The organism is Streptomyces sp. NBC_00104 (assembly GCF_045160825.1).
GTDB lineage: Bacteria > Actinomycetota > Actinomycetes > Streptomycetales > Streptomycetaceae > Streptomyces.
On the sequence record NZ_CP108215.1, the window covers coordinates 8,157,847 to 8,215,517 of the forward strand.

Here is a 57,671-nt window from a genome sequence, read left to right on the forward strand (position 1 = left end):
AGGATCACGAAGCCGAGGGCGAAGATCCCGGAGATCAGGAGCAGTTCCGCCTCGTTCTCGATCATTTCCTTCATCAGATAGGCCGCCTCGCCCACGCCGATCACCGCCGCGACGGTGGTGTTCTTGGTCAAAGCGATCAGCACATTGGTCAGGGGCGCGACGACCGAACGGAACGCCTGGGGGAGGACAACCAGGGTGAGGACCTGTGTGAAGGACAGGCCGATGGCGCGGGCCGCCTCCGCCTGACCGACGGGCACGGTGTTGATGCCGGACCGCAGAGCCTCACAGACGAAGGCCGCGTGGTAGGCGATCAGCCCCAGGATGGCCAGCCGGAACACTCTCGTCTTGACGTCGTCGGGCGCGCCCATGGTGACACCGAAGGTGTCGGCGAGTCCCAGAGAAGTGAAGAGGATGATGACGGTGAGGGGGATGTTCCGCACCAGGTTCACATAGGCGGTGCCGAAGCCCCGCATCAGAGGGACGGGGCTGACCCGCATCGCGGCCAGCATGGTGCCCCAGATCAGGGAGCCGATGGCCGAGAACACCGTGAGCTGCACGGTCACCCAGAAGGCGCCCAACAACGTGGGGTTGTCATAGTCAGAAAGAAAGTCGAACACGATCTCCCGCGCTTCCGCGTGTGTCGTTGGCGTGACGTGCCGCCCCGAGCCGGGGCGGCACGTCACCGAGCCGGTGGCCCCCCGTCAGGGAGCCGTCAGCCCTTCTCGGTGATCGCCGGGGCGGGCTCGTTCTCGTAGTTGGCCGGGCCGAAGTTCTCCTTGACGGACTTCTCCCAGGAACCGTCCTCGACCATCTTCTCGAGGGCCTTGTTGATCTTGCCCTGAAGGTCTGTGTCGCCCTTCTTGATGCCGATGCCGTAGTTCTCGTCGCTCAGGTTGAGTCCGGCGAGCTTGAACTTGCCCTTGTACTGCTCCTGGGCGGCGTAACCGGCGAGGATCGAGTCGTCCGTGGTGAGCGCGTCGACCGCACCGCTCTCCAGGCCGCTGAGGCACTCGGAGTAGCCGCCGTACTCCTGCAGCTGGGCCTTGGGCGCGAAGTCGTTCTTGACGTTCTGCGCGGAGGTCGAGCCGGTGACCGAGCAGAGCTTCTTGCCGTTCAGGTCGTCGCCCTTGGTCACGTTGTCATCCGCGCGGACGAGCAGGTCCTGGTGGGCCAGGAAGTACGGACCGGCGAAGGAGACCTTCTCCTTGCGCTCGTCCGTGATCGAGTAGGTGGCGACGATGAAGTCCACGTCACCGCGCCGCAGCAGGTTCTCGCGCTCCGCGCTCGGCGCTTCCTTGAACTCGATGTCCTTCTCGTCGTAGCCGAGTTCCTTGGCCACGTACGTGGCGACGTCGACGTCGAAGCCCTCGTAACCGTCGGGGGTCTCCTGACCGAGGCCGGGCTGGTCGACCTTGATGCCGATGGTGACCTTGCCACCGCCGTCGCCGCTGTCGCCGCTGTCGTTCTTGTCCCCACCGCAGGCCGTGGCGGTCAGAGCGAGAACGATCGCGGCGGAGGCGGCAGCGCTTGCCTTGCGAAGCTTCATGGTGAACATCCTTTGACTGGTGAAGAGATGCGGACCGTCGTGGTGCGGGTGTCCTGGGCCGGGAGCGGCGTCGGTGGGGCCGTCAGTGGTGCAGGATCTTCGACAGGAAGTCCTTGGCCCGGTCGCTGCGGGGGTTGCTGAAGAACTGGTCCGGCACAGCCTCTTCGACGATCCGGCCGTCCGCCATGAACACCACCCGGTTGGCGGCCGAACGGGCGAAGCCCATCTCGTGGGTGACCACGACCATGGTCATGCCGTCCCGGGCGAGCTGCTGCATGACTTCCAGGACCTCGTTGATCATCTCGGGGTCGAGCGCCGAGGTCGGCTCGTCGAAGAGCATGACCTTGGGGCCCATGGCCAGCGCCCGCGCGATCGCGACGCGCTGCTGCTGGCCGCCCGAGAGCTGCGCGGGGTACTTGTCCGCCTGGGTGCCCACGCCGACCCGGTCGAGCAGCGCCCGGGCCTGCTCCTCGGCCTTCTTCTTGTCGGTCTTGCGGACCTTGAGCTGCCCCAGCATCACGTTCTCGAGCACGGTCTTGTGCGCGAAGAGATTGAACGACTGGAACACCATGCCGACGTCCGCCCGAAGTCGTGCGAGCGCCTTGCCCTCCGCGGGCAGCGGCTTGCCGTCGATCAGGATGTCGCCGGAGTCGATCGACTCCAGCCGGTTGATGGTGCGGCACAGGGTGGACTTACCCGACCCGGAGGGTCCGATCACCACGACGACCTCGCCCCTGGCGATGGTCAGATCGATGTCCTGGAGCACGTGCAACGCGCCGAAGTGCTTGTTGACGCTCTTCAGGACGACCAGATCATCGGTCGCGGCCACGGCGTCCTTGGCCACCGAAACTTCGGTCATCGCTTTATGGCTCCGTCCTGCTCGGTTTCGGAGGACAGTAGTGACCGGCGACGACCAGCGTCATTACATCTGAGCGAGAATTGAGCATAACGATCTGGTAGCCGGACGGACACGGCACGTGACGGGCCCGCGCGGGCGTTTCGGCTGGGTAACGGAACCCGCTCGGAACCCGTACGGCCTTGACGGCGTCCTCACTCATCAGTGTGACTGCGCATGGGTCGAGGCGCGCGGCTCCCAGGTGCGGATCCGCGTAATGTGTGCCGACCGAGACGTACAGATGATCGAAACGCGCAGATACTCGATACGCGCCGATGATCGAAACGCGCAGATGCGCGAAACGCGAGACCTACCGAACCGGAAGGGGCCGGAATGAGGCTGCTCCTCGTCGAGGACGACAACCACGTCGCCGCCGCCCTGTCCGCGGTCCTGGCCCGGCACGGCTTCGACGTCACGCACGCCCGCAGCGGCGAGGAGGCGCTCCAGGCGCTCGTCCCGGAGGGGAACGGCTTCGGGGTCGTCCTGCTCGACCTCGGCCTGCCCGACCAGGACGGCTACGAGGTCTGCGGCAAGATCCGCAAGCGCACCAGCACCCCGGTGATCATGGTGACGGCCCGCGCCGACGTACGCTCCCGGATCCACGGCCTCAACCTCGGCGCCGACGACTACGTGGTCAAGCCGTACGACACCGGGGAACTGCTCGCCCGTATCCACGCCGTCGCCCGCCGCAGGGCCCCCGACGAGGCCGCCGCTCCCGGCGACAGCGGGCTGCGCCTCGGCTCCGTGCTCATCGAGCTGCCCACCCGCCAGGTCAGCGTGGACGGCTCGGTCGTCCAGCTGACCCGCAAGGAGTTCGATCTGCTCGCGCTGCTGGCCCAGCGGCCCGGGGTCGTCTTCCGCCGGGAACAGATCATCAGCGAGGTGTGGCGGACCAGTTGGGAAGGGACCGGGCGCACCCTGGAAGTGCACGTCGCGTCCCTGCGGTCCAAGCTGCGGATGCCCGCCCTGATCGAGACGGTGCGCGGGGTCGGCTACCGGCTGGTCGCCCCGACGCCGTAGCGTGCCCGCGTGCGCACTCGTCTTCTTCCGCTGCTCATCGTCCTGATGGCCGCCGTGCTGCTGGCCCTCGGCATCCCGCTCGCGGTGAGCCTCGCGGCGGCGCGGCAACAGGAGGTCGTCGTCGACCGTATCGACGACACGGCGCGCTTCGCCTCCCTCGCCCAGTTCGTCACCGAACGTCCGAGCGGCTCCCGCGTGGACACCACGGACGGCCGCCGCGAGACCCTGAAGCGGGAGCTGGAGCAGTACTACAGCGTGTACGGCATCAAGGCCGGCGTCTTCTACCGGGAGAAGGACCAGCAGGCCATGGCCAACGCCCCCTACGACTGGGGCAGACCCACCGAGGGAGAGGGGCTCGAGGCCTTCGAGGAGGCGCTGCTGGGGCGCCGTCCGCACGACCCGAAACAGGTGTGGCCCTGGCAGGAGGGCCGGCTCGTCGTCGCGTCCCCGGTCATCCACGACGGTGATGTCGTCGCCGCCGTCGTCACCGACTCGCCCACCGACCAGATGCGCAAGAAGATCCTGCGCGGCTGGCTGATCATCGGCGCGGGTGAGATCGCCGCGATGCTCCTCGCAGTCGGCGCCGCGCTGCGGCTGACGGGCTGGGTCCTCAAGCCCGTACGCGTCCTCGACTTCACCACCCACGCCATCGCCTCCGGACGCCTCAAGTCACGGGTCGCGGTGGCCAGCGGTCCGCCCGAACTCCGGCGGCTGGCACGGTCGTTCAACGAGATGGCCGACAACGTCGAGGACGTCCTGGAACAGCAGCGCGCCTTCGTCGCGGACGCCTCGCACCAACTCCGCAACCCGCTCGCCGCGTTGCTGCTCCGCATCGACCTGCTCGCCCTCGAACTGCCCGAGGGGAACGCGGAGATCGCCTCCGTCCGTACCGAGGGCAAGCGCCTCGCCTCGGTCCTCGACGACCTGCTCGACCTGGCGCTCGCCGAGCACGCGGAGTCCGATCTGCGGCTCATCGACGTGGGCGAGCTGACCGCCGAGCGCGTCGCCTCCTGGTCGCCGCTGGCCGACGACAAGGGCGTGACGCTGGCCGGCGCCTGCCCGGCCACCACCGCCTGGGCCGACCCCATCGCCCTGTCCAGCGCCCTGGACGCGGTGATCGACAACGCGCTGAAGTTCACGCCCGCCGGGGAGACCGTCGAGGTCCGGGTCGCCTCGAACGGCGAGAACTCCACCGTCGTCGTCACCGACGGCGGGCCAGGCCTCAGCGACGAGGAACTGGAACGCGTCGGCGACCGCTTCTGGCGCAGCACCGCGCACCAGAACATCAAGGGCTCGGGCCTCGGGCTCTCCATCTCCCGGGCGCTGATCGCGGCGGGCGGCGGCTCCATCTCCTACGCCCACCACAAACCGCACGGGCTGCGGGTGACGGTGACGGTGCCCCGGTCGCGTCCGCCGGCCTGAGAGGGCCTTCCCGGGGCCTACGGGGCCCGGAGGGCGTCGTCCCCGAACCGCCGGGCTACGGCTTCACCGACAGGTAGTACGCCGCGGCGCCCTCGTGCAGCGGCAGCGGGTCCGTGTAGAGGGCGGTGCGCAGGTCCACCACCTGGGCCGCGTGGACGTCCTCGCCGATCTTGTCCCGGCTCTTCAGCACGACGCGGGTCAGCCACTCCGTGAGTCTGGGGTCCAGGTCCTCGCGGGTGATGAGCAGGTTCGCCACGGTGAGGGTGGGCACCGAGTCCTTGAGGATGGTCGGGTAGGCGTCCGCGGGCATCAGGGATGTCCGGTAGTAACTGAAGACGCCGCCCTGGTCGTGCAGCTTCGTCACCAGGGTGCCGCGGATCGGGACGAACCGGAAGCCGTACTTCTGCTTCTCCGCGAGGTTGGTCAGCCCCCGCGTGGGCAGTCCGCCCGACCAGAAGAAGGCGTCGATCTTGCCGGTACGGAGGGCGTCAGGGCTTGTCGCGATGGTGTCCGGCCGTGCGTCGATGTCCTTGCCGATGTCCAGCCCGTCCGCCTCCAGCAGACGTTCGGCTATCAGCCGTACGCCGGACCCCTCGGGCCCGACGGCGACCCGCTTGCCCTTCAGCTCCGAGATGTTCTGGATGGTCGAGTCGGCGGGGACGACCAGCTGCACGTAGTCGTCGTACAGTCGCGCCATGCCCCGCAGCTTGTCGGCGCCGGGCCGGCCCTCCTCGATGTACGTCTGCACGGCGTCGGCCGCGGCGATGGCGAAGTCGGCCTCCCCGGTGGCCACACCACGGACGTTGGTCTGGGAACCGTTGCTGGGCTCCAGATCGACCCGCAGGCCCGGCATGTCCTCGGCGATCGCCGACCGCAGCTGGTTGCCGTACTGCTGGTAGACACCCCGGTCGGCTCCGGTCATGAGCGTGATCGTTCCGCTCGGGGGCTCCTCGCTCGGCCACAGCCACCACGCGAGCAGCCCGAGGACCACCAGCGAAGCCACCGAGCCCAGCAGCGCCTGCCGCGTGCCGATGCGGGGGAGTACCTGGACCATGCGACGAAATCCTGCCAGGTCACCGAGCGGGCGGCCAGGATCGGATCCATCCGGTGCGAGGCTGTGACCTCGGGGGTGCGGGGTGTCCTCCGGGTGCGGGCGGTGTGCGGACGGTGTGCGGACGCTCGCGCCGTTCCCCGCGCTCCTGAGAGGGCAGGGGCTGGGCCCCGCCCTCTCACCGGCGACCGGCGACCGGCGACCGGCGACCGGCGACCGGCGACCGGCGACCGGCGACCGGCGACCGGCGGACGCGGTCAGCGGACGCGGTCAGCGGCCGGTCGCCACGGCCGTGCGCAGGCGGTCCAGCTCCTGGTACATGACCTCGCCCGGGCACTCGGTCGCCATCCAGTCCCGGTGGCCGCTGATCTCCGCGACCTCCTTCTGGGTGCCGTTGACCGGGTTCGTGTAGGTCACGCGGGCCTGCGGGTCGACGCCGTGCTGCCGGACCAGCGCCTTCACCAGCCGGGTCAGCGACGCGCGGGCGGCCTCCTTCGGTCCCTGCTCGGTGAAGGTGCCCAGCAGGGCGATGCCGAGGTTGCCGGAGTTGAAGCCGCCGACGTGGAAGGCGGTCACCACCTTGCCGTCGGCGTCGTGCGCGGGCAGGCCGTCGTCGCCGGAGTAGCGGCCCTCGTAGATACGGCCCTCCTCGTCGATGAGGAAGTGGTAGCCGATGTCGCCCCAGTCGTTGGTGACGGCGTGCAGCTGGTAGATCGCGCGGACCGTGGCGGCCGGGTCCGGGTCGTCGTTCGCCATGGCCGTGTGGTGCACGGTGATCGTCTGGAACGGGTAGAACGCGGTCGGCGAGTTCTCCGTGCCGTCCGCCTTGAACCGCAGCGACTCGTCGGCGCCCCAGGCGGCCCGGGTCAGGAACTCGACGCCCCGGACACGGGTGGGATCGGACGGCACGGCCACCTTCCGGTCCGGGCCGTGCTGGGTGTCGAGCGCCAGCGAGCGCAGGCCGGTGGCGCCGTCGGGCGCCTTCAGCTCGTAGCCGGCGGCCTGGGCGGCCGCGATCAGTACGCCGCCGCCGTTGGCCACCGAGCAGCCGCCGTCGCCGAGCGTCCGCCACTCGCCCCGGGCGCCGTCGGCGTCCCGCAGCCGGATGCCGCCGCCGGTGGTCTCGTCGGTGCCGCCCCAGCGGACGCCCACGTACCCGATGGGGAAGGCCGCCTCGACGGGCGCCTCGCCGGTGGCGGCCTCGCTGCGGGTCTTCGGGAAGGTCTCGGTCGTCGTACCGGCCTTGGTGTCCTCCGTGCCGGTGTCCGCGGTCGCGCCGCCGGAGTCGCCGGTCGTGGCCATCACGGTCGGTGTGATCACGGCACCGGCCGCGACCGCGCCGGCGGCGCCGATCACGGCACGACGGGTCATCCGGGACTGGGCGCGATGGGTGGGGGAGGTGGGGGGAACGCTCACTTTGGGTCCTCAATCGCTCGGGGTGGTACGTGAAGACCCAACGGAGAGTACGGAGTGGAGTCACTGCTTCCGACACCGGCCCTGAGGATGACGTAACGTCAAATGATCGTGACACAAAGGGACTTGAGGGTCAGGATCGTGTGAGACGGACAGACCTGTCGGGCCGGAGCGGGTCGGGTCGGGGCGGGGGCGGGCAGCCGGTCGGTAGGGTCGCCGGATGACTTTTTCTCCCGCTCGCCTGGTCCGCGAGTTCCACCGGGCCTTCGGCCTCGACGTCCGTACCGCGCCCACCGAGGTCTCGCCCGAGCTGGCCGCCCACCGGGGTGAGCTGCTGGCCGAGGAGGCCGCCGAGGTCGCCGAGGTGGCGGTCGACGGCCCGCTCGACCGGCTGGCCCACGAGCTGGCCGACGTCGTGTACGTGGCGTACGGCACCGCGCTCGTCCACGGCATCGACCTCGACGCCGTGCTCGCCGAGATCCACCGCTCCAACATGACCAAGCTGGGCCCCGACGGCGTCGTCGCCCGCCGGGCCGACGGCAAGGTGCTCAAGGGGGACCACTATCAGGCGCCCGACGTGTCGGCGGTGCTGCGGAAGCAGGGCTGGACAGGCTGAACACCCTGACCGGGTGGGTGCTCAGAAGCGGCCGGAGACGGACTCGTCGTCCGAGTCCGAGGCGACGGCGGTGACGGTGTAGAGGTCGCGGCCCGCGTCCCGGCTGCCCTGCGCGTGGTTGTACTGGACCTTGAAGACATAGGTGCCGGGGGCGAGCGTGACCCCCGACTTCAGCGTGATGACGTACCCCAGTTGGTCGCTGGTGGCGTTCTGGCCCACGGCCACCTTGTCGCCCAGGGAGGTCCAGGTGCCGCTGCTCGACACGCCGCCGGTCTGGATGACGCGGACGACGACCTTGAGCGAGGTGAGCGGCTTGGTGGACTTGACGGTGACGGTGCTCTGGTCCCAGTAGTCGTTGGAGTCCGTCTCCACGCTTCCGTCGGCCCACAGATAGCCGTCCGCCGACTGCGACTCGGTGTTCTGGGTGGTGGTGCCCTTCGTCTCCTGGGTGTCCGTGGAGCCGGAGGCGCCTGTGCTCGTGCCGTCCGAGGTGTCGGAGTCCGTGTCCGGCGTCGACGCCGCGCCACCCGCCGCCGTCCCGGCGCCCGCTCCGCCGGAGACGGGGACGTACACGACCTCGGGGCCGTCCTTGCCCTTGTCCCGCTCCTTCGGCGACGGGACGACGACCGCCTTCTCGGTGTCACCGGCGGAGGACTTCTCCTTGGCTGATTCGTCGGCCGCGGTGGTGACCTTCTCGGAGGAGCCGCCGCTCCAGTCGATGGCGGCGACGGCCGTGGCGGAGCCGGCGATCACCAGGACCGCGGCGGCGGAGCCTCCGACCGCCTTCCACACCCGGCGGCCGGGCAGGAAGCCGCGGAGCGGGGTGCGGGTCTTCCGGGCGAACAGGTCGGCGAACTCGCCTTCTCTTCGTTCGCTGGGGGTGGGCGTGTGCGGCATCGGGCGGTTCCTTGGAAGTCGTCGGTGGGAGAGGGCGTGACGTGGGGTGGGGTGGGCGACGGGGCGGTTCAGAGGTTCCGCGGGATGTCCTCGGGCTTGAGCGTCATCACGTCGGACTCCGAGGCGTCGGGCAGTTCGGCGACGCGGTACGCCTGGCGTTCCGTCATGGCCTGGAACAGCTGGCGGGCCGTACGGCCGTTGCCGAAGCCCCGGTCCCGGGGCATCGCGTCGAAGCGTCCGGCCAGTGCCTCGCGGGCGTCCGGGGCGAGTTCGTACTGGTGCTGGGCGGCCTGGTGCTCGACGATGCTGACCAGTTCGGCGCTGCCGTAGTCCTCGAAGAGGAGGGTGCGGTTGAAGCGGGAGGCGAGGCCGGGGTTGGAGCGGACGAAGACCTCCATCTCCTTGAGGTATCCGGCGACGATCACCACCACGTCGTCGCGGTGGTCCTCCATCAGCTTCAGCAGCGTGGCGATCGCCTCCTGGCCGAAGTCGTTCGAGCCGGCGTACTGGGTGAGGGAGTACGCCTCGTCGATGAACAGCACGCCGCCCCGGGCCTGTTGGAAGAGGCGGGTGGTCTTGGGGCCGGTGTGGCCGACGTACTCGCCGACCAGGGCGGAGCGGTCGGCCTCGACCAGGTGGCCGCGCTCCAGAAGGCCGACGGCGGCCAGGATGCGGCCGTAGAGCCGGGCGACCGTGGTCTTGCCCGTGCCGGGGTTGCCGGTGAAGACGAGGTGGCGGCTGAGCGGGGGCGGGGCCAGCCCCATCTCCTCACGGCGGCGGACCATCCGCATCAGCTTCACCAGGGACGAGACGTCCTGTTTGACGCGGTCCAGTCCGGCGAGGCCGTCGAGTTCGGCGAGCAGGTCCTCGATGGTGTCCTCGGGGGGTGCCTCGGTCTCCCGCGCGGTCGACCGCGGGTCCCCGCCCGGGCCTCCGGCGGCCGCCAGGGACCGGTCCGCGCCGGTTGGCAGGGACGGGTTCCCCACGTCCCGCGAGAGGCAGTCGTCGAACACCGGCCGGGCCCCCTTCTCCAGTGCCACGTCCTCCTCGGTGTCCCGGACCAGACAGCCGCGCAGGACAGGCGCACCGCCGGCCGACACGTGCAGCGCCGGGAAGGCCGTGCCGTCGCCGCCCGCCCAGGCGAAGACGCAGTCCTCGAAGGTGCCGCGGGCCCTCTCCCCGACGAACAGGCTGTTCTTGCCGGTCCGGGCCACCGTGACGGACCTGACCCGGGGTTCGGCCCCCGGACCCACCACCAGGCCGGAGCCGGCGGTGTCCCGGACCGTGCAGCCCTCGACGCTGGGCGTGGCGCGTTCGCCGATCACCAGGCCCGCGGTGCCGGTCCCGCTGATCCGGCAGTCCCGCAGCACCGGGGCCGTCCCGGTGCCGCAGGAGACACCGGCCCGCTCGGCGTCCGTGACGTCGCACTCCTCCAGGACCACCGTCCCGGTCGACTCGGTGGTGATCCCGGCCCGGCCGCGCACCACGGCGAGACCGCGCATCCGGGCCTCGGCCGCGCTGTCGATCCGCACCCCCGACAGTCCGCAGTCCGTGATGCGACCGCCCTCGACGGTGAGCCCGGCGCGGTCGGTGGCCCGGATCCCGTGTTCCGGCGTCGAGGCGATACGGCACGCCGTGAGCGTCACCCGTGAGTCGTCGCAGGCGTGCACCGCGCTGAACGAGCAGTCCGTCAGGTCGCCGTCGGCCACACGGACCTCGGAACGGTCGCCCGCCAGCAGGCCGTTGGCCCGGCTGCCGGTCACCGAGGTGCCCTCGGCGGTCAGCCGGGCGGAGCCCCGGGCCACCAGACCCGAGCCGTGCGCCCGGTCGACCTGGCAGTCCACCAGCTCCGCGCGGCTCTCGCCGTCCGCGCTCACACCGGGTCCGGAGCCGTCCCGCAGACGGCAGTTCAGCAGCCGGACGTCTCCGGTGCCGGAGACGGCGACCCCGTCCGTGCCGGTGCGCAGGATCTCGCAGCGGGTGAGCAGGACGCCGCCGTCCGCGCGGGCGAGCGGCACGTCGCCGTCCGCGCTCTCCCGTCCTTCGCGGCCTTCCCGGGTGTCCCGGTGGTCGGGGCCGGCTGCGTTCGCGGGGCGGGCCGAGCTGCCGAGGACCCGTACGCCCTCGGCGGCCGTCTCCGCCACCCGGCAGTCCAGGGCGGCGACGGCCGCCTCGTCCTCCACCAGCAGACCGCTGCGGCCCGGCCCGGAGATCCGGCACTCGCGCAGCACCGCCCGGGCGGTGCCCCGGACGCGGATGCCGGACCCGGTGACCCGCCGTACGGTCAGCTCGGTGGCCTCGGCGACGGCCCGGGAGCCGATGACGACTCCGGTGCCCTCGATGTCCTCGACCACGACCCGGGTCAGCCGTGCCGTACCGGTGGTGTTGAGGTGCACGGCGGCCAGCCCGGCCCCCGACACCCGGCAGTCCGTCAGCGTGAGCGACGCGTCGCCGCCCGCCTCGACCCGGCCGCCGGAGACCTCGCAGCCGTCCAGCTCCAGATCGCCGGTGTTGGCCAGCACGGCGGGCAGCGCCGGGTCCTGGCCGGTCAGGGCGAGGCCCTCGACCCGTACGCCGGGGGCGGCGGCCTCCAGCACGGGGCGGCCGGGGGCCGCGGCCAGCAGCCGTACGGCGTGCTCCTGGCCGTCCTCGGGCAGCAGGCGCACCGCGCGGTCGAGGAGCAGCTGTTCGACGTACTCGCCCGGGGCGATGCGGATCTCGTCGCCGTCGCGGGCGGCGCGTACGGCGGAGCCGATGCTGCGGTGCGCGCCGCGGCCCTTGGGGGCGACCCGGTGCACGGTGGCGGTGGGGGGCACGTGGGTTCCAATCCCTCGATGGGCGGGACGGCCGGTCATCGCGTCCCCTGCGACGGCGTCGTGGGGGTGGTCGTGGGCGGCGTCGTGGGTGTGGTGGTCGACGGCGGGAACGGATGGGTCGAGTCGATGTGGGCGCCCCTGGTGTTGATCCAGTAGTTGAGGATGCCCGTGGTCAGCGACTCGGCGCTCTGCCAGATCAGCTCGCCGGGGCCGCCGCGATGGAAGATCCGTGAACCGGCGGTGGTGTGGAAGGTGTACCTGGCCATTCCGCTGGTGACGCCGGTGAAGAGCGAGCCCGCCGCGCCCCAGGCGCCCGCTTCGAGGGCTTCGACGCCGGTGTGCTTCTGGCCGCCCACTCCCCAGATGGCCGCGTTGGCGGCGTTGTTGACGAACCCGGTGAGCGCGCTGACCGTCAGGCCGTCGAAGAAGGCGTAGGTGCCGGACCGCCAGCGGACGGGGTTCTCGTACGACGCCCACTCGCCGGCCCAGTCGTCGCTGGAGGCGAGCGAGTGGCGGTTCCAGTCCTGGCCCTGGTCGAGATTGGCCAGGCCTTGCTTGATCTTGCCGAGCGCGGTCATGTCCTGGGCCACGTTGAAGCCGGACCGGATGACGCCGCCGACGGCGCCGTTGAGCAGAGCCCGCTCGAAGGCCACCAACGGGTCGAAGCGGGTGTTGGCGAAGTCGGAGACGATGGCCGACACCGCGAAGCTGGTGCCGAACTCGATCAGGAAGCCCGTGGCGAACTCGGTGGCCGCCTTGCGCAGCTCATGGCGCCAGAGCGGCATGGCGGCCGAGGAGCCGTCCCGGACGCCGGTCCAGATCTCGTGGAACGGGTCGCGGAACTCGCGGTTCAGGCCGCGGAACTCGGTGGTGTAACCGCGGAAGTCGACCTCGCGGCCGATGAGCCGCCAGGCGCGGTGACCGTCCAGGCCCACCTGCCCGCCGACCGTCGGCAGGCTGCTGATCTCCGGCAGCTTGGCGACGTCGAACGCCGACCAGCGGCCGAAGGCGTCGGTGGCCCAGACCCGTCCGGTGATGGTGCGCTGGGCGACCAGCCGGTCGCCCTGGTACTCCCGCCACTGCCCCCACAGCGACTCCGACTCCCGGTACCGGCCCGGGACGCCCTCCACCGCGTCACGGCGGTGGAGCACCTTGCCCATGTCGAACTCCCGCCAGACCTCCCGGTCGACGGTGACCGTCGTGGTCGGCTCGAAGTGGCGCGCGGACCGGGAGAGCAGATCCGCCAAGGTGGTGGGGCCGGTTTCCGGCGGGGTGAGGGCCGACGGGGTGCGGGCCGCGGGGGCCGTCTCCTCCACCGTGTACGCGTACTCGCGGACCCGGCCGCCGGTGCGGCGCCTCACCACGTCGTCGCCGATACGGTCGGTCCAGCGGCCCTTCGCGACGTCCTGGTACTCGCGGACGCCCTGGGAGTGGACCGTGCCGTCGGCGTTGGTCTTCCGCCAGGTCCAGGTGTGGTCGGGCTGCCGGGTGGCGTCGATCCAGACGGTGCCGTCGTCGGTGGCGTCGCGTTCCCTGAGCGCCCGCCCCGGCCGGCCGTTCTCCAGCCGCTCGAAGTCGACGAACGAGTCGTCCCAGGTACGGGAGTACAACGAGCCGCGGTTCTGCAGGCGGACGCCCTCGGTGACCGTCCCGTCCGGGCCGGTGGCCTTCCACTCCCAGGTCCGGTGGCGGGGGTTGCCGTGCGCCTCGACGCGGAGATCTCCCCACAGGTCACGCCGCCCCGTGATCTGCAGCTGGGTGTTCTTGTCCACCCACACCCCGGAGACGTCGTCGCGCCCGATGCCGCGCGCCGGGTTCTCGCCGAGGTACTCACGTACGCCGGTGCCCTGCGAGCGCATCGCCAGCAGCTCGTCGCCCGCGGCATTGGTGAACACGTCCTCGAAGCTTCCGTCGCCGGCGACATGGCGGGTGCCGGAGACCCCGCTCGTCGTGTCCAGCCAGGGCAGCTCGTACGGGGCGGCGGAACCGTTCCACTTCGGGGCCGGAGCCCACCGCGTGGGATCGTCGAGACCGCGGCCGACCTCGACGACGTCGCCGTTCTCCAGCTTGCGGGTCTCCCGGACGATCCGGCCGAACTGGTCGACGTCCCGCCAGCTGTGACCGCCGTGCGAGACGAGCCGGACACCTTTCAGCCGGGTGCCGTCGGCGGCGGTCTCGGTCCACTTGGACACCGCGAACATGGAGTCCCCGGTGACGGAGTTCCCGAAGAACCCGTCGAACCGGCCGACGCCCGCACGCGTCTGCCAGAGGGCCGCCGGCATGCGCTGGTCGGAGACGCGGACGACGTGCAGGGTGCCACCGTCCGCGAGGTGCTCGATGACGTCGATCGGCTTGTTGGCCGGGCCGACGCCGGTGTGCAGCTCGGGGTTCACCCGCAGGCCCGCCGGGCTCTGACCGGGCAGTACCGGGTGCTCCAGGTACTGGCGGGAGCCGTGGTAGCCGTTCAGCGGCCATATGTTGCCGCGCTGCTGGGCGACGGTCCGCTGCCCGGTGACCGGGTCGATGTAGGTGTCCTTGAAGCCGATGTGGTTCCACGACCACTCGCGGGTGCCCGACAGCACCTCGGTGCCGCCGGAGTCGAAGCGCGTCCACGTCCAGTCGCCCGCCGCGCCCTTCTCCGCCCGGATCAGACCGCCGTCGACGGCCTTGGTGTACGTCCGGACGTCGAGGACGTCCATCGGGGCCCAGCGGTAGGAGAGCGTGTCGTGGACGGTTCTGCGGTCGCCGTCCCAGATCCGCTCGCCGGCCCGCACCTTGGTCCCCGCCGGGTCGAACTCGGTCCAGCGGGCCCGGCCGACACGGTCCACGTCGATGTGGAGGACGTTGCCGTTGCCGAGCACCTCGCGTTCGAAGAGGGTCACGCCGCCCTCGCCGGTCAGCTTGAACCGGCCGGTGCCCGACATCTCCACCTTGGCCGTGGAGAAGCGGCCGGTGAGCGCGGTGCCGGATGAATCGACCCGTACGGCGGTGCCGGTGGCGTGGTCGATCCTCCAGTGTTCGCCGTTGGCCCTGCCGCCCTTGATCCGTACGGCGATCGTCTCCTCCCGCAGCGTGCCGGTGGGGCTGAAGACGGTCCGCTCCATCGGTCGGGCCGCCTTGCCGGTGGGGATCAGGGCGATCCCGCCGTCGTCCAGGAGCTCGGGGCGCACCCCGGGGAACGGCCGGTCCGCCGAGTCCAGCACCCGCGGTACGCCGCCGGGGGCGTCGGCGTCGAAACGGAGGATGCCGCGACCGCCGGGCAGCTGTACGTCCCGCAGGGAGTGCACGCCTTCGGGGCCGTAGTGCCAGCTCGTGGTGGAGGCGGCGTCGGTGACGGTGAAACCGCCGCGCGGGTTCGGCGCCGTCGTGAAGAGGCCGTCGGCCGGGCGTGCGCCCACGAAGTCGAGCGAACGCGCGATCCACGGCCCGCCGTCCGCCGAGCGGCCGGTGATGCCGGCCTTCAGCCCGTCCAGGTCGTCCGGGCCACCCCTGAGGAACACCTCCTGGTAGAGGAGTTCGCGGTTCGGGCCGAAGCCCAGGGTCACGTCCGACGGGTCGTGGCGCACGGTGTAGCGGCTGCCGCCGGGCCCGCCGTGCGGCGTCGGCGTGACCGTGAAGTCGCCGATCACACGGCCACCGGCGCCCTGGGACACGGACCGGAGGTCGTCGAGGCGGGTCGCCAGAGGCAGGTCGAGGTAGTCGCCGAGCGTGGTGACGGCGTGCTGCCGCAGCGTCTGCCGGGCCTGGCCGGTCATCTGCCGCAGCTCGTCGTTCAGCAGCTCCGGGCGCAGGCCCAGCCGGTCCAGCGACGCGGTCGCCTCGTCGGCGAGGCGCTGGACACCGGGGAGGTCCAGCGAGTGGAGGCCGTGGGGGTCGGGCGCGGCCTCCAGGAAGTCCAGGGCCCTCGCGATGTCGGACATGTTCGCCGAAGCGCCCTCGGGCGGCCTGCGGAAGCCCGACGCCTCGTCGAGCGTGACGTCGAAGATCCGCGCCATGTCGACGCCGTCCAGGACGCCGTTCTCGGAGGTGAGCGGAACGCGTGCGCTCGCCCCGGCGACGTCGTCGATGCCGTCGCCGAGGTCGCCGAGGTCGTCGAGCCGGATCGGCGGGGTGCCGGGTGCCGCGCCCTCGGTGAAGCGCAGGAACCCCGAGCCGTCCCGGTCCGGTACGTCGCGGAAGGCGGGGCGGCCGGTGTGGTCGAAGTGGAAGCGGGACCCGGTGACGGTGTCGGCGAGGGTGAAGCCGCCGGGCAGGCGTTCGGCGAGGGTGCCGGTCGCCGGGGTCAACCGGACGGAGTGGGTGGCACCGGCGGGGACGAGCAGATCGACGGTGACCCGCCTCGCCCCTCGCGCACCGGGGCTGACCGTCACGTTGAGCCGCAGCCCCTCCGGCAGGCCGTCGAACGCGAGAGCGGTCTCCCGCCCGAGGAAGCCGCCTTGCGGATCGAGCGTGAACCGGGTCGTGCCGGCCGGGTCGATGACGGCGAACCTGCCGCTGTCGTCGAGCAGTTCGACCGTGAAGTCCGATGCGCGCACCGGCCCGGCCCCGCCGGGGGTGCGGTCGACGAGTTCCAGCCGGTACGAGCCCGGCGGTGTCGCGTCGGTCACCGGGAGGCGGGTCGCGCGCAGGTCGAAGTCCGCGAGGTCGTCCACGCCGGACAGGGGCACGGTCAGTTCGTCGGGGGACAGGGGCCGTCCGTCCGGGCCGAGCCTGGTGAGGTCGGCCAGCCCGCCCGCACGGGGCGCCGGTGCGGCCGGTGCGGGCCGGGGTTCTCCGTCCATGCGGCGGAGGTTGTCGAGGCGTGCCCGGAGAGCCGCCAGGTCGGGGTCCGGCAGGGCGGGGTCCGGCAGGGCGGGGTCCGGCAGGGCGCCGGGTGCCGAGAGCGAGTCGGTGCGTGGTGTGTCCGGGGCTACGACGCGGTTGAGTTCGTCGGGGGAGACGGGGCGTACGTCTTGGACCAGCCTGGCCCAGAGGTCGTCGACGAGGGCCCGTTCCTGCGGGCCGAGGTCGTGGAACTCCGGGAGTGAACTGATGCGCGGCGCCTCCGGGCCGGTGAGGCGTCCGAGTTCGTCCGGAGGTCTCGGCACGGAGCCCGCCTCGTCGAGCGTACGGCCGGCGATCCGCGCCACGTCGTCCAGGGCGATCCCTGGGGGGAGGCCGCCCAGGTCGGCGAGCCGGACCGGTGCGGTGCCGGGGGCGGAGTCCTCGGTGAAGCGCAGGAAGCCGGAGCCGTCCCGGTCGGGCAGGTCGCGCAGGACGAGGCGGCGGTCCGCGTCGAGGTGGAAGCGGCTGTGGGTGAGCGTGTCGGTCACCGTGAAGCCGTTCGGCAGCCGTCCGGAGAGCGTGCTGTCCACCGAGGTGAGCCGGAGGGCACCGGTGAGATGCTGCGGGCCGGTCAGCTCGACCACCCTGGTCGTGGTCCCGCCCGCGCCCGGCGTGACCGTCACCTTGATCCCCAGGCCGGACGATCCGTCGAGGCCGGGCAGGGTGATCGGCTGCTCCTGCTGACGCAGCAGACCACCGGGTTCGAACCGCCACACCGCCGGGAGACCGTCCGTGCCCGGCATCGGCACCCGCACGGTCAGCTCGCTCAGCGCGCCGGTCGCGTTCCGGACCGCCGTGACGGAGGCACCCGACACGGGCACTCCGCCCCGGCCGACCACCGGCATCGGGTCGAGCGCGTCGTCGGTGAACCGCAGCGCGAAGTCGGTGCCGGACAGCGGCAGTTCGCGGTGCTCCAGCTGCCCCAGGGCATCGAACTGCCAGCGCACGCCGCCCCGCGGACCGGTCGCGGTGAATCCGCCGCCCTCGCGCACGGCGACCGGGACATCCGGCAGGAGCACCGGCCCGCCCCGGGCGGTGAAGTCCACCACCTCGATCCGGAGCGAGGCCGGGACGGCGTCGGTCGCCGGGATCTCCGTGATGCGCAGCCGCAGCCCCGTCACGTCGTCCAGCCCGGACAGCGGCACCTCCCGCACCGAGGAGACCGGCGGGACGGGGGAGTCGAGGGGCTGCCTCGGGACGGCGGGGCCACTCAGGTCCGCGACCGGCCCCCGGGTGATGAGCGGGAGGTCGGCGAGGGGCTCGAACAGGTCCGGGCCCGGTCCCTGCGTGATCCGTGGCGGGTCGGCGAGGGGCTCGGTCAGGTCCGGGCCCGGTCCCTGCGTGATCCGTGGCGGGTCGGCGAGGGGCTCGGTCAGGTCCGGGCCCGGTTCCCGCGTGATCCGTGGCAGATCGACGACGGGCACGTCCGGGCCGCCCGCGCCTGTCACCGGCCGCCCCAGTTCGTCCGGCAGCGGCCCCGCTGCGGCATGCGGGGCAACCGGCGGGGTAACTCGCGGGGCAACCGGCGGGGCAACCGGCGGCGCGGAGGGGACGGCTGAAGCGGGCGGCTGGATGGCCGCCGGCCGCACGGTGATGTCCTGCCACGTCCGAGGGTGCCGCACGGCGATCCACTCGGCCTTGTGACGGGCCGCCGCCATCCTGAGGATCGAGTCGGTGCTCTTGTTCCGGTGGATCCGCCCGGCGTCCGGATCCCTGGGGAACTCCGCGCGGTACCAGTCCGCGAAGGCGTCCCTGTTCTCCGGCCCGGAGACGAAGTCGTTGATCTTCTGGACCGCGGTCGCCCGGTTCCCGCCCAGCTCCGCCAAGGGGTCGCTCACCAGGGAGACCAGGACCTTCTCGCGCGGTACGGAGCCCTTCAGCTCGTCCGGGAGGGTCCGGAACTCGAACAACAGGGCTCGTTCTCCGCCCACGGTGGCGTTGTTGATACCGCGTCCGGCCACCTCGTTGCCGTTCAGGATGTACTGTCTGGCGGCCGTCCAGATGGACTCGTCGCCGAGAGCGGGGGTCTCGCGGAGCAGCCTCAGCGTCACGGCGCGGTCACCGGACGACAAGGAGTCGAGGACGAGGCTCGGCCTGGTCCGGGGCAGCACACCCCATTCGTTCTTCACCGCCGGATGGGTCAGCCCGCGGTACGGCGGCGCGCCGGCCCAGCCCTCCATGGGGATGCCGTGCCTGTTCACCAGGTGGGAGGTGAAGTCGATGACGGACTTCACATAGGTGTACGCGTTCTCCACCTGCTGGGGCGCGTCGAGCGTCTCCCGGGAGAGCGCCGTACGCAGAGCGTCGTCGTTCCGGAAAGCGGGCTTGTACCAGTGGGCGCGGTCCGCCAGCAGTCTCAGCTCGTCCGTGGCACGGGTGCCGAAGTCCACGGCCCGGACACCGAGCGTCGCCTGCTGCCCCGTGGTCGGCATGGAGACGGAGGGCAGTCCCTCGAGTTCCAGGCCGGTCCCGGCCGCGATGACGTGCCGGTCGCTCGTCACCTGAAGCCTGTAGAGGCCGTCGGGGCTGATCATCGACTCGAGCGGCTGGTGGTTGTGGACGCCGAGACGGTCCTTGAAGACGTCGAGCAGCCATTGGGTGGCGTCGTTGCGGGCGCCGACCGCCACCTGGTCGCCCAGACGCGAGGGGTAGGTGATCAGCTCCACGGTGTGCGTCTGCCAGTTTCCGCGCTGCGCCATCGGGAGGTGCGTGGGGTTGGTGTATCCGCCGGAGCCCATGTCCTTCGTGACCATGAGCAACGGTTCGTCGGTGTCGACCTTCGACACGAAGGCGAAGGTTCGGTCCGCGCTCTCCGGGAGGGCGACGACGAACCCGCTGAGTTCGCTCTCGGTGCCGATGGAGGGGGCCGGGAAGGAGGATTCGAACCCGGGTGCCACGGCCCGCGCGGGCCTCGCGGCCATGGGCGCCCCGGACATGTGCACGGGCGGAGCGGCGGCGGGCACCGGCGGCGGGACGACGCGGGGCGGGGCGGGAGCCGGCGGGGGAGCGACGCGGGGCGGGGCCGGGATCGCCAGGCTCTCCACGGACATGTGCTCGCCGGCCGGAGCCGATCCGGTGGGACCGGTGGCGACGTCGTCGAGAACGCTGCCCCCGGGGGCGGCGGTGAGCTGTTCCGACAGAGGTCCGCCGAGATCGTCGAGGGCTGTCACCGGGCCCACGGTCGTCTCCGGCACCGCCGCCCCGGACGCGTCCAGCCGCGTCGGTGTCGCCCCGTCCGCCGAGAGGTCCACGAACCGGCCGCCCCGGTCGAAGACGAACCGCGCGCCGGTCGTGTCGGTCACCGCGACCCCGCCCGGCAGCCGCTGGGCAAGATCCCCGTCCAGGCGTACGACGGAGAAGGCGCCGTCCCCCAGCCCCGGCACCGTCAGCCGGTACGCCGGCGCCGTCGCGCCCCCCGGCAGCTGGGTGAACGTCGTGGTCAGCCGGGCCCCGGTCAGCGGACCGCCGACGGGGCCGGACAGCGTCAGCTGCTCGGACAGTCGCGTGCCGTCGAGGTCGAACCGGCCGATCCAGGCCCCGTCCAGCGCCTGCACCCGGACGCCGGTCACGACGTTCAGCGCGCCCCGGACCGGTTCGATCACCGCGCCGCGTTCGATCGCCGCACCGCCGGGCACCGGCAGTCCGTCCGTGCCGACCGGCCGGGGAAGGCTGCCCGGTCCCGGGGCGGCCTCGAACCTGAGGAAGCCGTCCGCGCCCGGGAGCCGTACGTCACGGAACCGCAGCACGTCGTCCGCCGTGAACACCAGGCGCGTGTCCCCGATCGGGTCGGCGAGCGTGAACCCGCCGTCGTCCAGCGGCGTGCGCAGCCATTCCCTCTGTACGCCCGGTACACCCGCGACCTGCTGGGGATCCAGCAGCACCGTCTCGCTGCGGGGCGCGGGCGCGTCGAAGCGGTCCAGCCGGAAGTCGTCCGACCGATAGCCGAAGTCCAGCTCGTCGCCCGCGTCGTCCAGGGAGCCGAACCCGTCCACGGAGTTGACCTCGTCCAGGGACCCGGTCCCCTCCAGGGACCCGATCTCGTCCCAACTCCCGGCCCCGCCCAGATCCAGCTGGTCCAGGAGCTTCAGCTGGTCGTCGACGGACGGCCCCCGGAAGTCCAGCGCGCTGATGCCCGGCGTGCCCGCCCCGGACGTCCTGATGTCCGCCGCCAGCTCCGGCAGGGGGTTCCCGCCCCTGAAGTGGGGATTCGGGATCCACTCGACAAGGTTGTGCTGGGCGTCCATCCGGTACGCGCCACGGATGAAGTCCGAGGCGATACCACCGGGGAAGGCGATCTCGTTCTCCGACGCCCAGCCCGAGGTCCGCCAGCCCTCCGGGCCCATGGAGCGTTCGAAGGTCCTGCCGACGTCGATCCCGCCGGAGGCCTCGATCTCGAACTTGAAGACGCCGTCCCAGATGAGGTTCGGGTCGGTGGTGGTGCTCACGAACGCCGACGGCTGGCCGGTCCTGACCATGACGTCCAGGTTGGTTTCCAGGGGGTCGCGGACGGTGAACCCCTCGGAGAAGATCTGGTCCAGGCCGCGCTTGCCGCCGATGCGCCACAGCGTCTCGTCGCTCTCGCGCCAGACGGGTGCGGGCGCGATGGCCTGGATGTCGACGGACCGGTCGGCGGCGAAGGCCAGCCGATCCAGGTCGCCGGGCGAGGACGGGACCACCTCGTCGAGGCTCGTTCGCGGCAACGCCGGGAGGGGGACCCGTCCCGGATCACCGAGGCCCGCCGGCAGGCCGTCTGCGCCGAACCTGGTGACGACGCCGTCGGAGGCGGTGACGGTGAACACACCGTCGGCCATCCGCACCTGGACGTCGGGGACGACGGTTCCGGAGTCCGTCTTGAGGACCCACGTGATGGTCGGCCCGGGCTCCATGGTGATCCACTGACCGGTGGGCCGCCCCAGACCGTCCAGCAGCGGCAGTTCACCGACGCGCGACTCCAGCAGCCGGCCGGAATTCACGCCGGCCGGAGTACGCCACTCGACGGAGACGGCCTTCACCTCGAAGTCCGACTTGAACGTGTCCGACAGCCGAAGGTCGCCGGCGGCTTCGTCGAGACCATGGAGCGCGTCACCGACGGGCGCCGGGCCACCCACGCTCTCGGGCCCTGTCGCCCTGGGGTAGGGGCCCTCCAGGTAACTCCTGGGGATGGTGCCCTTGATCAGCCATTCCTGGTCACGGGTCGTGTTCAGCAGAGCGCGGACATCCCGGGCGATCTTGCCGATCGCGTCCTTTCCACCCCGGCCCGCGACATTGACGTCGTTCTTCTTGAGGAAATCGATGACGTCCGGCCGGGAACTGGCCCCGGTGAGCCCCGAGAAGTCGAGACGCTTCCCGATGGTCGCCGCGATCTGGTCGCCGATCAACCGCTGAAGATCCCGGGCCGGGAGAATTCCCACGTTCTCCAGATTCCCGGCCTTGATGTCCAGACCCAGCTTGTAGACATCGAGGGCGAACTCCGTGTCGCCGTACACCTTCTCACCACCGGAAACGGCGAACGAGGTGAAGGGACTGTTGCTCTTCCGCTCCGCGATCTCGGCACCCACCACATGCTGGAAGGCGGTGGTTCTGCCGTCCGGGTTGGCCGGGATCATTCCGATGTCGGGGTTGAAGTGCGACTTGCGCAGGCTCTTGTCGTCGACCTCCAACGTGTGGAAGTCGTCCTGCCGGACGAGCTTGACACCGCGCAGCTGCTCCAGGTCGACGTTCGACATGAAGAAGTCGTCCGTCCTGATGACCGACTGCGGGGTCTCCATGGGCTGGAGCCCGGAACCGGAGGCCCGGCCCGCGGACTCCAGCAGGTCCGTGGGCGCCGTGATCGTCGGCGTGGTGGCGGCCGGCGCGGCCGGTACGAACTTCAGGGAGTCGACGGTCGGATAGGGGCCCGTCAGATAGTCCTTCGGAATGGTCCCCTGCACGAGCCAGGTGTTGTCGCGGCGCACCTGCAGCAGCGTCTTGATGTCCGTCGTGACCGAGGCACCCAACTTCTTCGGCACGTTGTATTCGGCGAGGAATTTCTTGATCTCGTCGTTCTTCGTCACGTGGGTGAACTTCGACGGGATCTCCAGCGTCGAGTCCCCGACGGCGAACCGGATCTCCTTGAGGATCTCCTGCTGCAGTTGGGCGTTGGAGAGTATCCGTACACCTCTGACGTTCTCCGCACCGGCCGTGATGTCGTTGCTGAGGGATACGAGATCGAGCCCGATCTCGCTGTTCCCGAAAGGCTTCCCGGTGCCGCCGGGCACGGAGAACGCGGTGAACTGGCTGCCCTCCTTGAAGACTTTGGCATTGGTGGTGGACACCGCCTGGAGCGGTGTGATGGTGCCGTCGATCCTGACCGGTACGAGACCGTCCTCGGTCAGCCGTGTCTTCGACCCGGACTTGCCCACCGTCGCGGCGAAGTCCATGTCCTGCCGCACCAGCCAGTGGACCTGCGGCACGGACGGCGCCGTCACCTCCGGCGCGACGGGCAGCCGCACCGGATCCACGCCCCGCGGGGCGGCGGACGGACCCGCGGGCGACTCCAGCCGCACCGGGATGTCGTCGAGGAGGGGGGTGCCGTCCAGGCCGATCCTGGTGACGAGGCCGTCGGGCGGAGTGAGGGTGAAGACACCGTCGGTCATGGTCACCCTGACGTCGGGGACGACCCCGGAGTCCCCCTTGAGGACCCAGTTGACGGTCGGCCCGGGCTCCATGGTGATCCACTGGCCCGTGGGCCGCCCCAGATCGTCCAGCAGCCGCAGTTCACCGGTGGGCAGGGTGGCCCCCGGGCCGTCCATGCGGGCCATCATCACCGTGACGTCCCTGCGGACCGTGTCCAGGTTCATCCCCAGCCGGTCGAACGCGGTCCGGGCCCGGTTGAAGTCGATCTTCGCGGCGCTCAGATCCAACTCGGCCCGGGCGCGGCCCAGCGGCGGTACGTCGGTCAGTCCGTCGATCTCGGAGAGCCTGCGCCCGGCGGTGTCCAGCTGGAACTGGGTGGCCTGGGTGCGCGCCCAGGCCTGAAAGCGTTCTGTGGCGAGCTTGCCGGTGGCTCCGCCGGTGACGATGTCCCGCAGGGTGAGGGGCGTGAAGCCGGGGCCCTTGGCGAGCGGGGCAGCGGTGAGGTCCGTCCTGACCGGTGCAAGGCCGAGCAGGTCGCGTGCGGTGCGCGCGTCGTCTCCGGTGTCGGGAATCAGCCGGGTGAGGTCGTCGAGCCTGATCCCGAGCTCGTCGAGACGGTCGCCGCCGGTCGTCGTGTTCCAGGCAGGGACGCGGGTGTCGGCCGGACCGAGGACGTCGACCTGCACCCCGTCCTCGAACCGCACCCGGACGTCCACCGGATCCGTCTTGCCGACTCGCAGGACGACCCCGTCCGGAGCGACGTTCACCAGGTCGATCTCGCCGTCCAGGATCTTGCGGACCTGGAACTCGGTCAGACCGCCGAGCCTGCCGTCGAGGCTCAGTTCTGCCAGGTCCGACAGCTCGTCGAGGGGCTTGAGCAGTCCGGCCCCGGTGCGCTCCAGGCCCGTCAGTTCGTCGAGGTTCCGCAGCTGGTCGAGCGTGTCGCGCGGCGGCAGCAGGGCGGTGGGGGTGCCGGGGATGAAGGGATCGCCGAACTCGTCCACCTGGTCGAACATGGTGAGCGCGGTACGCGGCCGAGGGGGCATCAGGTCGTCGCCCACCCGGCCGGTCACGGGGTTCGGCATGCCGAACCGCTGTCCGCCGGGGACCGTGCCGACCGGCAGCCCCACCGTGTCGAGGGTGTCCAGGGTGGTGAGCCGACCGCCCATGTCGTCGAGGCGACCCGGCATACGGGGGGTGCCCGAGCCGGTCAGGGAACTGAATCCGGGGACACGGGGAGTCGTCACCGGCGTCACCGAGATATCGGCCAGTTCGTCGAGGGTGGCGTTGAACTCGGGGGTCCCGGGCACGGCGAGCCGGTCGGTGTTCGTGCCGTTGAACGGGCGCAGAAGCCCGCCCTCGTCGAAGTTGCGGCCCGTCAGGTTCGTGAGGTCCAGGGCCAGGGAGCCCGTCCTGCCGAGCGTACCGACGGTGCGCCCGGTGAAATGCATGCCGCGATCGATGAACCCCATGCGGAAGGCGCCCCGGTAGCCGAACCGGGCGATCTCGGAGTACCTCATGGGCAGCAGCGCCGTCATCGTGAGCCGGCCCAGGCTCATGACCGTGAAGACGCCGAGCCGTCCGGCCATGTTGCCGCCGACGAACGCGGTCGACTGGACGAAGTCGCGGGTCAGCGCGGACCTGCCCTGCCGGAAGGTGTTCCGGGCGAATCCGCCCATGAACCGCAGGGCCGACCCCAGCATCGCGGGCGTCTTGGACAGGAACCGGGGCAGCGCCATGAACCCGCCCGCGGCCCGGCTGCCGAGCCCGCTGCCGAACCGGACGAGCCCCTGTCCGGCCAGCGACAGAAGTCTGCCGGGTGAGGAGAACAGCATCCTGCCGCCCCGGAACAGCATCCGCCCGCTCGCGGAGAGGGCGCCGCCGAGGGCCTTCCCGCCCGACGAGCCCAAGCGGGCCAGTCCGCCGAGGGTGGTGAGGCCCTTGGTCGAAGGGAACAGGATGCCCAGGAAGGCGAGGCCCAGGCTGAGCGCGTTGCCGTTGCCCGTGGCGTAGTCGACGAGGGCTTTGGCGAAGAGCACCGCGCCCAGCCCGAAGGCGACCAGGCCCAGCGGGCCGCCGATGATGGCCGCGACGATGGTGACCACCAGCGCGACGATCTCCAGGACCTTGAAGAACGTCGACACGAACCGCTTCCAGAAGCTTTTCTTCGGCTTCTTCACGGGCCGCGACACCAGCCGGGCCGCCTCGCGCAGGGTCTCCTCAAGGATCTTCGCCTCGGCCTGGATGGCGTCGACCTCGGCGTCCACCTCGTTGCGGGCGCGGTTCATCTCCGGATCGTTCTCGGGCAGCGGCTGACCGCCGACCCGTTCCAGCGCGGCGACGGTGTCCGCGGCGTTCTGGGCACGGTCCTGGGATTCGGCGAGGGCGCGCGCATAGCGGGCCGTGGCGTCGGCCGCCATCTCGAAGGAGCGGTTGATGTTCGCCATGAACGTCTTGAGCTCGTCCTTGACGTAGGTGCGCAGGGCGTCCGCGGTCCGCCCCTCGAAGCCCCCGTCCTCGGCCTTGGTCAGCAGCGTGTCGAGGCCGCCGTCGACACGCCCGGCCAGGTCGCCGAGGTCCCGCAGTTCCTTGGTGATGTTCTCGACGACGCCAGGATTTCCCGTGACCGGATTGCCGGTGAATCCGACTCTGCTCCACTCGTCGGAGGTGGCCAATGATTCCTCCACGGTGTCCAGGACTCTGGGTCGGGCCGAGGCCGACGGCTCGCCCCGGCCACCCGGCGCGCGCGAGGGCGTGCCGCGGTACGGAAGGCAGACGTTCCTGGGTGGGCCGAGAGTTCAAGAAAGTGGCGCACGCCACAGTCATGGCCGGTCAGAACGCTGCGGACGAAATTTCTTTGAACCATCCGGACCCGTGTCCTCGTCTACAGGGCGACTCGACGCCGGACATGACGGTCGGCTCGCGACGACACGGCTGCTTCCGAAGAAAGGACGGCGGACATGGTGCGCGTCTCCTACGACTACGACCTGATGACCGTCCTCGCACGCCACCTGTGGCACCTCCGCGACGAACTGGACGTCACCTCGCAGACGGACAAGACGTTCACCGCGGGGGACATCGGCCCCCGCCGGGAGACCACCGAGGCGCTGGAGGACTTCTACGGCGCCTGGAAGAAGTCGTTCCGCGAGGGCTGGCAGGTCATGACCGACCTCGGGAACCTCCTCGACAAGGCGGGCAAGGCCTTCTACGACCAGGACGCCTCCCAGGCCGCCGGCGCCGCGCAGCAGGTCACCGCCCAGGTCCGCGGCGAGGCCGTGCGGCACAACGAGATGCGTAAGCAGAAGCTGAACGGCAAGCTCCGCGCGGACCAGGCCAGAAGGCTGGAGGCCGGCTACCGGACCCAGCAGGCGCGCCTGAAGAAGGAACAGGACGCCCTGGTCGAGAAGCGGCGGAAGTTCGACGAACAGACCGTGGCCCAGCAGAAGAGACAGGAAGAGCTCAACAGGGAGCAGGAGGAGCTCGCCAGGAAGCGGGAGCCCCTGCTGAAGCAGCAGGACGAACTCCAGGCCAGGCAGCAGCGGCTCTGGCAGGAGGAGAAGGAGCTCCTCAAGCAGCGCGAGGAGAAGCTCCAGGTCAAGCGGGACGAGCTGCAGAAGGAGTACGAGGCACTCCGTGAGGAACAGGAGCCCCTGCTGAAGCGGCAGGAGGAACTCCAGCTTCGGCAGCAGCAACTCTGGGCGGACGACAAGGCCCTGCGCGCGGAGCAGGACGCGGCCATGGAGAAGAAGGTCACCGCCCTCGAACAGGAGCAGAAGGCCTACGACGCCAAACAGGACGGCCTCCGGGAACGGCAGGAAGCCCTCTATCGGGAACGCGAGACCCTGCTAGGCAAGGGGAACGCCACCCAGGCGGACCTCGACGCCTGGCAGCGCAAGCAGGACGCCCTGGGCAAGGAGCGGGACGCCCTGTGGGAGTCCGAGGGCAAGGGGCTCGCCGAGCGATGGGACGCCCTGGAGCAGGAACAGCGCGACCAGGAGAAGGCGTTCGACCCGTTCCGTGAGCGGCAGAGGGAACTCGATGGCGAGCGGGACGCGCTGAGCCGCGCCCAGGAGCCCCTCACCGAGCGGCAGGACGGACTCCAGGCCAGGCAGAAGGACCTCTGGGCCCTGGAGAAGTCCACCCAGCAAGAGGTCGAGGACGCCGTGAAGGGGAAGCGCGACAGTCTGGACGCCGAACGCGCCGACCTCCAGACGCGGCTGGACCCCCTGGACCAGGAGTCGAAGGACCTCCAGGACCGCCAGAAGGATCTGTGGGACGACCAGTCGGACGACGAGGACACGCAGACCGCGCTGACCGAGGAGGAGAAGGCCCTCCAGCAACGGCAGCAGGACCTCCAGGACGGCTTCGGCGAGGAGTACGACAAGCTGCGCGAATGGGATCCGGATCGCGACCCCGACGTCGGCCGGCTCAGGGGAATGCGCGGTCAGCTGGACGATCTGCCCCCCGAGGCCTTCGTGCCCAAGGGCTACACCGTCGAGGACGCCAACAGCACCACCACGGTGTCGTACCAGCTCGACGAGAACGGCGAGATCAAGGTCGACAAGAACGGCGACCCCGTCGAGACGACGACCACCGTCACCAACAAGAACACGGGGCTGTCCTACTCCGAGACGTACCACGCGCTGGCCCAGGACGGTGACTCCGTGTCGACGATCCGCAGTTCCGACGGTTCCGTCACCAAGATCTACACGGATTCCTCCCCCGAGGGAGAAGCCGACGGGACCATGAGGCGCTACGTCACCGACGAGACCGGCCGGGACACCCTCCAGATCTGGACCAAGCGGCCCGGCGGCGACTGGGAGCTGACCCTGGACAAGGAGACCTACCTCAACTCCGACGCGGGTCAGGAGGATGCCCAGCAGAGGCTGGACAGGCCTCCCGCGTATCTCACGGTGGAGAACCCGCTCGTCGACGGCGACGGCCGCCCGTCCGCACCCGCCTCCGAGGGGACGGCGACCCAGGTGCAGGAGGGCGTCACCCGCACGAACTACACGGGCTCCGACGGTGCCGTCACGAAGGTCGTCACCAACGAGAACACCGGAACCCGCTTCGTGGCCGGCGCGAACGACGAGATCCAGGAGATCTGGCAGCGCCGCGGCGACGGGACCTGGTACCTGCGTGAATCCGTCACCCAGCACGAACGCTACGGCGACGAACCTCCCCTGGGGACGCTCGGCGAGAACTGGCGCTGACCCCCACCCGGCGTGTGACTCCTCCCGCGCCCCCCGAAGCTCCCTGCGCGCGTCCTTGGGCGCCGCCGGGTCCGTCGCGTACCGAACCGACCGGTGCGCGCCCAGGCAACAGAGAACGAGGTGCACCATGCCCAAGAACGTCATCGACGACGAGGAAGTCGAAGCAACGGCGAAGAAGCTCGACTCCGCGGTCAGCGACACGCTGGTCCCCCAGCTGTCCTCGCTGCAGGCCGACGTCGAGAACCTCCTCCAGGGAGGCCTGTTGCTGACGGCGACCAGCCCGAAGATGCAGACGTCCTACGCGAACTTCAACAAGTCGCTGACCGAGGCTGTGAACAACATCACGCAGTTCTCCAAGCAGTTCCGGGATGTCTGCAACGCCGTCAACAACCTGGACTCGCAGATCGCCGGCGGCATCCCCACCTGAGCCGGTCCCAGAGCGGGTTACCGACCGGAATCCCCCTCCGTCGGTATCCCTTCGACAGGGGCGCCGGTCCATCCCCCGGACCGGCGCCCTTGTCCGTGTTTTCGGACAACTCATCGGTAACCTCAGGTTCCTCTCAGGAACCCTTGAAAGCTGCAGAACGACTCATAGACTCCCTCTTGCGGAACCTCACGTTCCACCCGTGAATCGTGAGGTCACCCCGGGTATCCGTGCTCATCCCTGCCCAGCAACGCCGCGTTCGCGGCGCCCGACCGGACCGGTGCAGAAGATCCACGCCGGCCTTGGGGGACATCTATGAGAACGCCCATGCCCACTCCCGTTCCGGGGAGTGCTCCGGCCTCCGGTGAAGCACCGCCCTCCGGCGAAGCACCGCCCTCCGGCGAAGCGACCCTCTCCGGCGACGGCTCCATTCGCAGGCTCTACGAAGAGCACCACGGTCCGCTTCTCCGCTACGTGTCCGGTCTGCTGCGCGGCGACCGGCAGCGGGCCGAGGACTTCGTCCAGGAGACCCTGGTACGCGCATGGCTGAGCACCGAAGACCAGCCGCCGGGCTGGTCGCCGTCCCGGGCCTGGCTGATGAGGGTGGCGCACAACCTGGTGATCGACTGGGCCCGGCGCGAGCGGCCGCACGCCGAGATCCAGCACGAACACACCTTGGAGCAGCACGCCGAGACCGTGGACCCGATGAGCCAGGCCGTCCAGCGCCGCTTCCTGGTCCACGCCCTCTCCCGGCTCTCGCACCCCCACCGCGAGGTGCTCTTCTACGTCTACGTCCTCGGCTGCACCGGCCCCGACGCCGCCGACGCCCTGGGCATACCCCCGGGCACGGTGAAGTCCCGCACCCATCACGCGATACGGGAGCTGCGCCGCCGCCACCCGCAGCACACGCTGGCGGCGGCATGACCCCGGCCGCCGCGGCGAGCCTCGGCCCGGCCACGTCCGGCCCGAGCGCGCCCGGCCCGGCGTACGGCTCGGTCATCGCGCTGGGGAAGCCCAACGACTCGCTGCTCACGGTCGTCATCGTGGCCGTGGTCGTCCTGCTGCTGCTCATTCCGCTGCTGCGGCACCTGATCCGCAGACGGGGCGGCTGGCGGCGCTTCCGCCGCGGCGTCGGCCGTGAGCTGACCCTGACCCGGCGGGCGTTCGGTGAACCGCTGCGCACCTACCGGCGCCACCGTCGCGGCGTACGGGCCCTGGCCCGTCAACTGTCCGACCCCCGAGGCGCCCTGCTCGTACGACGGCTGCTGGACGGGGCCGCGGCGGCGCTGGCCGACGCGCCCGGAGCGGTTCCGCACGCCGTGCGGACGGAACCCGGGCGCGCGGCCGTGCAGATCGCCGCCCGCCCGCTGCCCGAACCGCCCGCCCCCTGGGAGCCGTCCGACGAGCCGGGCCCGCAGCGCTGGGAGCTTCCCCTCACGGAGGCGGACACGCTGCCGCAGGGCCGGCCCCGCGCCGGGGCGCACCTCCGTCCCCTGCCGGTCGCCATCGGCATGGCGGACGACGCCTGCGTCCACCTCGATCTGGCCGCCGGACCGGGCCTGATCACCGTCGAGGGCGACGCAGCCGCCCGGGGCCGGCTGCTCCAGGCGCTGGCCGCGCAGCTGGACCGGCCCGGCAGCGGGGCCTCGGTCTCCGTCACGGACGGAGTTCATCCGCAGTACCCGGGGCAGCGGCTCGACGCCCTGCTGCGCTCCCTGGAAGAGGCGGCCGAGGCGCACGAAGAGACCGAAGGCGCCGGAGAGTTCGACGAGTCCGGTCGCGCCGACACACCCGTGGTCGTCTGCGCGGCCCCCGGCCCGGAACAGGCGCGGCGGCTGAGCGCCCTCGCCGCCTCGGGCGCCGTCGTCTGCCTGATCGACGGCCGGGTGGCGGGGCACAGCTGGGCCCTGCGGGTCGACGGACGCGGCCGGGTGGTCGCGCCCGAACTGGGGCTGGACGCGGACTCGGCCCCGCTGGGCGGAGCCGTCGCCGCCGCCGTCCGGGCGGACCGGCGTCGGCTGCGACGCGAGTCGGCCCCGCGCCGGGGCGCACCCACCCGGCAGCGGCCCCGCACCCGGGAAAGCCGACCGCACGAACTCGAGGAATCCCTCCGAGAGGAATCCCTCCACCTCGTGGAAACCCAGGCACTCGAGGTGGCGGAGGTCCTCCAGGAGGAGCCACCGAGGTCCCCCCTCCGGACCACGGCCCCCGCCCGGACCACCACCGGATCCGACCTGCTGGCCGAACCGGCCACCGCCCGGGACCACAGCACCGCGGCCTCCTCCGGCACACGGGAGGACTGACGCCTGTCGCAGGGGCCCCCGACCCTCGCGACCGGCCCCCGACCCTCGCGACCGGCCCCCGGCCCGGCCCGCCACACCGCACCCGAACCGCCCACCCCCGAGCCACCCCAAGGGGAGAAGTGAAACTCCTCATCACCACGGTCGCCGCCGGCGACGCCACCGGCCGCCAGGACGTCCTGTTGAGCGCGTCCGGAAGCACCCCCGTCGAGGACGTCGCGGCGCATCTGGCCCGGCTGCGCGCCGGTGACACCGACGAGACCGGCGCCTTGCCCGCCGCCCCGGGACCGGCCCCGGCCTGCTACCTGGGCGACGAGCCCCTCGCCCCGGGCACCCCGCTGGCCGCCACCCGCCTGATGGACGGCAGCGTCGTCGCCCTCGGCGGCCCGCAGCGGGCCCCCGCCTCCGCCTACGGCCCCGAACGCGACGCCATGCCGCAGCCGCACCGGGCGGACCACTCACCGGTGGTCGAACTCCAGGTGGTGGGCGGCCCGGACGCCGGACGGGTCCACCCGCTGGGCCTCGGCACCCACGGCATCGGCCCGCTGGCGGACGCGGCCGTCCTGCTCGACGGCCGGGGCATGCCGGGCGAGGGCATCCGGGTGACCGTACGCCCGGACGGATCGGCCATCGTGGAACTGCCCGAGGGCGGCCCGGCACGGCTGTCCGTGCCGGAACCGCCGGAGCACCGGGGGAGGCCCAACACCCCGCTGCTGCCGCTCGCGGAGCAGGACGAGGAGGACGACGAGCCGCTGGACGCCGCCGACGGCAGCGCGGAACTCCCCGACGGCTGGGTGCTCTGGCCCGTCGGAGCGGAGCTGTCCGTCGGCGCGTACCTGCTGCGGCTGGCCGAACCGACCTCCCGGGACGCCGCGGTGGTGCCCTCCGAGGGCGGGGGCGGCCTGGACTACAACCGGCCGCCGCGCATGCTGCCGCATCTGGCGCCCGAGCGGTTCCGGCTGCCCGGACCGCCCGATCCCCCCGGACGCAGGCCGATTCCGCTGCTCGTGGCCCTCGCCCCGATGGTCTTCGGCGTCAGCATGATGTTCTTCCTGAACTCGTACTTCTATCTGATCTTCATGTTCCTGTCGCCGGTGCTGATCGCCGCGAACTACGTCAGCGGACGACGTCAGGCCCGCAAGGACTACGAGGAGAAGTCGAGCGTCTACCGGCAGCGCCGGGCCTCGCTGGAGGAGGACGTCCGGCAGAAGGTCGCCACCGAACGGCGGCTGCGCACCGAGAGCGCGCCCGACCCCGCCGTGGCCGGACTCTGGGCGGTCGGCCCCGGCCGCAGGCTGTGGGAACGGCGCCGGGGCGACCCGGACCACCTGGCCCTGCGCATCGGCACCGCCCCGCAGCCGTCCCTGCTCGGCATCGACGACACCGCCCGCGAGGACAACCACACCGCCGTCCACTGGACGATCCCGGACGCCCCGGTCGGCGTCGACCTCGTCGAGAGCGGCGTGGTGGGCGTGGCCGGAGCGACCGGCCCGGTGCAGGCGTTGGCCCGCTGGATGACGGCCCAGGCCGCCGTCCTGCACACCCCGCGCGACCTGCGGATCGTCGTCCTCACCGACAAGGCCGCGCAGGACTCCTGGCACTGGGCGCGCTGGCTGCCCCACTCCCGCGACGGTCTGCCCGGTATCCGCGGCGGCGCGGTCACCCTGATCGGCAACGACCCGGAGACGGTCGCCAACCGCGTGGCCGAACTGGTCTCCACCCTGCGCACCCGGCAGCGGGCCGCCGAGTCCACCATGAGCAAGGCGCTGCTCAGCGAACCGGACGTCCTCGTGGTGATGGACGGCGCCCGGCGCCTGCGCGACGTACCCGGCGTGGTCTCGATCCTCAAGGAGGGCCCGGCCGTCCGGATCTTCCCGCTCTGCCTGGACCAGGAGGAACGCCTCCTGCCCGAGGAGTGCACCGCCGTGGTCCGCCACGAGAACCACCGGCTGACCCTGCGCCGCACCGGACAGCCCGACGTCACCGACATCCGCCCCGACCTGGTCGAACCCGAGTGGTGCGAGCGCGTGGCCCGGGGCATCGCCCCGATCCGCGACGTCACCCCGGACGCCTCCGAGGGCCTGCCCACCAGGGTCGGGCTCCTGGAACTCCTCGGCCTGCCCGAGCCGAGCGGCGAGCAGATAGCCGCCCGTTGGGAGCGGCGGCCCGCCTCCACCGGCGTCCTGCTGGGCGCCGGCTACGACGGCCCCGTAGCCTTCGACCTGGTCAAGGACGGGCCGCACGGCCTGGTCGCCGGAACCACCGGCTCCGGCAAGTCCGAACTGCTGCAGACCTTCGTGGCCACGCTCGCCGCCGTCAACCGGCCCGACGAACTCACCTTCGTCCTCGTCGACTACAAGGGCGGCAGCGCCTTCAAGGACTGCGTCGACCTGCCGCACACCCTCGGCATGGTCACCGACCTCGACAGCCACCTGGTCCAGCGCGCGCTCACCTCGCTCTCGGCGGAACTGACCCGCCGCGAGCACATCCTGGCCGAGGCCGGCGCCAAGGACCTGCCCGAGTACCAGGGCATGCGCCGCCGCACCCCCGCACTCGCGCCCGTGCCCCGGCTGGTCATCGTCATCGACGAGTTCGCCACCCTCTACCGGGAGATCCCCGACTTCATCCCCGGCCTGGTGAGCATCGCCCAGCGCGGCCGGTCCCTCGGCATCCACCTGGTCCTGGCCACCCAGCGCCCGGCCGGTGTGGTCAGCTCCGACATCCGGGCCAACACCAACCTGCGCATCGCGCTCCGGGTCACCGACGCCGCCGAGAGCATGGACGTCATCGACACCAAGGACGCCGTCAGCATCTCCCCGGCCACCCCCGGCCGGGCCCTGGCCCGCCTCGGCCACGGCACCGTCGTCCCCTTCCAGACCGCGTACGCGGGCACCCCGCTGCCCGGCGCCGAGCCGGCCCCGGGGCCCCACGAGCAGCGGCCCGCGGAGGAGCCCCGCGTCCAGGGCACCGCACTGCACTGGCAGCGCCTCGGCCGCGCCGCCGGCCTGCCCGGCACGGCGGACTCGGACCTGGGAGGTGACCCGGCGACGGACACGGCGGGCGAGGAGGGCCCCACCGACCTCAACGCCCTGGTGGCGGCGGTCTCGGAGGCGGCACGGCTCACCGGATGCGCCCCGCAGCCCAGCCCCTGGCTCCCGGCCCTCGGCCAGAACCTCCTGATCGACGACCTGCCCCAGCCCGACGAGACCGGCGGCGCCCGCCTGGCCCCGGTCTCCTGGGGTCTGTCGGACCTGCCCGAGGCACAGGCCCAGCTGCCCGTCCGACTGGACTTCGCCGAGTTCGGACACCTGTACGTCATCGGCATCCCGCGCTCCGGCCGCAGCCAGGTGCTCCGCACCATGGCCGGTGCCCTCGCCCGGGGTCACTCCAGCGCCGACGTCCACCTCTACGGCATCGACTTCGCCGGCGGCGCCCTCACCGCGCTCGGCGTGCTGCCGCACTGCGGTGCCGTCGTGCCCCGCGGCGACATCGAGAGGCTGGAGCGGCTGTTCGCCCGGCTCGACGGGGAACTGGAACGCCGTCAGGAACTCCTCACCGAGCGGCACGCAGGCAACCTCACCGAACTCCGCGAGTCGGGCGGCACCGGCGCCCGTCCGCCGCACATCATGCTGTTCATCGACGGCTGGGACGCGCTGATCGAGGCCGTCGCCGACCACAACGGCGGCCGCCTGGTGGAACAGCTCAACCGGCTCCTGCGCGAGGGCGCCGCCGCGGGCCTGCACGTCGTCGCCACCTCCGAGCGCGCCCTGCTCTCCGGCCGGGCCACCGCCCTCAACGACAACAAACTGCTGCTGCGTCTGAACGACAAGACCGACTACCACGCCGTCGGCAAGCGGGCGCGCGACGTCCCCGACCTCGTCCTGCCCGGTCGCGGCTTCACCTCCGACGGCGGCACCGAGATCCAGGTGGCCCTGCTCGCCCCCGGCGCCACCGGCCAGGAGCAGGCCGAGGCACTGCGCAGGATCGGCGCCGAGGCCACCCGCCGCGACGCCGGACTCCCGGCCGACCGCCGGCCCGCCCGCATCGGCACCCTGCCGGTGAAGGTCACCTTCACGGACGCGTACGAGAAGGTGGGGGAGGAGTTCCGCCGGCCGATGTGGGGCCTGCTGGGCCTCGGCGGCGACGACGTCTCCCCGGTGGGCGTGGACTTCGCGGACACCGCCCCCACCTTCTCGGTCGTCGGTCCGCCCGGCTCCGGCCGCAGCACCACCCTGGCCGCCCTGGCCGTCTCGCTGCTCGCCTCCGGCACCCGCCTGGTGATCCTCGCCCCCCGCGAGTCGCCGCTGCGCACCCTCGGTGGCCATCCCGGCGTACGGCTGATCACCGCGACGGAACCCACCGTCGAGGAGTTCACCGGGGCCCTGGAATCCGGCGGCGGACCCCGGGTGGTCATGGTGGACGACGCCGACCTGTTCGTCCTGCCGGACATCGACCAGAACCTGCGCTCCCTGGCCCAGTCCGGCAGGGACCACGGCATCGGCATCGTCATCGCCGCCACCGCGGAGACCATGACGGGCGCGATGGGCTGGCTCAGCGCCCTGAAACGGCACCGCAAGGGCGTCCTCCTCGGCCCGCAGAGCATCCTGGAGGGCGACTTCGTCGGCGCCCGCCTCGCCCACGCCCACCTGCGCGGCGGCCGCAAACCCGGCCGGGGCCTCACCGTCGACCAGCGCACCGGCGAACTGATCAACGTGCAGATCCCGCAGACCGTGCTCGACGCGGACGAACACGACTGACGCGGACGACACGACGGCCTGATCCGGCCGAGAGACCGCAGCGCCTGGGGACGAGGGCTCCCCGGGCGCTGCCTTACGCTTACGGAGTGACCAACAGCAGCGACCGGAGTCAGGCAGTGGGCGTCAAGACATACGAAGTGCGTACTTATGGATGTCAGATGAACGTCCACGACTCCGAGCGCTTGTCCGGCCTCCTGGAGGACGCCGGATACGTGCGCGCGCCCGAGGACGCCGGCGAGGGCAACGCCGACGTCGTCGTTTTCAACACCTGCGCCGTCCGGGAGAACGCCGACAACCGCCTCTACGGCAACCTCGGGCGTCTCGCCCCGATGAAGACCGCCCGCCCCGGCATGCAGATCGCCGTCGGCGGCTGTCTGGCGCAGAAGGACCGGGACACCATCGTCAAGAAGGCGCCCTGGGTGGACGTCGTCTTCGGCACCCACAACATCGGCAAGCTGCCCGTCCTGCTGGAGCGCGCCCGCGTCCAGGACGAGGCGCAGGTCGAGATCGCCGAGTCCCTGGAGGCCTTCCCCTCCACGCTGCCGACCCGCCGCGAGAGCGCCTACGCCGCCTGGGTCTCGATCTCCGTCGGCTGCAACAACACCTGCACGTTCTGCATCGTCCCGGCCCTGCGCGGCAAGGAGAAGGACCGCCGCACCGGCGACATCCTCGCCGAGATCGAGGCCCTGGTCGGCGAGGGCGTCTGCGAGATCACCCTGCTCGGCCAGAACGTCAACGCGTACGGCTCCGACATCGGCGACCGCGAGGCGTTCAGCAAGCTGCTGCGGGCCTGCGGCACGATCGAGGGCCTGGAGCGCGTCCGCTTCACCTCCCCCCACCCGCGCGACTTCACCGACGACGTGATCGCCGCCATGGCCGAGACGCCGAACGTGATGCCGCAGCTTCACATGCCGCTCCAGTCCGGCTCGGACACGGTCCTCAAGGCGATGCGCCGCTCGTACCGCCAGGAGCGCTACCTCGGGATCATCGAGAAGGTCCGCGCCTCCATCCCGCACGCGGCGATCACCACCGACATCATCGTGGGCTTCCCCGGCGAGACCGAGGAGGACTTCGAGCAGACGATGCACGTGGTCCGCGAGGCCCGCTTCACCCAGGCCTTCACCTTCCAGTACTCCAAGCGCCCCGGCACGCCCGCGGCCACCATGGAGGACCAGATCCCCAAGGCGGTCGTCCAGAAGCGCTACGAGCGCCTCGTCGCCCTCCAGGAGGAGATCTCCTGGGAGGAGAACAAGAAGCAGGTCGGCCGCACCCTGGAACTGATGGTCGCCGAGGGCGAGGGCCGCAAGGACGGCGCCACGCACCGTCTCTCCGGCCGCGCCCCCGACAACCGCCTGGTCCACTTCACCAAGCCCGACCGGGAGGTGCGCCCCGGTGACGTCGTGACCGTCGAGATCACGTACGCCGCCCCGCACCACCTCCTCGCCGAGGGCGCCGTCCTCGACGTACGGCGCACCCGCGCGGGCGACGCCTGGGAGAAGCGGAACGCCGCGCCCGCGGAGAAGGCGGCGGGTGTCCTGCTGGGGCTGCCGAAGATCGGAGTGCCGGAGCCGCTGCCGGTGGCGACCACGGGTGGCTGCGGCGTCGGGCAGTAGCGGGTTCGGCGCAGAAGTTACCCTGCGGATCATGCTTGTAGCCGCCGCCGTCTGTCCCTGTCCTCCGCTGCTCGTGCCCGAGGTCGCCGCGGGGGCCGCGCCCGAGCTGGCCGCTGCTCGGGACGCCTGTGCGGATGCGCTCGGGGTGCTCGCCGCCGCCCGGCCCGACCGGCTGGTGGTCGTGGGCGCCGCCGAACACGACGGGCCGTACCCGGAGGGCTCACGCGGCTCGTTCCGGGGCTTCGGCGTGGACCTCGACGTCCGCCTGGGGCGCGGTGGTGACACGGCGTCCCCGGAAGCCCGGCTGCCCGCCTCCCTCGCCGTCGCCGCTTGGCTGCTCGAACGCACCGGCCGGGCCGACGCTCCCTTGGAAGGGCTCGGCGTGGCGGAACCGATCGCCGCCGAGCGGTGTATCCACATCGGACGGGACATCGCCGGGTCGGCCGAGCGGGTGGCCCTGCTGGTGATGGGCGATGCCAGCGCGTGCCGCACCCTCAAGGCCCCGGGGTATCTGGACGACCGCGCGGCCGGCTTCGACGCGCGGGTCGCGCGGGCGCTCGCCGACGCCGACATCGCGGCCCTGAAGGCCCTGGACACCCAGCTCGCGCGCGAGCTGAAGGCATCCGGCCGCGCCCCCTGGCAGATCCTGGCGGGAGCCGCCGAGGACGCCGGCCTGGCCGGCAGCCTGCTGTACGACGACGCGCCGTACGGGGTGGGCTACCTGGTGGCCGCCTGGTCGTAGACGGAACACGGCTGGTCGAACACGGCTGGTCGAACACGGCGGACGGCCGGGAGCGTGAGGCGCTCTGCGGCCGTCCGGCGATGTGAACCTGTTCAGGAAGCCGGAGGCGGTGGTGTCGTGCCGCCGCCCGGTGACGGGGGTGTGTGGCCACCGCCCGCGGGCGGGGGCGTGTGACCGCCGTCGTCGTGGTGCGCGAGTCGGTCCATGGCGTGCTTGGCCTTGCCCGTGCCCGACTGGATCTTGCCGCTGTACTTGCCCTTGGTCTTCTTGTCGACCGTGTGCGCGGCCTTGTCGAGCCCGTGATGGATCTTGACCTCGTACTTCTGTGCGAGGTGCGAGACCTTGTCCTTGGCCGGGGAGAGTTTGGATCTCAAGTTATCCAGCAGACTCATGGTTCACCTTCCCGCGCGGGCAGTCACTTGCGGGCGCTCTCGCCGGCCTCGTTGTCGGCCGCCTGGTCGGCGGTCTGTTGCTTGGGGATCTCCACGTCGTCCCCCGCGTCGACGGTCTCCGCCGCGGACTCGGCCCCCTCGTCCTCGGCCTTGGCCTCGGCCTTGACCTCGGCCTTGGCCTCGGCCTTGACCTCGGTTTTGGTCTCGGCCTCGGCCTCCGGCCGGGTGGCCTCGGTGGATTCCTTCGCCTCGCCCGACTCCTCCGCCTCGGTCTGGGCGGTCGGCTCGGTCGCCGTCACGGCGGCCTCTTCCGTGTCCTTCGCCTTGCGACGGAACAGTGAAAAAACGCCCATATCAACCTCAATGCTAATCATACGGGCTAATTCCCGCGCTCTCCCGGAGCGTCCCATTGCGTCACCCGGGTCGCCGGCACTCGAAACCGGCGCATCGCACTCGCAACACGCAACGACCCCGGCTCCCCCGCGTCACGTAGCTCGTTCGAGAAGAGGCCCCGACCTTTGCGAGACTGGGGCGGTGAGTAGCGCAGTTCCCCCTCCACGAGTCATCGCCGTCGTCGGACCGACCGCGGCCGGAAAGTCCGATCTGGGCGTCTTCCTCGCGCAGCGCCTCGGCGGCGAGGTGATCAACGCCGATTCCATGCAGCTCTACCGGGGGATGGACATCGGCACCGCCAAGCTGACCCCCGAGGAGCGGGACGGAGTCCCGCACCACCTCCTGGACATCTGGGACGTCACGGCCGCCGCCAGCGTCGCCGAGTACCAGCGGCTCGCCCGCGCCCGCATCGACGCCCTCCTCGCCGAGGGCCGCTGGCCGATCCTGGTGGGCGGCTCCGGGCTGTACGTCCGGGGGGCCGTCGACAACCTGGAGTTCCCCGGCACCGACCCCGAGGTCCGCGCCCGGCTGGAGGAGGAGCTGACGCTGCGCGGCTCGGGCGCGCTGCACGCCCGGCTCGCCGCCGCCGACCCCGAGGCCGCCCACGCGATCCTGCCCAGCAACGGCCGTCGTATCGTCCGTGCCCTCGAAGTGATCGAGATCACCGGAAAGCCGTTCACGGCCAACCTCCCGGGCCATGACTCCGTCTACGACACCGTCCAGATCGGCGTCGACGTGGCGCGCCCCGAACTCGACGAGCGCATCACCCGCCGCGTCGACCGCATGTGGGACGCCGGACTGGTCGAAGAAGTGCGCTCCCTGGAGGCGCAGGGGTTGCGCGAGGGGCGCACGGCGTCGCGTGCGCTCGGCTACCAGCAGGTCCTCGCGGCACTCGCCGGGCAGTGCACCATGGACGAGGCGCGGATCGAGACCGTGCGTGCCACCAAGCGCTTCGCGCGCCGTCAGGATTCGTGGTTCAGGCGCGACCCCCGGGTGCATTGGCTCAAGGGGGGTCTCGCCGACCTGACGGAACTCCCGCAGCTCGCACTGGCGTTGGTCGAACGACCGGTCACAGCCTGATCACGTCATGGCATCGGCTCGCCCCGGCGGTCATCCCGGCCTCCGAGGGCGTGCCATCATCGAGCTTCGATCGACCAAGTGGAGTCCGAGTTGGGAGGGCGCGTGGCGATGGAGGCCAGCCCTCGCGACACCGCACAAGGCGCGGAGCACGGCACCGCGGAGGACACGGAACAGCTGGTTACCGAGGGGTACGCACTGGATCCCGACGGCTACCCGCTGAGCCCCGACGGTCCGGAGGACCAGACTCCCGGTGGCGTGAGCGACGACGGACCGGAACCCGACGAGATGTCCGGGCCGGAGGTCGAGGTCGAGCTGCGCCCCCAGCGCAGACTGCGGCTCTGGCAGCTCGCGCCCATCGTGGGCCTCGCCGCGGTCGGCTCCCTGATGTTCGCCTTCCCGCTCGCCTTCGAGTTCGGGGACGGTGGCGCCGTGGTCGCCATGCTCGGTCTGCTGATCTGCGCCACCGCGGCCGGCTGGGGCATGATGGCCGCCCGCCGGGTCGGTTACACGTGGCCCGGCCTGCCCCAGCGGGGCTCCGGCCGCCGCCCCGACTGGCGCCTCGTCCTCGCCTACGCCCTGGTCCTCGCCGCGGTGGCCTTCCTGGCCGTGTGGCGGGTGGCCCGGCTCCGCTGAGGCCCCGCTCCCCGGACACGCTGTCGTACGCAGCCCGTACGATCGAGGGATGAGCACGCGGATCGCCTTCCTCAAGGGGCACGGGACCGAGAACGACTTCGTGATCGTCCCGGACCCCGAGAACGTCATCGACCTCTCCCCGGCCGCCGTCGCCGCCCTGTGCGACCGCCGTGCGGGCATCGGCGGCGACGGCGTGCTGCACGTCGTACGGTCCGCCGCGCACCCCGAGGCGAAGGGGCTGGCGGCCGAGGCGGAGTGGTTCATGGACTACCGCAACGGCGACGGCTCGATCGCCGAGATGTGCGGCAACGGCGTCCGCGTCTTCGCCCGCTACCTCCTGCACGCCGGTCACATCACCGAGGGCGACCTCGCCGTCGCCACGCGCGGGGGCGTGAAGAAGGTCCACATCGACAAGGACGGCGACGTCACGGTCGGCATGGGCGGTGCCCGCCTCCCCGAAGGAGACGTCACGGTGAGCGTCGGCGAGCACAGCTGGCCCGCGCGCAACGTGAACATGGGCAACCCGCACGCGGTCGCCTTCGTGGACGACCTCGCGCAGGCGGGCGACCTGCTCTCCCCGCCGCCCTTCAGTCCGGCCGCCGCCTACCCGGACGGCGTCAACGTCGAGTTCGTCGTCGACCGGGGCCCCCGCCACGTGGCGATGCGGGTCCACGAGCGCGGCTCCGGCGAGACCCGCTCCTGCGGCACCGGCGCGTGCGCCGTCGCCGTGGCCGCCGCCCGCCGGGACGGCGCCGACCCCGCCGTCACGGGCACCCCGGCGACGTACACCGTCGACGTGCCCGGCGGCACGCTCGTGATCACCGAGCGGACCGACGGCGAGATCGAGATGACCGGCCCCGCGGTGATCGTCGCCGAGGGCGAGATCGACGCCAAGTGGCTGGAAAACGCGGCGCGTTGAGGTGTGGTAGGGCTTGATATGGCGGTGTCCGGAGCGCGGGCGCCGTATGCATCCAAGCCCACGGTGCGTTCAGGGGTGCGAATCCATGGCACACCCCGGGCGGGGTGGCTCGAAACCGTAAACCTCAGGACCTTCGCTCGAATGGGTGATCCGTTTCACGCTCGGCGAGAGGCGGTCGGACGGGCGTGATGGGCTCGGTAGCATCAAGCACCGGCACGGACGGGGGAACCACACGATCCCCTGAGCCGCCGCACGCCATGGGGCACCCGTCCGCCGGTCCACGCAGCCGGAGGTGCCCATGAGCGCGGAGGCCACGAACCCCGCCGTATCGCCCGCCCCTGCGCCGCCACCAGCGCACCGCAGGAAGGGCCGACCTCGTATCGACCTGCGCCGTCTGGGCCGCGCCGCACTCATGGGACCGACGACCCGCGACCGGTTTCCCGACGCGATCAGCCATGTCGCCGAGGCGCACCGCGCCCACCACCCCGACGCCGATCTGGAGCCGCTGCGCCGCGCGTACGTCCTCGCCGAGTCCTCGCACCGCGGCCAGATGCGCAAGAGCGGTGAGCCGTACATCACCCATCCGCTCGCCGTGACGCTGATCCTCGCGGAACTCGGCGCGGAGACAACGACCCTGACGGCCTCTCTGCTCCATGACACCGTCGAGGACACGGATGTGACCCTCGATCAGGTGCGCGAGGAGTTCGGCGAGGAGGTGCGTTATCTCGTCGACGGCGTCACGAAGTTGGAGAAGGTCGACTACGGAGCCGCCGCCGAGCCCGAGACCTTCCGCAAGATGCTCGTCGCCACCGGCAACGACGTCCGGGTGATGTCCATCAAACTCGCCGACCGGCTGCACAACATGCGCACCCTCGGCGTGATGCGCCCCGAGAAGCAGGAACGCATCGCCAAGGTCACCCGGGACGTGCTGATCCCGCTTGCCGAACGGCTCGGCGTCCAGGCACTCAAGACCGAGTTGGAGGACCTCGTCTTCGCGATCCTCCACCCCGAGGAGTACACGCACACCCGCGACCTCATCACGGAGAACGCCGCGCGGGAGCCCGACCCGCTCGCCGAGATCTCCGACGAGGTGCGCGGCGTTCTGCGCGAGGCGGGCATCCAGGCCGAAGTCCTCATAAGGCCGCGCCACTTCGTCTCCCTGCACCGGGTCTCCCGCAAACGCGGACAACTGCGCGGCTGCGACTTCGGACGGCTCCTGGTCCTCGTCAACGAGGACGCCGACTGCTACGCGGTCCTCGGCGAACTGCACACCTGCCTCACGCCCGTGGTCTCGGAGTTCAAGGACTTCATCGCCGTACCGAAGTTCAACCTGTACCAGTCGCTGCACACCGCGGTCGCCCGAGGGGACGGCCAGGTCGCCGAAGTCCTCATCCGCACGCACCAGATGCACAAGGTCGCCGAGGCCGGTGTCGTCGCGCTGGGCAATCCGTACGCCCCTCCGTCGGAGGACCAGACCGACGGCCGGCGGCCCGACGGCGAGGGCGAGCGCATCGACCCCACCCGCCCCGGCTGGCTCTCCCGGCTCCTCGACTGGCAGGAGGCGGCACCGGACGCGGACATGTTCTGGTCGACCCTGCGCGAGGATCTCGCCCAGGACCGCGAGATCACCGTGTTCCGGCCCGACGGAGGCACCTTGGGGCTTCCCGAGGGCTCCAGTTGCGTGGACGCGGCGTACGCGCAGTACGGCGAGGACGCGCACGCCTGCATCGGGGCGCGCGTCAACGGCCGCCTGGCGAGGCTGAGCACGGTCCTGAAGGACGGCGACACCGTCCAGCTCCTCATGGGCCAGGACCCGGCCTCCGAGCCCTCCAGAGAGTGGCTGGAACACGCCCACACACCCGGCGCGCGCATCGCCATCCAGCGCTGGCTCGCCACCCACCCCTCGCCCGCCGCCGACGACGACCACGAGGAGCGCGACGGCACACGCAAGGACGAGACGCCCGCCCTCCGCCCCGCCCTCGACGAGCCCGCCGCCACCTCCGACACCGTCGGCGCCGTGGTCGTCGTCGACAGACCCGAGGCGACCGTACGTCTCGCCGGCTGCTGTACGCCCGTACCGCCCGACGAGGTCACCGGGTTCGCCGTCCGCGGGGGAGTGGTGACCGTGCACCGCGTCGAATGCGCCGCCGTGACGCGCATGAAGGGCCTGGGACGTCCGGAGATCGAGGTGAGTTGGGGGGACACCACCGAGTTCCGGGTCACCCTCGTCGCCGAGTCCTTCCAGCGGCCCCACCTGCTCGCCGACCTCACCGAGGCCATCGCCCTGGAGGGCGTCGCCATCGTCTCCGCCACCGTCGAACCTCCCACCCAGCAGCGCGTCCGCCACACCTACACACTGCAACTCCCGGACGCCGCCCACCTCCCCGGCCTGATGCGCGCCATGCGGAACGTGCCGGGCGTCTACGACGTGGGCCGGGCCCAGCACCAGGCGGCGGCCGCGCACTGACCCGGGCGGACACCCGCGCACGCCGTGCGGACGGTGGCCGCGCACGACCTCGGCGGGCGGCCGCGCGGCGATCCCGTCCGGCAGCCGGCCACCGACCCGGCCGCTCGGAGGCGGCGCGGCGGACGGCGGACCGCTCGTTCGGGTGGGATCGCCGCGCGTCGGCCGCGCGCGGCGGGAGTGCGCTGGTAGCGGTGGACCATGCCGCTCACCCCACGCCCCAGGAGCCGCCGCGTCCAGGCCGCGCTGCTCGCCTCCGCCGCCTCCGTCTGCCTGATCGCCGCGAGCGCCCCCTCACCCGCCGTGCCCCTCGGCGTCGGCGACCGGCTCTTCCCCCACCTCGGCAACCCGGGATACGACGTGGCGTCGTACGACCTCGACTTCACCTACCCCGGCAGCAACCGCGAGCCGCTCACCGCCGTCACCACGATCGACGCCCGGACGACCGCCCCTCTGGAACGGGTCAACCTCGACTTCACGCACGGGAAGGTCAGCTCCGTGGAGGTCGACGGAGCGCCCGCCGCCTTCACGAGCGCGGGGGAGGACCTGGTGATCACCCCCCGGGCCCCGCTCCCCGAGGGCGCCCGGACGCGCATCACCGTGCGGCACACCAGCGACCCCGTGTACACGGGGGACGAGGAGGGCGGCTGGGTACGGACCGCCGACGGGCTCGCGATGGCCAACCAGGCCGACGCGGCGCACGTGGTGTTCCCCTGCAACGACCACCCCTCCGACAAGGCGATGTTCACGGTCCGTGTCACCGTGCCCGACGGCTACACGGCCGTCTCCAACGGTCTCGCCACCGGCACGGACCGCGCCCCGGGAACCACCACCTGGACCTACCGCACCCAACACCCCATGGCCACCGAACTGGCCCAGATCTCCGTCGGCCGCTCCGCCGTCGTCCACCGGACCGGACCCCACCGCCTGTCCGTCCGCGACGTGGTCCCCGCCAAGGACCGCGAGAAGCTCGAACCGTGGCTCAAGAAGACCCCCGCCCAGATCGAGTGGATGGAGGGCAAGGTCGGCCGCTACCCCTTCGAGACGTACGGCGTGCTGATCGCCGAGGCGCAGACCGGGTTCGAACTGGAGACACAGACCCTGTCCCTCTTCGAGAAAGACCTGTTCACCCGGCCCGAGTACCCCAAGTGGTACGTCGAGTCGATCATGGTCCACGAGCTGGCCCACCAGTGGTTCGGCAACAGCGTCAGCCCCCGCACCTGGTCCGACCTGTGGCTGAACGAGGGACACGCCACCTGGTACGAGGCCCTGTACGCCGAGGAGACCGCCGGCCGGACCGTGGCGGCGCGCATGAAGGCCGCCTACGGCGCCTCCGACCGTTGGCGGACCGCCGGGGGACCCCCCGCGGCCCCGAAGGCGCCCGAGAACGGCCAGAAGATCGGTATCTTCCGGGCGAACGTCTACGACGGCGCCGCGCTCTTCCTCTACGCCCTGCGCGAGGAGATCGGCGGTTCCGCGTTCGCCCTGCTCCAGCGGGCCTGGGTCGCCGTCCACCGGGACGGTGTCGCCTCGACCGCCGACTTCCAGGACCTCGCCTCCCGGATCGCCGGACGCGACCTCGGCGCCTTCTTCCACGCCTGGCTGTACGAGGTGAAGACACCGCCGATGCCGGGGCACCCCGACTGGAAGTCCGCTCCGGTGGAGGCCCCGGCGAAGCGGTAGCCGGGATCCACCCGGGTGTGACCTCGGTGCGGACGGGGAAAAACCCGGGTGACGAGACGGGGCGTACCGTGCGACCATCTTCGAGTCGGCGGCGGGAATCTCCCGGGTGCCCCGGGCGTTGTCGCCAGTGACGGGTCGTGATCCGTCACCTCGGATTCCTATCGACGTAAGGACCCAATGACCTCCTCTTCTTCCCCTTCCCAGGCCGCACAGAGCGCCTTCGCGCAGAACGACCCCGAGAACCTGCGGGCCGATGCCCTGATGGAAGAGGACGTCGCCTGGAGCTTCGAGATCGACGGAGAGCGGGACGGCGACCAGTTCGACCGCTCCGACCGCGCGGCCCTGCGCCGCGTCGCGGGCCTCTCCACCGAGCTGGAAGACGTCACCGAGGTCGAGTACCGCCAGCTCCGCCTGGAGCGCGTCGTACTCGTCGGTGTCTGGACCACGGGAACCGCACGGGATTCGGAGAACTCCCTCGCGGAGCTGGCCGCCCTCGCGGAGACCGCGGGCGCGCTCGTGCTGGACGGCGTGATCCAGCGCCGCGACAAGCCGGACGCGGCCACCTACATCGGCTCCGGCAAGGCCAACGAACTGCGGGACATCGTCCTCGAATCGGGCGCGGACACCGTCATCTGCGACGGTGAGCTGAGCCCGGGCCAGCTCATCCACCTCGAAGACGTCGTCAAGGTCAAGGTCATCGACCGTACGGCCCTGATCCTCGACATCTTCGCCCAGCACGCCAAGTCCCGCGAGGGCAAGGCACAGGTCGCGCTCGCGCAGATGCAGTACATGCTGCCGCGGCTGCGAGGCTGGGGTCAGTCGCTGTCCCGGCAGATGGGCGGCGGCAAGGGCGGCGGCCTCGCCACCCGTGGTCCCGGTGAGACCAAGATCGAGACGGACCGGCGGCGGATCCGCGAGAAGATGGCGAAAATGCGCCGGGAGATCGCGGAGATGAAGACTGGCCGCGAGATCAAGCGCCAGGAGCGCCGCAGGAACAAGGTGCCCTCGGTGGCCATCGCCGGTTACACCAACGCCGGCAAGTCCTCCCTGCTCAACCGCCTCACGGGCGCCGGCGTCCTGGTCGAGAACGCGCTGTTCGCGACCCTTGACCCGACCGTGCGCCGGGCCGAGACCCCGAGCGGGCGGCTGTACACGCTGGCGGACACCGTCGGCTTCGTACGCCACCTGCCGCACCACCTCGTCGAGGCGTTCCGCTCCACGATGGAGGAGGTCGGCGACTCCGACCTGATCCTGCACGTGGTCGACGGTTCGCACCCCGCGCCGGAGGAGCAGCTGGCCGCCGTGCGCGAGGTCATCCGGGACGTGGGCGCGACCAACGTGCCCGAGATCGTGGTGATCAACAAGGCGGACGCGGCCGACCCGCTGACGCTCCAGCGGCTGCTGCGGATCGAGAAGCGCTCCATCGCCGTCTCGGCCCGCTCCGGCCAGGGCATCGCGGAACTGCTCGCCCTGATCGACAACGAACTGCCGCGCCCCTCGGTCGAGATCGAGGCGCTCGTGCCGTACACCCACGGCAAGCTCGTCGCCCGCGCCCACACCGAGGGCGAGGTGATCTCCGAGGAGCACACCCCGGAGGGCACCCTGCTCAAGGCCCGGGTGCACGAGGAACTGGCCGCCGACCTGGCGCCGTACGTCCCGGCGGCCACGGCCTGACGGTCGACTGAGTCGCCCGCACGTCCGACGGCCGGTTGACGCGTCGGTACGTCCCGAAGGCCCGCCCTCTCCGTTGAGGGCGGGCCTTCGGTCATGCGCGGGGCACCGGCGGCTTGGTGCCCCCGCACACCCCCGTCCGTCCACGCGCCACGCGGGTTTCTCCTCGACCTGGGCGGCGATCAGCTCGCCGGGGCCATAGGCGTGCTCAGCACGCGCCCTGTTCAGTGGGACGAAGCTGTTCCGCTCGTCGTGGCAGCCGAGGCCGTACGAGCCGCCGGTCAACCGCGCGACCGGGCCGCCGGACGGAAGAGGGCGGCGGCGTGACACCAGCTCGGCCGCGCTCACCGACCGCCGTACGCGCTACTCATCTCGTCGTACAGCGCCCTGGCCGTGTCGCCCAACCGCGATCCCGCGAGCCAGGTGTTGCCGGCCGGGCCGATCGACGTGTTCGACACGAGCCGGGGCTCGGTGCCGACCATGCGGAACCAGCCGTCGCCGGACGACCCGCCGGTCATGGTGCAGCCGATGCGGTACAGGGGACGGGCGGACGGCGCGCGGCCAGGACTTCCGCGCGCCGTCCGGCCACCCCTCTCCGGGGGCGGCACCACCGTGGTCAGCCAGGTGTCACTGCGACGCGAACTTGTCGCTCACCGCCTGGTACACACCCTCGGCCTCCTTGCCCAGCCGCGGCCCGGCCAGCCAACCGGCGCTCACCGGTCCGATGGAGGTGTTCGACACCAGCGCGGGCTGACCGTCCGAACCGGTCGCCACCCAGCCACCGCCGGACGACCCGCCGGTCATGGTGCAGCCGATGCGGTACATCGTCGGGTCGGCCTCGACGAGCGAGAGCCGCCCCGGCTTGTCCGTGCACCGGTACATCGTCTCGCCGTCGTACGGAGCGCCGGCCGGGTAGCCGGTCGCGGTGATGCTCTCCACCTGCGGCACGGCGGGCGCGTCGAAGTCCACCGGCAGCGCCGAACCGACCATCTCTTCCAGCGACTTGCCCCCGCTGCCCTCCTCCGGCGTCACATGGATCACCGCGAAGTCGTACGGCGCTCCGTCACCGCCCGTCTGACCGCCCTGCTCGATCCACTGGTCCGAGGTCTGCGCCCAGTCACCCCACCAGACGCCGTACGGAGCGACCTCCTCCTTCGTGGCCGTCTGCAGCTCCGACGCCGCCATACCGCTGTCGTTGTACGAGGGCACGAAGGCGATGTTGCGGTACCAGCCGCCCGACTTGCCGGCGTGCACACAGTGGCCGGCCGTCCACACCATGTTGGACTTGCCCGGGTTGGCCGGGTCCTGGACCACGGTCGCCGAGCAGACCATCGTGCCCTCGGGCGCGTCGAAGAACACCTTGCCCGCCTCGGGCACGTTCGCGTGGTACTTGGCCGACACCGCCTCGGCTTCGACGGACTGCGGCGTCGGGTCGGTCACGCCCTGGTCACCGGTGAGGTCGCTCTCGTCGACCTCCTTCTCCGGTTCCTCGGCGTCCCGCATCCGGTCCGGGTCCCACAGGTCCTCGATGATCGGGTTGACGTAGTCCTCGGCCTCGCGCAGCCAGTCGTCCTTGTCCCAGTTCTTCCAGGCCCCGCCCCGCCACTTGTCGAGGTCGATCCCGTGTTCCTTGAGCTTGTCCTTGAGGTCGTCCGGTATCTGGATCTTGCCGTCGCCCGCGCTGCCGCTGTCCTGCGCGGACGCCGACGCATCGGCGTTCGCCGTGGTGTCACCGGAGCCGCACGCGGTGGCGGTCAACGACAGAACCGTGGCCAGGCCGACCGCGGCCAGAACGGGGGAGGTTCTGCGGCGCGTGCTCCTCCCACGACGAGCGGTGCGGAGCGGTCGTATGGGTCGCATGGTCTGAACTCCCCCTGGGGCGTAAGTGAACTCTGTGCTGCCGAAGCGGATCACGCACGGATCCTCCGCGCGCGCACCGCCTCCTTGTACGTAACCGACATGGCATTCGCGCGGCTCTGTACGTCTGCTTCTTCGTACGTAGCCGTCGTACGCGCGGCTTGGTACGCGTCCGCCGAGCCGCGTCGTTCGGAACGGCACCACACACTATGCGGTCGTTGTGGGGGACATCCGATGGAACGGCAACGGTTCCGTCACGGCAAGGATCTTCGCTCCACCCGCTTCCCCGTAGGAGTCGCGTCGTTGGTATGTGCGGGGACCCGCCGGTGCTCGGTGACCCCTGCCAACTCGCCTCTGAACAGCGGGAGGAAGTGCAGTCGTGGCGGTGACCGAGTCCACGGTGACGCTGGTGGGGCGTGAGTCCGACCGAGCGCGTTCGCGACACGAGAGCGAACGGGCGCAAGCACGACGGGAGCACGACGGGGCGCGCTCGGCACACGAGGGGATCCTGCGGCGGCAGACGGCCCGTGAGTCGGCTGCGCGCACCTACGCGCGCGCCCTGCCCATCGTGCCCGTACGCGCCCGGGGGCTGACCATCGAGGGCGCCGACGGCCGCCGTTACCTCGACTGTCTGTCCGGCGCGGGCACCCTGGCCCTCGGCCACAACCACCCGGTCGTCCTCGAAGCGATCCGCAAGGCGCTCGACTCGGGCGCCCCGCTGCACGCCCTCGACCTGGCCACCCCCGTCAAGGAGGCCTTCACCACCGAACTGTTCCGCACCCTGCCGCCCGGGCTTGCGGACCGCGCGCGCGTCCAGTTCTGCGGACCCGCCGGCACGGACGCGGTCGAGGCCGCCTTCGAACTGGTCCGGGCGGCGACCGGACGCACCGACATGCTCGCCTTCACCGGTGCCGACCACGCCATGACCGCCGGGGCTCTCCCACACAACGCCTCCGGGGGCGCCCGAGCCGTACGGGCGGCACGTCTGCCGTACCCGCAGGACTACCGCTGCCCGTTCGGTATCGGCGGCGAGGGCGGCGCCGAACTCGCGGCCCGCTGGACCGAGTCCGTCCTCGATGACGTCACGTCCGGCGCACTGCTGCCCGCCGGCATGATCCTCGAACCCGTCCAGGGTGAGGGCGGCGTGATCCCAGCCCCGGACGGCTGGCTGCGCCGCATGCGTGAGATCACCACCGCGCGCTCGATCCCGCTGATCGCCGACGAGGTCCAGACGGGTGTGGGCCGCACGGGCCGCTTCTGGGCCGTCGAGCACAGCGGCGTCGTCCCCGATGTGATGGTCCTGTCCAAGGCCATCGGTGGCAGTCTCCCGCTGGCCGTCGTGGTCTACCGCGACGACCTCGACACCTGGCAGCCCGGCGCCCACGCGGGCACCTTCCGCGGCAACCAGCTCGCCATGGCCGCCGGCGCCGCCACCCTCGCCCACGTCCGTGAGAACGGCCTCGCCGGACGCGCCGAAGCCCTGGGTGCCCGCATGCTCGCCCAACTCCAGTGCCTCACCGAGCAGTTCGCCTGCGTGGGCGACGTACGGGGACGGGGGCTGATGATCGGCATCGAGATGGTCACCCCGGACACGTCCTCTCCCTCCGGCGACACCGGCCCGCGCCCACCCGCCCCCTCCCTCGCCACCGCGGTCCAGCGCGAGTGCCTCCGCCGTGGCCTGATCGTCGAACTCGGCGGTCGCCACGCCGGCGTCGTACGCCTCCTCCCACCCCTCACGATCACCGACGAACAGACGAACGCCGTACTCGACCGCCTGACGGACGCGATCGCGTCGGTAGCGGCCGCCGCCCTGGCGCGAGGCTCGGTGAGCCCGGTGCCCGAGCGAACCGGAGGGCCCGCACGCATGCCCGCCGGATGAGCTTCGAGCAGCCCCGAGCGGCCGCCCGGTCCGCCCACCACCGAGCAACCATCCAGGCCGCCCCTCACCCCACCCCCGAAACAGCCGCACACCCCCGGCACCGACCCACCCCGCCACCGCCCCGCATCGCTCCCGCACGCGCCCCCACCGCACCATCGCCCGGCACTCCTCCCGCACAAGCCCCCACTCCGTTCGACCGCACAGCCCCGCGATTGCCCTTCCGCACGAGCAACCCCAGGAACCGCCTTGAATCCGCCACCCGCCCCCGAGGCCCGCATCCACGACCCCGCCCCGGAAACCCACACCCCCGAGACCCCGAGGCCGCCGACCGCAGAGCCGTCCCCTCGCCTGGCCGAGCCACAGCCCTGCCAGGCTGAGCAGGGACCCGGCCACCCGGAGCAGGACCCCTGCCGGCCGGAGCGGGGCTCCGGCCGGGCCGAGCCGGGGTTCAGCCAGGCTTACAGGTGCCCAGGTGAGGCCGAGCCACAAGGGAGTCAGGCCGGGCGAGGGGCCGATCCGCTCCAGCGAGGGCCCAGCCAGCCCGAGCCGGGATCCGGATCCGGTCACCCCGCGCAGGTTCCGGCCCCTGCCGTGCCGGTCCCTCGCCAAGCCGCGACCGCTCACCATCCGACCGAGGCACGTCGAGAGAGCGTCCCACCGGCCCCAAGCCGAGCCGCCGACCGGACCCGGACCGCCGCGTCTTCGCCCGTCTCCGCCGCCGTCGGAACCTGGGCCACCGCGTCTTCGTCCGGTCCCGCCGCCGTCGGAACCCGGCCCACCGAGCCTCCGTCCGGTCCCGCCGCCGACGTCCTGCACCACCCCGACCCGCACACCGCGGCCCAGGCGGCAGCGGTCGAGAACCTGTTGCGCTGCTGGGTACGCGAACACAACCTCACCTCCCCCCACGAGGGCACCCTCCACATCCCCCTCCCCACCACCGGCTCGACACTCCTCACCCCGGTGCACTACTGGTCCCTCACCGGCTGGCACCGCTTCGGCCTCCCGCACCTCGTCGGCATCCCCGAGACGGCACCCCCTGTCGACGCGGTCACAGTGGCGACCCTGCTGGCCAGGGAGGCTGCCGCGCGAGGCCCACGCGGGACAGGCACCCAAGAGCCCCGACCCACGACAGCGCACACCCCCGCGTCCCCCACCACGGGCAGGCCGGATCACCCCGATCCGCTCGACGCACTCGGCCGCCCCGGCCTGCTCCGACGACTCGCCCCACTCGATCAACCAGGTCAACCAGGTCAACCAGACCGGCCTGACCAACTCGGCTGCCCCGACCAGCCCGACCAGCCCGACCAGCCCGACCTGATCGGCAGAGTCGCCGACTCCGCCCGCCGCGTCGCCGTGTTCATCGCCGAGCGCCGAGCCGATCCCGCCGACCATCCGGACCGCTTCCTCGCCGCCGAGCAGGCTCTCGTCCTCGGCCACCCCCTGCACCCCACCCCGAAGAGCCGGGATGGGCTCTCCGAGGCCGAAGCACGGCTCTACTCACCTGAGTCGCGTGGCTCCTTCCCCTTGCACTGGATGGCGATCGCACCCTCCGTCCTGTCGACCGACTCGGCATGGACCGAGCGCGGTCGTGTCGTCCCCGCCGACCAGCTGACCGCACGGCTGGCAGGCCCGGCGCTGCCGCTGCCCCACGGCTACGCCGCCCTGCCCCTGCACCCCTGGCAGCTCCGCGAGGTCCGCCACCGTCCGGCCGTCGCCGCCCTGCTCGACGCCGGGCTGCTTCGGGACCTGGGTCCGCACGGCGACCCGTGGCACCCCACCTCCTCCGTCCGCACCGTTCACCGCACCGGCGCCCCCGCGATGCTGAAGCTCTCGCTGGGCCTGCGCATCACCAACTCCCGTCGTGAGAACCTCCGCAAGGAACTCCACCGCGGTGTCGAGGTCCACCGCCTGTTGCGCACCGGCCTGGCCGCGCGGTGGCAGGCGGCCCACCCCGGGTTCGACATCGTCCGAGACCCGGCCTGGCTGGCGGTCACCGCACCGGACGGTGCCCCCCTGCCCGGGCTGGACGTGGTCATCCGGCACAACCCGTTCCGCCCGGCGGACGACGCGGCCTGCGTCGCCGGACTCGTCTCGCCGAGGCCGTACGACCAGGGCGGGCGACGGACGGATCGCTTCGCCGTGGGCCCCGGCGAGCCGCAGAGCTGCCACAAGGACCAGGAGCCGGAGCGGCCCGGCGGCCCCCTTCGGCAGGGCCGCGACACCCGTACCGATGAGCGCCACACCATGCGGTCACGGCTTGCCGACGTCGTCACCCGCCTCGCCGACCGCACCGGGCGTCCCCGAGGCACCGTCGCCATCGAGTGGTTCCTGCGCTATCTGGAGCAGGTCGTGCGGCCCGTGCTGTGGCTGGACAGCGAGGCCGGGATCGCTCTCGAAGCGCACCAGCAGAACACGCTCGTCCTACTGGATCCCCACGGCTGGCCCATCGGCGGCCGGTACCGCGACAACCAGGGCTACTACTTCCGCGAGTCCCGTCGCGCGGACCTCGAAGCCCGGCTGCCCGGCATCGGCGCACACAGTGACACGTTCGTCTCCGACGAGGTCACCGACGAGCGGTTCGCCTACTACCTCGGGATCAACAACGTGCTGGGCCTCATCGGCGCGTTCGGCTCCCAGCGCCTCGCCGACGAGCGGCTCCTGCTCGCCGCCTTCCGCCGCTTCCTCGCGGATGTGGCCACCGGCCCTGCCCGGCTGAACACAACCCTGCCGGCCCGGCTGCTCGACTCACCCGTCCTGCGCTGCAAGGCCAACCTCCTGACCCGCCTCCACGGCCTCGACGAACTCGTCGGCCCCGTCGACACCCAGTCCGTCTACGTCACCATCGCCAACCCCCTCCATCGCTGACCGGCCCCTTCGCCCCTGTTCAGCTCACCCGTCTCCGTACTCCGCCTCCCTTCAGCCCCGAGGAACATGACCCACCCGATCTCCTGAGAGGAGCGTCGCCGTGCCTCCCACCGACGCGAGCACCCAAGCAAGCACCGACACCGCCTCGGCCTCGAGCAGTGAGGACACGCTCGAACTGCGACTGACCGACGACTTCCTCGCTCTCCTGTCCGAGGACGGGGACTCGTGCGGCGGCAGGACCGAGGCGGGACGGGAGGCGCCCCCGGCCAACGGCGAGCTGCTCGACCACCTCGCCGACTGGGGGCCGGTCGTCACCCCGGCAGGCACCCTGCATCTCGTCCCGGTCCGCCTCGAACGGGAGCTCCCGCTGGTCTCCCGCTGGATGAACGACTCGGCCGTGGACTCCTACTGGCAGCTCGCCGGACCCGAGGACGTGACCGCGAACCACCTCCGGAACCAGCTCGGCGGAGACGGCCGCAGCATGCCCTGCCTCGGGATGCTGAACGGCACCCCGATGAGCTACTGGGAGATCTACCGCGCGGACCTCGACCCCCTCGCCCGCCACTACCCCGCCCGCCCGCACGACACCGGGATCCATCTCCTCATCGGTCCCGTGGCCGACCGGGGGCGGGGTCTCGGTTCCATCCTGCTGCGCGCCGTCGCCGATCTCGTCCTCGACAGACGACCCTCCTGTGCCCGCGTCGTCGCGGAACCAGACCTTCGCAACTTCCCCTCCGTCTCCGCCTTCCTGAGCGCAGGCTTCCGGTTCTCCGCCGAGGTCGACCTGCCCGACAAGCGGGCAGCCCTCATGGTCCGAGACCGGCTTCTGCGCGATCTGATGTAGATCCGATGTGGATCCGCTGTGACGCCGTCATATCTGGTACACCGCCCGCGCCGATGCGGTTCCCGGTCCAATCGACTCGATTTCCGGTGCCGAGAATCGGCCCTTCCCGTCGAAGAGAACCCGGTCTTGATCCCGCCCCTCACGCCCCATGCCTCCGCCTTGATCACCCGTTTGTCAGTGGTGACCCGTAGGGTGGTCGCGCTATGACGAAGCCCTCACTCCACGAACTCCTGCACGCCGCCGTCACCGCTGTCGGCGGCATGGAGCGCCCCGGCCAGGTGACCATGGCCGAAGCCGTCGCGGAGGCGATCGACGACGGCTCCCATCTGCTGGTCCAGGCAGGCACCGGCACCGGAAAGTCGCTCGGTTACCTGGTGCCCGCGCTCGCCCAGGGGGAGCGCGTCGTCGTGGCGACGGCGACCCTGGCACTGCAGCGCCAGCTCGTGGAGCGGGACCTGCCGAGAACGGTCGACGCGTTGCATCCGCTGCTGCGCCGCCGCCCCGAGTTCGCGATGCTCAAGGGCCGGTCGAACTACCTGTGCCTGCACCGTCTGAACGAAGGCGTGCCGCAGGACGAGGAGGAGGGCCTCTTCGACCAGTTCGAGGCGGCCGCACCCTCCAGCAAGCTGGGCCAGGACCTGCTGCGGTTGCGGGACTGGTCGCAGGAGACCGAGACCGGCGACCGGGACGACCTCACCCCCGGCGTGTCCGACCGCGCCTGGGCCCAGATCTCCGTGTCGTCCCGGGAGTGCCTGGGAGCCTCCAAGTGCGCGTACGGCGCGGAGTGCTTCGCCGAGATGGCCCGGGAGCGGGCCAAGCTCTCCGAGGTCGTCGTGACCAACCACGCGCTGCTCGCGATCGACGCCATCGAGGGCGCGCCGGTGCTGCCCCCGCACGAGGTGCTGATCGTGGACGAGGCGCACGAACTCGTCTCACGGGTGACGGGCGTGGCGACCGGCGAGCTCACCCCGGGCCAGGTCAACCGCGCGGTGAAGCGGGCGGCGAAGCTCGTGAACGAGAAGGTCGCCGACCAGCTGCAGACCGCCGCCGAGGGGTTCGAGCGGGTCATGGAGCTGGCTCTGCCGGGCCGTCTGGAGGAGGTCCCCGAGGACCTGGCGTACGTCCTCATGGCGTTGCGCGATGCCGCCCGTGCGGTGATCTCGGCGCTCGGCAGCACCCGCGACAAGTCCGTCCAGGACGAGGACGCCGTCCGCAAGCAGGCGCTGGCGGCCGTGGAGAGTGTGCACGACGTGGCGGAGCGGATCAGCAACGGCTCCGAGTGGGACGTCGTCTGGTACGAACGCCATGACCGCTTCGGCGCGTCCCTGCGGGTCGCCCCCATGTCCGTCTCGGGCCTCCTCCGGGAGAAGCTCTTCGCGGACCGTTCCGTCACCCTGACCTCGGCCACGCTCAAGCTGGGCGGCGACTTCAACGGCGTAGGCGCGTCACTGGGCCTGGCGCCGGAGGGCACGCAGGGGGAGGACCTTCCGCAGTGGAAGGGCGTGGACGTCGGATCGCCGTTCGACTACCCGAGGCAGGGCATCCTCTACGTCGCCAAGCATCTGGCGCGTCCCGCGCGGGACGGCGACCGGGCGGACATGCTGGACGAGCTCACGGAGCTGATCCAGGCGGCGGGCGGCCGGACACTCGGTCTGTTCTCGTCGATGCGGGCCGCCCAGCTGGCGGCGGAGGAGCTGCGCGTCCGTATCCCCGAGTACCCGATCCTGCTCCAGGGCGAAGAGACACTGGGCGAGCTGATCAAGGGCTTCGCGGCCGACCCGGAGACGTGTCTGTTCGGCACGCTCTCGCTCTGGCAGGGCGTGGACGTGCCCGGCCCCAGCTGTCAGCTGGTCGTCATGGACAAGATCCCGTTCCCGCGTCCCGACGACCCCTTGATGAGCGCCCGCCAGAAGGCCGTCGAGGAGGCGGGGGGCAACGGCTTCATGGCTGTCGCCGCCACCCACGCGGCCCTCCTGATGGCCCAGGGCGCCGGCCGTCTCGTACGGGCGCAGGGCGATCGTGGTGTGGTCGCCGTGCTGGACCAGCGGCTGGCGACCGCGCGGTACGGCAGCTACCTGAAGGCGTCACTGCCCGACTTCTGGTACACGACGGACCGTAACCAGGTCCGCAAGTCGCTCGCATCGATCGACAGTGCGGCGAAGGACAGGGAAGAGGCGGAGAAGGCGCAGGCGTGAAAAAACGGCCGGTGGCCTGTCCCGATCGTCCATGGGACAGGCCACCGGCCGTTCTGCGCACAGGCACAGGCACAGGCACAGGGCCCGGACCGTGGTTCTTCGGCGGGCCCTGGACAGGCCAGGGCCCCGGAACCGGCGCAGTGGATTCCGGGGCCCGGATCAGGGGCGGGGACGGCACGGGCGACCGTCCGCCGCTGGGTGTCACACGCGGCGCAGCACGGCCACCACCTTGCCGAGGATGGTCGCGTCGTCACCCGGGATGGGCTCGTAGGCGGCGTTGTGCGGGAGCAGCCAGACGTGGCCGTCCTCGCGCTTGAAGCGCTTGACCGTGGCCTCGCCGTCCAGCATCGCGGCCACGATGTCGCCGTTCTCGGCGACGGGCTGACGGCGGACCGTCACCCAGTCACCGTCACAGATCGCGGCCTCGATCATGGAGTCACCGACGACCTTAAGGACGAAGAGCTCGCCGTCGCCCACCAACTGGCGGGGAAGCGGGAACACGTCCTCCACGGACTCCTCGGCCAGGATCGGGCCACCGGCGGCGATCCGGCCGACGAGCGGCACGTACGAAGCGGCCGGCTTGCCCGCCGTGTCCGTCGGCTGTGCCGAGGACTGGTCGGAGCCGCGGACCT

The 57,671-nt window shown here is 71.6% G+C and carries 33 protein-coding genes (2 of these 33 only partly in view); 20 read left to right on the forward strand and 13 right to left on the reverse strand.

Annotated elements, in window-relative coordinates:
- The 3 genes from OG272_RS35865 to OG272_RS35875 form a co-directional block, all read right to left on the reverse strand.
- On the reverse strand, positions 1–617 hold the 5' portion of the coding sequence (locus OG272_RS35865; RefSeq protein WP_327727553.1) for an amino acid ABC transporter permease. It extends 61 nt beyond the left edge of the window; the window shows 617 of its 678 coding nt (coding positions 1–617); its start codon is at positions 615–617; its stop codon lies beyond the left edge, outside the window.
- Between the two features lie 95 nt (positions 618–712).
- Entirely contained in the window at positions 713–1,546 is an 834-nt protein-coding gene (locus OG272_RS35870; protein ID WP_326576381.1) for a glutamate ABC transporter substrate-binding protein, read from the reverse strand.
- Positions 1,547–1,628: 82 nt separating this feature from the next.
- Entirely contained in the window at positions 1,629–2,405 is a 777-nt protein-coding gene (locus OG272_RS35875; RefSeq protein WP_326576380.1) for an amino acid ABC transporter ATP-binding protein, read from the reverse strand.
- A gap of 369 nt (positions 2,406–2,774) precedes the next feature.
- Here OG272_RS35875 and OG272_RS35880 point away from each other — a divergent pair, with 369 nt between their 5' ends.
- Positions 2,775–3,461, forward strand: coding sequence for a response regulator transcription factor (locus tag OG272_RS35880; RefSeq protein WP_037700951.1), 687 nt, complete (start codon positions 2,775–2,777; stop codon positions 3,459–3,461).
- A gap of 9 nt (positions 3,462–3,470) precedes the next feature.
- Complete coding sequence (locus tag OG272_RS35885) at positions 3,471–4,883, forward strand: ATP-binding protein (RefSeq protein WP_405895498.1); 1,413 nt, start codon at positions 3,471–3,473, stop codon at positions 4,881–4,883.
- A gap of 55 nt (positions 4,884–4,938) precedes the next feature.
- On the opposite strand, the gene OG272_RS35890 is transcribed toward OG272_RS35885, so the two are convergent.
- A complete protein-coding gene (locus tag OG272_RS35890; protein ID WP_326576375.1) occupies positions 4,939–5,937 on the reverse strand; it encodes a TAXI family TRAP transporter solute-binding subunit in 999 nt (332 codons plus the stop codon).
- Between the two features lie 267 nt (positions 5,938–6,204).
- Entirely contained in the window at positions 6,205–7,350 is a 1,146-nt protein-coding gene (locus OG272_RS35895) for a peptidoglycan recognition family protein (protein ID WP_328224158.1), read from the reverse strand.
- A 217-nt stretch (positions 7,351–7,567) separates the two neighbouring features.
- Here OG272_RS35895 and OG272_RS35900 point away from each other — a divergent pair, with 217 nt between their 5' ends.
- Positions 7,568–7,963 (forward strand): MazG nucleotide pyrophosphohydrolase domain-containing protein, encoded by a 396-nt coding sequence (locus tag OG272_RS35900; RefSeq protein ID WP_327727549.1) that lies wholly within the window; start codon positions 7,568–7,570, stop codon positions 7,961–7,963.
- Positions 7,964–7,984: 21 nt separating this feature from the next.
- Here the strand turns inward: OG272_RS35900 and OG272_RS35905 are convergent, their stop codons facing one another.
- From OG272_RS35905 to OG272_RS35915, 3 genes are all read right to left on the reverse strand, one after another.
- On the reverse strand, positions 7,985–8,860 hold the full coding sequence (locus OG272_RS35905; protein ID WP_327727548.1) for a hypothetical protein: 876 nt from the start codon (positions 8,858–8,860) through the stop codon (positions 7,985–7,987).
- Between the two features lie 68 nt (positions 8,861–8,928).
- Complete coding sequence (locus tag OG272_RS35910) at positions 8,929–11,676, reverse strand: right-handed parallel beta-helix repeat-containing protein (RefSeq protein WP_327727547.1); 2,748 nt, start codon at positions 11,674–11,676, stop codon at positions 8,929–8,931.
- 35 nt (positions 11,677–11,711) lie between these two features.
- Positions 11,712–25,802, reverse strand: a complete 14,091-nt coding sequence (locus tag OG272_RS35915) for an actin cross-linking domain-containing toxin (protein WP_405895499.1) — start codon at positions 25,800–25,802, stop codon at positions 11,712–11,714.
- Between the two features lie 273 nt (positions 25,803–26,075).
- Between OG272_RS35915 and OG272_RS35920 the strand changes: the two genes are divergently transcribed.
- The 7 genes from OG272_RS35920 (at position 26,076) to OG272_RS35950 (ending at position 38,164) form a co-directional block, all read left to right on the forward strand.
- The gene (locus OG272_RS35920; protein WP_405895500.1) at positions 26,076–28,328 is read left to right on the forward strand and encodes a hypothetical protein; all 2,253 of its coding nucleotides are present in this window, start codon (positions 26,076–26,078) and stop codon (positions 28,326–28,328) included.
- Positions 28,329–28,455: 127 nt separating this feature from the next.
- Entirely contained in the window at positions 28,456–28,755 is a 300-nt protein-coding gene (locus OG272_RS35925; RefSeq protein WP_326576361.1) for a hypothetical protein, read from the forward strand.
- A gap of 324 nt (positions 28,756–29,079) precedes the next feature.
- Complete coding sequence (locus OG272_RS35930; RefSeq protein ID WP_328224161.1) at positions 29,080–29,676, forward strand: sigma-70 family RNA polymerase sigma factor; 597 nt, start codon at positions 29,080–29,082, stop codon at positions 29,674–29,676.
- Entirely contained in the window at positions 29,673–31,055 is a 1,383-nt protein-coding gene (locus OG272_RS35935; RefSeq protein WP_328224162.1) for a hypothetical protein, read from the forward strand. The genes OG272_RS35930 and OG272_RS35935 overlap by 4 nt, the downstream gene beginning before the upstream one ends.
- Before the next feature lie 119 nt (positions 31,056–31,174).
- Positions 31,175–35,809 carry an FtsK/SpoIIIE domain-containing protein gene (locus OG272_RS35940; RefSeq protein WP_328224163.1) on the forward strand — a complete coding sequence of 1,545 codons (4,635 nt, stop codon included), beginning with the start codon at positions 31,175–31,177 and terminating at the stop codon, positions 35,807–35,809.
- A gap of 86 nt (positions 35,810–35,895) precedes the next feature.
- On the forward strand, positions 35,896–37,422 hold the full coding sequence (gene miaB, locus OG272_RS35945) for a tRNA (N6-isopentenyl adenosine(37)-C2)-methylthiotransferase MiaB (RefSeq protein ID WP_326576353.1): 1,527 nt from the start codon (positions 35,896–35,898) through the stop codon (positions 37,420–37,422).
- Between the two features lie 31 nt (positions 37,423–37,453).
- The gene (locus tag OG272_RS35950) at positions 37,454–38,164 is read left to right on the forward strand and encodes a class III extradiol dioxygenase subunit B-like domain-containing protein (protein ID WP_405895501.1); all 711 of its coding nucleotides are present in this window, start codon (positions 37,454–37,456) and stop codon (positions 38,162–38,164) included.
- 92 nt (positions 38,165–38,256) lie between these two features.
- Here OG272_RS35950 and OG272_RS35955 read toward each other — a convergent pair whose 3' ends face one another.
- Together OG272_RS35955 and OG272_RS35960 are read right to left on the reverse strand one after the other, a co-directional pair.
- A complete protein-coding gene (locus tag OG272_RS35955) occupies positions 38,257–38,556 on the reverse strand; it encodes an antitoxin (protein WP_327727540.1) in 300 nt (99 codons plus the stop codon).
- Between the two features lie 23 nt (positions 38,557–38,579).
- On the reverse strand, positions 38,580–38,909 hold the full coding sequence (locus tag OG272_RS35960; protein ID WP_405895502.1) for a hypothetical protein: 330 nt from the start codon (positions 38,907–38,909) through the stop codon (positions 38,580–38,582).
- 181 nt (positions 38,910–39,090) lie between these two features.
- On the opposite strand from OG272_RS35960, the gene miaA reads away from it, so the two are divergent.
- The 6 genes from miaA (at position 39,091) to hflX (ending at position 47,402) form a co-directional block, all read left to right on the forward strand.
- Entirely contained in the window at positions 39,091–40,029 is a 939-nt protein-coding gene (miaA, locus tag OG272_RS35965; protein ID WP_327727538.1) for a tRNA (adenosine(37)-N6)-dimethylallyltransferase MiaA, read from the forward strand.
- Positions 40,030–40,131: 102 nt separating this feature from the next.
- A complete protein-coding gene (locus OG272_RS35970; protein WP_327727537.1) occupies positions 40,132–40,662 on the forward strand; it encodes a hypothetical protein in 531 nt (176 codons plus the stop codon).
- A gap of 49 nt (positions 40,663–40,711) precedes the next feature.
- Complete coding sequence (dapF, locus tag OG272_RS35975; protein ID WP_327727536.1) at positions 40,712–41,581, forward strand: diaminopimelate epimerase; 870 nt, start codon at positions 40,712–40,714, stop codon at positions 41,579–41,581.
- Positions 41,582–41,879: 298 nt separating this feature from the next.
- Positions 41,880–44,048, forward strand: a complete 2,169-nt coding sequence (locus OG272_RS35980; RefSeq protein ID WP_327727535.1) for an HD domain-containing protein — start codon at positions 41,880–41,882, stop codon at positions 44,046–44,048.
- 198 nt (positions 44,049–44,246) lie between these two features.
- Positions 44,247–45,728, forward strand: a complete 1,482-nt coding sequence (locus OG272_RS35985; RefSeq protein WP_405895503.1) for a M1 family metallopeptidase — start codon at positions 44,247–44,249, stop codon at positions 45,726–45,728.
- Positions 45,729–45,905: 177 nt separating this feature from the next.
- Complete coding sequence (hflX, locus tag OG272_RS35990) at positions 45,906–47,402, forward strand: GTPase HflX (RefSeq protein WP_326576337.1); 1,497 nt, start codon at positions 45,906–45,908, stop codon at positions 47,400–47,402.
- A gap of 341 nt (positions 47,403–47,743) precedes the next feature.
- On the opposite strand, the gene OG272_RS35995 is transcribed toward hflX, so the two are convergent.
- Together OG272_RS35995 and OG272_RS36000 are read right to left on the reverse strand one after the other, a co-directional pair.
- Positions 47,744–47,917, reverse strand: a complete 174-nt coding sequence (locus tag OG272_RS35995) for a hypothetical protein (protein ID WP_405895504.1) — start codon at positions 47,915–47,917, stop codon at positions 47,744–47,746.
- Positions 47,918–48,026: 109 nt separating this feature from the next.
- A complete protein-coding gene (locus OG272_RS36000) occupies positions 48,027–49,259 on the reverse strand; it encodes a hypothetical protein (RefSeq protein ID WP_326576335.1) in 1,233 nt (410 codons plus the stop codon).
- Positions 49,260–49,635: 376 nt separating this feature from the next.
- Here OG272_RS36000 and OG272_RS36005 point away from each other — a divergent pair, with 376 nt between their 5' ends.
- From OG272_RS36005 to OG272_RS36020, 4 genes are all read left to right on the forward strand, one after another.
- Positions 49,636–51,135, forward strand: a complete 1,500-nt coding sequence (locus OG272_RS36005; protein WP_405895505.1) for a diaminobutyrate--2-oxoglutarate transaminase family protein — start codon at positions 49,636–49,638, stop codon at positions 51,133–51,135.
- An 810-nt stretch (positions 51,136–51,945) separates the two neighbouring features.
- A complete protein-coding gene (locus OG272_RS36010) occupies positions 51,946–54,000 on the forward strand; it encodes an IucA/IucC family protein (RefSeq protein ID WP_405896113.1) in 2,055 nt (684 codons plus the stop codon).
- Between the two features lie 100 nt (positions 54,001–54,100).
- The gene (locus OG272_RS36015; RefSeq protein ID WP_326576332.1) at positions 54,101–54,844 is read left to right on the forward strand and encodes a GNAT family N-acetyltransferase; all 744 of its coding nucleotides are present in this window, start codon (positions 54,101–54,103) and stop codon (positions 54,842–54,844) included.
- Positions 54,845–55,047: 203 nt separating this feature from the next.
- A complete protein-coding gene (locus OG272_RS36020; protein ID WP_327727533.1) occupies positions 55,048–57,039 on the forward strand; it encodes an ATP-dependent DNA helicase in 1,992 nt (663 codons plus the stop codon).
- Between the two features lie 201 nt (positions 57,040–57,240).
- Here OG272_RS36020 and lexA read toward each other — a convergent pair whose 3' ends face one another.
- Positions 57,241–57,671 carry the 3' portion of a transcriptional repressor LexA gene (gene lexA, locus OG272_RS36025; RefSeq protein WP_020114122.1) on the reverse strand. The gene runs 346 nt beyond the window's last position, so only the last 431 of its 777 coding nucleotides appear in the window; its start codon lies beyond the right edge, outside the window; it ends in the stop codon at positions 57,241–57,243.

Coding starts and splice junctions, on each gene's coding strand:
- OG272_RS35950 (WP_405895501.1), top strand. CDS start 37,454: ATGCTTGTAGCCGCCGCCGTCTGTCCCTGTCCTCCGCTGCTCGTGCCC.
- OG272_RS35955 (WP_327727540.1), bottom strand. CDS start 38,556: ATGAGTCTGCTGGATAACTTGAGATCCAAACTCTCCCCGGCCAAGGAC.
- OG272_RS35995 (WP_405895504.1), bottom strand. CDS start 47,917: ATGACCGGCGGGTCGTCCGGCGACGGCTGGTTCCGCATGGTCGGCACC.
- OG272_RS35890 (WP_326576375.1), bottom strand. CDS start 5,937: ATGGTCCAGGTACTCCCCCGCATCGGCACGCGGCAGGCGCTGCTGGGC.
- dapF (WP_327727536.1), top strand. CDS start 40,712: ATGAGCACGCGGATCGCCTTCCTCAAGGGGCACGGGACCGAGAACGAC.
- OG272_RS35935 (WP_328224162.1), top strand. CDS start 29,673: ATGACCCCGGCCGCCGCGGCGAGCCTCGGCCCGGCCACGTCCGGCCCG.
- OG272_RS35985 (WP_405895503.1), top strand. CDS start 44,247: ATGCCGCTCACCCCACGCCCCAGGAGCCGCCGCGTCCAGGCCGCGCTG.
- OG272_RS36000 (WP_326576335.1), bottom strand. CDS start 49,259: ATGCGACCCATACGACCGCTCCGCACCGCTCGTCGTGGGAGGAGCACG.
- OG272_RS35920 (WP_405895500.1), top strand. CDS start 26,076: ATGGTGCGCGTCTCCTACGACTACGACCTGATGACCGTCCTCGCACGC.
- OG272_RS35905 (WP_327727548.1), bottom strand. CDS start 8,860: ATGCCGCACACGCCCACCCCCAGCGAACGAAGAGAAGGCGAGTTCGCC.
- OG272_RS35875 (WP_326576380.1), bottom strand. CDS start 2,405: ATGACCGAAGTTTCGGTGGCCAAGGACGCCGTGGCCGCGACCGATGAT.
- hflX (WP_326576337.1), top strand. CDS start 45,906: ATGACCTCCTCTTCTTCCCCTTCCCAGGCCGCACAGAGCGCCTTCGCG.
- OG272_RS35960 (WP_405895502.1), bottom strand. CDS start 38,909: ATGGGCGTTTTTTCACTGTTCCGTCGCAAGGCGAAGGACACGGAAGAG.
- OG272_RS36020 (WP_327727533.1), top strand. CDS start 55,048: ATGACGAAGCCCTCACTCCACGAACTCCTGCACGCCGCCGTCACCGCT.
- OG272_RS35925 (WP_326576361.1), top strand. CDS start 28,456: ATGCCCAAGAACGTCATCGACGACGAGGAAGTCGAAGCAACGGCGAAG.
- OG272_RS35880 (WP_037700951.1), top strand. CDS start 2,775: ATGAGGCTGCTCCTCGTCGAGGACGACAACCACGTCGCCGCCGCCCTG.
- OG272_RS35980 (WP_327727535.1), top strand. CDS start 41,880: ATGAGCGCGGAGGCCACGAACCCCGCCGTATCGCCCGCCCCTGCGCCG.
- OG272_RS35900 (WP_327727549.1), top strand. CDS start 7,568: ATGACTTTTTCTCCCGCTCGCCTGGTCCGCGAGTTCCACCGGGCCTTC.
- OG272_RS35870 (WP_326576381.1), bottom strand. CDS start 1,546: ATGAAGCTTCGCAAGGCAAGCGCTGCCGCCTCCGCCGCGATCGTTCTC.
- OG272_RS35930 (WP_328224161.1), top strand. CDS start 29,080: ATGCCCACTCCCGTTCCGGGGAGTGCTCCGGCCTCCGGTGAAGCACCG.